We start from the raw sequence: 53,814 nt of genomic DNA on the forward strand, positions 1-53,814 counted from the left end.
TATTTAACGTTTGTCGCCCGTACAGGTGAAATATCGGCCACACATGGTTGTAAGTATTCAATAATAGAGTTATTAAGCATATATTTATCCTTATTTATGTTTAGTGTTGCTTTAATAAAAAAGCGTGAAAGGTATAGCAAAAGCCATACCAAATAAATAATAAAATATAAATAAATAATATTAACAAACTATTTTATATAAGATTTTCCTTTTTTGTGATTTGCATTAATTTAGATATTAATTTTATTATTTATTTATTTTGCACCGATTTAATTCATATTGTTTTTTAGGGTTCTAAAATGGAGCACAAGTATTTTTATTACTTATTTCCTATATTTTATCTCATCTTAAATTATTGAAAATTAACATATTTTATTGATTTAGTGTGTTGCATTAATATTAAAATGTAAAATTATGTATTAAAATTAGATTTTAAGAACTCTGTTGTTTATTTGGAATTAAAAGTGGTGCTTTAAATATCAATAACATAGATTGTGCATTATTTGTTGAATAGATGGATTAAATAGATATTTGACATTTAACTAAGATGCATAATATTTTAATTATCGCTAAATAAATAGAATATTATACAAGTATTGAGAAGTTCTAATGACTATAAAAAACTGGTTGTCAAATCGTATTAACTTAAGCTCTTTCCATCAGGAACAAATTTGGACCCAAGGAATAAGCGATTTAACGATTTCCTCTCGTACCAATGGAAGAGGAATTATTTCTAGCATGGGCCAAGAATATATAGATTTCATGTCTTGTTCTTATCTAGGACTTGAACTTCATCCTGCTTTAAGAAATGCAATTAAAGATTCTGTCGATAAATTCGGAGTGCAATATGCAGCTGCAAGAACTCGAGCAAAATGTGACATATTTGATGAGTTAGAAACAAAATTAAATATAATTTTTATGGATTCTTATTCTGTCATATTTAATTCTGTTGGGGCTGCTCATTTGGCTGTACTCCCAGTCTTAGGGTCTGGAGAGCTTCCAGGTTACAAGATAAATAAAAAGGGAGTGCAATGGATAATTGATAAAACAACACATGCTTCGGTTCAAATATTACGTGGTATTTTAGAACAATTTGGTAGCCTTGAAAGGATACGTTTTTCTGATTTAGATCAGTTATATAGTTCACTAAAAAAGTGTAAAGCAAGCGGAAAAACCCCTATTCTTATATCCGATTCTTTGGGGTCTATGGGGGGGAGCAATGATGTCTGCACTTTGACCCGATTAGCAAAAGAATATGACGGCTACTACTATGTTGACGATGCGCATGGTACATCAATTGTTGGGGAACATGGATGTGGTTACACATTACACCAACTAGGTGAATTTAGTGAGAATCTTATTCTACTTTCATCACTATCAAAAGCCTTTGGTTCACATGGTGGTTCCGTATCTTTCAGCAATCCTCATGCCGTTTCTTTCATTAAAAAATACGCACTAAACTATATTTTTAGCGGACCTCCTTCATTACCAGGGATTGCAGCTTGCGTAGCTTCTGCAGATATACACCTTTCTAGCGAAATAAATGAATTACAACATAAGCTTATGCAGAATATTAAGTACTTTGACAAGACAGTTCTTAATATTGACGTACAAGAAAAACTAAGTCCTATCCGTACGATCCATATTGGTCGCGAAGATAAAGCCATAATGACGGCTAGTTTTCTTAAGACTAATGGTTTTTTAGCTACAGCAGCTATGTATCCAACAGTTCCTAGATCAGAAAGCATTATACGCGTAGCGATCTCTGCGGCTCATTCTCAGAATGACCTTAAACGTTTTACAGGATTAGTTAATATACTCAGAGATAAAGAATAATAAATAAGGGTCTAACAAAAGGGTTAACCGATGAATTTATACTGGATTGTTGCTCGGGAAGAATATAATAATGCAAATGATATCGAGGAGTCATATGCTCAATTTTCGTTTGAACTTGAAAAGCGAAATATCATATTCCATTTTATTACACTAGAAGACTGTATCATTTCCATGCATCGAGAAAATGGTCTTCAACTGATATATAAGAACCAAATTATAGATGAAAGGAAAACAGCTTTTATTCTTTCCCCTGCAAATCTAAATACGCAAGCCAGAGCTATCTCATTAACATTGCGGTATTACCTTAGAACTAGAGGAGCATGCTTATTAAATGAAAGTATTGCAGGAATTGAAACTCTTGAATGGAACAAAATAGCTCAAATGTCACTTGCGTCAAAAGCTGGTGCTCCAATTCTTCCTTTTACAATGATTGGTTATCATCGAAATATCATCCCCGCTATAAAAAGTTTTGCAGCTAATTACAGTGGAGAATATATTTTCAAACCTACTGGAACTGGAATGGGTTTTGGCGTTATTAAGTCCTATAACCTTCAACATGCTATCAGCACAGGAAATCTAATTTCGGCATCATCTATTGAATATTTCATGATGCCTTATCTTTCAAATGCTTGTGATGTTAGGTTTTTCTTTATTGAAAATGAGTTAGCATTTATTGAATTACGAAAACCTAAAGATAATGACTATATTGGGAATGTCGCACTTGGTGGAGAAAAGACAATTTTGACTAACCAAGAGTTCCTTAAGCTTTCTAGTGAAGCACCTTTTTTTCAAGATATGCGATATTTATCCGAAAAGATACTAGCACAGTCAGGTTGTTCTATATTGTCTGTAGATTGGTTAATGAATGCATCAGGATTTTATTTTAATGAAATGTCTACTGCTGAAACTGGTCTAGCAAAACTTCCAGAAAAGATAAGAGCATTTGTTTTTGACAGTCTGACAAGGATAATTCATAAACATTATGCATACTAATCGGACTACATACCTAATCTACCTAACAGTATTTTTAGCTGAATTTTCATTCTTTTTTGCTCTGCCTCTACTGGGTAAATCACCAGCTCTCAGCGCATCAGATGTTGCAGCTTGTTTGTCTGGTGCTGTAATACTGGAAAGTATTTTGATGCTGACCACTACAGGCTACCTTGAGCGTTTTTCTAGAAGAAAATTGATTTTTATTTCGCTTCTGTTGCGAAGTAGTGCTTTTATGACAATTTATATGTCATTGTCATTTTCTTCTTGGTTATTATTCTTCTTTTTAATGGCTTTATCCAAATCTATTTCTAAACCATTTTTAAGAGAGGTACTGGCCGAATGCCTGTCAGGATTAGATCTAAAAAAAGCATTAAATACGTTCTCATTATGCCAAAATTTAGCAGTTTTCATTGCTCCTACATTGGCTATTTTGGCATTGAAATATGAGTTCATAGGTGCTGTTTTATTGTTGCTAATTATATCTGGAGGTGCCATAGCACTATCAGCTTTATCAATAATTTATACTTTTCCAACTAGTCATAAACCTATATCTAGATCACCTTTATCCAGTATATATCATGCTTTCGGGGGGGTAATAGCTAACAGTGGGATAAAGCGCCTACTACTTTCAACTTTCTTCTGTTTTTTCATTATGGGGGTATTTATCACTACAACTACTCTTTTAGATAAAATTAGTCCTGAAATGGGGAAATATTCTGGTTTATTTTTCTCTATAGTTGGTATCGCAATATGTGTATGGCAAGGAGTGATCGCAAAATTAATATCATTTAGTGATAAGTATAGTTCATATATCATTCTCATTTGTGGAACAACATCTTCAATCTACTTGCTTGATTCCGTATACATTGCCGTAACGGCTTTGATTGCGTACAGTATTTATGAGTCAGTTATCATTCCAGATATTTACTTTAAAGCCAGTCAAATTCCTTCTGAAATTTCATCTGGAATACTTTTCAGTTATATATTAATTATTTCAAATTCAGGGGAAGCATTTGGAACATGGATAACAGGAATGCTAATAACTCATATAGTAGAACATGTTCCTATTTTTATTTTTACCACAATACTTTGCTCTGCGATTATTTCGCTCATCTGCCTTAAAACCGCTTATAAGGAATCTTTGTGTCAGTCATAGTCTTTGCAACTGGTGGGACCACCGAAAAAGCTAGAACGGTCGAACACCCATGGAATAGTTATGAGTTTGTTACCTCTGCTGCAGCTCAAGCATTAAAGCCTCTATTCAATGAGTTAGCAGTCTCATCAGTGGCTAATTGTTTGACTTCGGGTAACCTCTGGGGTGGTTTTCTTTTTGCGCATGAAATTTGCCGTTTACTTAAAGTAAAATATTATCCTTTCGCATCGATTGTCGACAGTGATGTATTATGTGAGGCTGTGGATAGATTTGCAATTGACACTATAATATGCCTTCCTAGTTTTGTAGAATGCTTTTTATTACCAGAGCGAAAGGCTCAACTCTCAACGTTAAAAAATATTTTTTATCTTGGTGAAATGTTTCCTGATTCATTAATTGATCAGGCTCAAGAACTATTTCCTGATATATGTATTAAACCATTAGCTTATACATCTCAGGAAACAGGTCCTATAGGGTTTCAGTGTTCATATCTTATTGGTAACCATTATCATATTTATGAACATGTCGAAATAAGTAGAAATCCTGAAAGTGGTGAACTCACTGTTAATATCAATGTACCTGAAAATAATCATTTGCTTAATCATATGATGGGTGATGTTGGTGAGCTTGAACAAGATTTCCTATGCCCATGTGGTTATAGAAGTAATGTTCTACACCTGTATGGTCGGGTGCATACATCACGAAATATCCTTGGTACATCTATCTCAATTTATGAATTTGTAAGAGTTTTGTCAAATGCCTCGTCTGAAATACTTACAGACTCAGATTTACAACTCATTGAAGTTAAGAGGGAAGGCAAAGGACTAGGGCTAGTCCTAATGATTTGCAATAGAAAAAAAATATCAACTCACTGTATTCCAGAATTATTAAAATCCTCATCGCTTATAAAAGAGATAATTAATGATTCACTTTATTTTCATGTTTTTATAACAGATAAAAACAAATTTTTAAAATCTGAAACAACTCAAAAAATCAAACCATTTATGGCAGTTAAAATTTCACCGAAACAAGAAAACGCTTGTAAATTGGTTATTAAATAAAAGGGATATCATTATAAATAATTGGTTTAAGTAAACTAGATAACTCAAATTCCTATATCTAAGATTCAACTCCTTTTGAAATATTTTAAAATTTACAGCTTGTATCGCTTTTAAATTTTTTCATTTTACTCTGAGTAACATTATTTTCTGTAAGAATTGCTTTGAAAGAGTCATTTTTTATTTAACTTTATATGTGTAATTGCTATTAGATCTTTTGGATACTGGTTTAGAAATTTGGACACTAGGAAATTCTTCAATACCTTCGGTAGACGTGCCAAGACCTAAAGTCTATTAATTAAATATCTTGTTATTTTATGCTCTAACAAATGATAATTTCATAAATTAATACAATAACTAAAAGACTTAAGAAGTATAGTAACTGGAAGCTGAGCTAAATCTCTTGTATGTTTATTTAATACACGCGCTGCACATAAAGTTAAACCCGAGAATAAATCTATTTTTTGCATTATAGTAGATGAAGTCTAAGAAAATAGCGCATTGGTATTAAAAAAAGCTCCCAAAGAAATGAGCTTTTTTATTACACATTGCTTGAAAAATATACAGAAACCTCTCTAAAACGAGTTGGAACGCTACAAACGCGGATGCTAATTTGAATTCCACTCTTCCCAATAAGTGAGGTGAGCAATGAAATTGTTAGCTTTGATTAGCATGGGAGTTGCAGCAAGTTATTGGTATAAAACTATAAAAGATAGCAAGCCAACTCTTCTGAAACCAAATTTTGATGAAATCGTAAAAAACTTTGTATTAGCAGAATTTAAAGTCTAATGCATATTATTCAATTTAGTTAAATAAAAAGCTCATCGGAAGATGAGCTTTTTTTCAATCTATCATTTCCATACAAAAGTCATTTATATTGTATATTTTTCAATCAATTAAAATATATTAATTAAAATTAATATATTGTTTTATAATGCTTTTTATCGGAAAATTTTACCAAAAGTTAAAAAAAATCTTTATTTTAAATGATGAGGTTAATGGAAACCTCTTAAATAAAATAAAGGAAATAAAATGGATATTTTAAAATTAATCGGCGGGAATCTGCTCGCTGTGGCTTTTATAACGGGAACACAGACAGCACATGCAGAATTTAAACGGTTTTCCGTATCTGCTGGATGGTTGCATGTCATGCCACAAGGAAAGGCAAATCCATTCAACATAAATACTGCTGTAGCAAATGGAACTACTGCCAAAGTTGGAACTATTTCTACTTCAGCATTTATGAAATCAATAGACCCTAATGCAAAATTATCAACGGGTGAAAATGCTAAAGAAATTCTTGATATGGTGTTTAGTCATCCAGTCGATGAAAATGGCAACCAAGAGCAGTCGGTTGGTCAACTATTGGGGCTTGTAGATGAAAATGACATGGTTTCATCTGATATAACGGGTACAGCCACCATTAAAGGTCTAGAGCAATGGGAAGGCAAAGGTACAGGGCTTGAAGCAGAAGACGTAGATACATTGGGCTTAATGTTCAATTACTATATTAATGAGAACGTGTCTTTACAGTTAATCGGTGGGATTCCTCCAAAAGTTGATATTAAGGGGAAAGGAGAAATCAACGCGCCATTATCTGGTTTTGCAAATCCTGAAGGGTTAGCAGCTTTAGTAATTGGAGATAAACTAGATTTGCTGCAAGATATTCCAATCACCAATCTTGGTAATAAATCGAAAGCTGCTACGGTACGTGCATGGACTCCAGCATTAGAAGCCCAATATCAATTCGGTAAGTCGGGTGTAAATAAATTTAGACCCTATATTGGTGCTGGTGTTATGTATTCACGCTTCTCCAATATTAAGTTAAACGACCAAATCAACTCAGACTTAATTGCTGCGGGACATATGATTCAGAATGTGCTAGACAATAATGCTGGCGCTGCATTAGATGGTAAAACCTCTAGTGCAAACCCTTATGTTCGAGTGAAAACGACTGATGCGATTGCTCCAATTGTGAGTCTAGGCGCTACTTATGACATTACACCAAATTGGTATGCTGTTGGTTCAGTGTCCTATGCAAAGTTAAATAACCGAGCAAATATTGATGTGATTGATAGCAAAACAGGTAAGCAGTTAATTCATGCATCAACCAAAGTTGATATTGATCCTTTAATTACTTATTTGGGTGTAGGCTATCGCTTTTAATATTCTTTCTTTAAATCAGCCGTATTCATTACGGTAAAAAAAGCCCTGCTAAATATTGATTATTAGCAGGGTTCGATTAAAGAATGAGAGCAAATAAATGATTACTTAAACCACTTTTTGAACCTTTTGCGCTTTTGGCAATGTTGGTTTTCTTCCCAAATACAATGCAATCACGGCGCCAATAAATGTCAGAATGCAGAGTGGTAAAAGTGACACAGGGAAACTACCCGAGTAATCTTTGACTATACCCATAATAGAGTTCATAAGCCCAGTACCCACATGTGCGATGGTGTTCACTGCCGCAATACCTACAGCAACTAAAGTAGGCGGTAAGCGTTCAGAAACCAATGCCCAGAAAGGACCTTTAATGGCATAGTTACCCATTAAAACGAGTGAAAATAAAAGCAAGCTCAATGTTAAAGATGATGTGAAAAGAGTAAGAAGTAAACCAAAACTCGTCACAAACAATGGAATAGCTGTGTTAAGGCTCTTATTACCACTTTTATCGGCATGTACACCCCAAACAATCATGAAAGCAGCAGCTAAACCAAACGGAATCATATTTAACAAACCAGTTTGCATGGCAGTTAAATGGAAAGCCTTTAAAATTTGAGGCATCCATAATGATAAAATATTGCTGGTTGCAGAGCTTCCTGCATAAATAATTGCAAAAAACCATAAATATTTATTGGTAATTAGAAGCTTAAACTTACTTTTTTTCTGCTCGGCAGTGTCTTGTTTTTCAGTATTTAACTGCTGGTTTTTTTCAAAAGTTAAGGTGTTCGACAGCCATTCACTTTCTTCAGAACTTAACCATTTAACTTGATTAGGGTTATTGGGAAGCCAAACTAGACACAATATACCAAGAAGAATTGCAGGTAATGCTTCAAAAATTAAAAGCACTTGCCATCCGCTTAAGCCAACCAAGCCATGCAAGCTCAATAGTAAGGCAGATAAAGGTGAACCAATAAAATTAGATAAAGGAATGGCAACCATAAATACGGCAACAATTCGAGCCATATATCGTTTAGGGAACCATAGTGTTAAATACAGTAATACGCCAGGGAAAAATCCGGCTTCGGCAGCACCAAGTAAAAACCGTGAAATTGCATATGAAATAGGGCCAGTAATGAAGGCGGTACAGCAACCGACAATTCCCCAAGTAATCATGATTCTGGCAATCCAGATACGTGCACCTAGCTTTTCCATGGCCATATTACTTGGAATTTCAAATATGACATATGCAATAAAAAATAATGTTGCACCAAAACCAAAGGCAGTCGCGGTTAAACCAATTTCTTGATTCATGGTTAAAGCGGCGAAACCAATGTTTACTCGGTCAATATATGAGATGAAATAACAAAGAATGAGGAAAGGAAGAATACGAAAAGAAAGTTTACGGATCGTTGACTTTTCTACTTCCGATATAGATATATCATTTTTCATACATACTCCTTATGTACGTGAGAAACCAAACAGCTCGGTAGGGTTCTGATTTAAAATTAAACATTGCTCATGTTTATCAAACACAATCTGTTTAAAAGCTCTAAATGCATTTTCATAAGTAATTAAAGATTCATGTTGGGTATGTGGCCAATCGCTTCCCCAAATGAGTTTGTGTAAAAAGCCTTTTTCTTTAAGAATGTTATAGGCCAGTCGTGCCGTATTTATGTTATTTGGAGAGGCACCCAAACGGTAGAAACCGGACACTTTAATCCAGTGCTGTTTTACGTTAAGTAAGCTTAAAAACTTCTGATAATCCGGATCTTCGATCCCTTTAACAGGGTCAACTCGGCCAAAATGGTCAATTACGACATCAAAGCTGTATTCATCTAATTGTGGTAAAAGCTGAACCAGATATTTCGGCGGTGCATGTAATTCAACTTGCCAGTTGAGGCTTTCCACATTACGTAAAAATTTTTGCCAGTCAGGCGTATTTAGCGCAGGAGGGTTAAGACCGAATAAATTTAAGCGAACACCAACGATGCCTTGTGCCTTGAGATTCACTAGCTCATCAAAATTCGTCGTATGTTGAACAACGACGATCCCTTTTAAACGGTCAGGGTATTGCTGAATTGCGTTTAACATCGCTTGGTTATTGGTACCCAAAAAGCTGGGTTGAACCAAAACACCATGCGTGAAATTGTGTTCATCAAGATGAGAGATAAAACTTTGTACAGTTGCATCATAATCAGGTGCATAACGTGCTGTTTCGATATTGTGGTCCTGTGTCGAAAAAACATGTGCATGTGTATCTATACAGTTCATTTTCATCTCACATTACAAATTTTAAAGCGAAAATAGCGATTAAAGCGGCAATGACTCCTACAGGAATTGCTTTAAATAACAGTTGATTAAAGAATTTGGTTTTGTCGATGTCTGCTGGTGCTGAAGCCATAATGAGACTACCGCCAGACGAGAAAGGAGAAATCGCTGTAGACTGAGCGCCAACCACAATGCAAATGAACAGCACAAGTGGATTTAGACCAGAGGTAAGTGCAAGCGCCGGAACAATTGGGAATAAGGTAGGAGCAACCACGCCTAGAGTGCTTGAAAATACAGACATAATGGCACTGATCAGACATAACAGTACTGGAATAACCCATACAGGAACATTGTTTGCTAACCATTCAGATAGGGTCGTAATAATGCCAAGCTTCACACCTAATGCGATGAGCATACCGACACCGCAAATCATGATCAGTGTTCCCCAAGGCACAAGAGCAATGACCTTTTTCTCATCGGCAAGTTTCATAAGTAAACTTATGAGCGAGAAAGTAATGGCAAGGAAGGCAATATCAATTTTGGAGTTTAAAAAGCTAATCGTTTTTACATCGGGAAAAACAAGGTGTAAGATTGGAAAAACTAAAACAATCGACATCATTAAAACAATAAGGAAGATGGATTGTTTCTGTTTTTTGTCGAATGGCTCAGGCTTTTGATCTTCAATCACAATTGAATTACTTTTTCTATTCCAGAGGGTATAAATGCCCAACACCACAATTGGAATAATTAAAGTTAAGACAAAAATGCCACCGCTATATGAAAAAGCGGTTTGTGAGCTAATGCCAGTATTTTCCATTAAGCTTCGGAAAATAATGCCACTTTGCGATGTCATAAAATTTGCGCCAGCTAGAGCGCCGTAATTTGCAGCCATCCCGCCAATAACCATATTCATATTAGTTTTTTTACACAGCAGCAGTGTAATGGGTGCCATAAAGGCAAGTACCGTATAAAAACCAGCACCTAGGCCAGCAATAATGGTTGCTGCGAAAAAAATCGCTAAAGGTAAAAACTGGGGAAACTTACGGCATTTATATAAAAGATGGCTGGCAAGCTTCTCTAGTGCGCCATTTGCCAAAGCAAAGTTATAAAACAGAGTGACAGATAAAATAATAAAGAAAATTTTGACAGGCCATAATTCAATAACTTCGGAAGGTTTAAGACCCATGCCAAAGCAACCAATCAGGTAGGCAAACGCTATCGTAAAAAATCCGATATTGATTTTTGTTTTATAACCTAAGCCTATAGATACAGCTAAAGCTATCAGCATCAATGCGGTCATATTATCTTCCTTGATAAATATATAAACATCTAAACATATATATGTTTGCTTTTTTGTATTACACAGAACTATGCTAATATTGTCAAATCGATTTCATAATGTTTAACGCAAATGCTTGATGAGACTGCATTTAAAAATTTTAAATTGCCAAGATATGAAAAGGTCCGTTGGGAACTTCAAAAACTACTGATTCAGTCAAAATGGACAGTTGAAGAGCCTATTCCAAGTGAACAAGAACTTGCGCAAATGTATAGCGTATCGGTAGGAACCGTTAGAAAGGCGGTTGAAGGACTGGTTGAAGATGGCTTATTGGTCAAACAGCAAGGAAAAGGAACTTTCCTAAAACAACCTAACTTTGAAAACTCGCTCATTCGATTTTTTAGATTACGTAATAAAAAAGGCGATTTTATTCAGCCACAAGGACAAATCAAAAAAGTAGAAGTGTGTGATGCAATTCCGGAAGTAAACGCCGAGTTAGGGCTTGGGCACACCGAAAAGCTGATTTATATCGAGCGTGTTCGTAAGCATGAAGACGTCGTTGTGTTAAGCGAAAGAATCTGGCTGCCTGAACGCTTATTTAAAAATCTGGAAGAAATTCCAATCGCTGAGTTTGGGAATCTACTTTATCCTTTTTATTATCAGCACTGTGGTCAATTTATTTCTTCTGCAACAGAACGGTTAACTTTTGAGAAAAATATCAAAGATAGCCATTTAAATAATCTCCTTGAAGATCCTTTAGTGAAGGTATGCCGTATCGCAAAAAATCTTGAAGGCGTAGCAGTCGAATACCGTGAGTCTTATGGTTTGGCCGATAATTTTCATTATGAGATAGCAATTAATTAGTATCTAACGGTGATACCTGATTTCAGTGTTTATTTAATTGCTGGAATCAGGGTTTTTGTCTTTATAAATGATGATTAAAAGAAAAATTTAATTCTGCCAATACGGTGTGTCTCCATAGATTTCAGCAAAATAATCTATTACCACTCGAATATTTAAGGGCGGATGGCGGACATTTGGATAAATGGCCGCGATATGCTGGGGGTGTGATTTAATCGCGACTTCATATTCAGGTAAAAGCTTTATTAAATCACCTTGTTTTAAAGCCTCACCAATCAGCCAATCAGGAAACAAAACAATCCCCATGCCATGAAGCGCAGCTGTCATTAAACTCTCGGCATTGTTTGAAGACAGCAATGGAGTAATTGGATAATGTATCCATTCTTCATTGGGCTTTCTTACTAACCACCGGTTAGGACCTTCAAAACCTTTATAGACTAGGCATTTGTGCTGATTAAGCTCTGTCGGATGATCAAGCGTACCGTATTTAGCAACATACTGAGGAGATGCTGCCAAATGATATTTTTGTGTACCAAAAATACGTGCATGAAATGATGAATCGGTCAGCGCTCCAATACGAAATATTAAATCTGTGCTTTCGCGTAATGGGTCTATAAATTCATCGGTTTGAATCAGTTCTATTAAAAGTCTTGGATAACGCTCTGATAAATCCGCCAACCACGGCGCAATATGTCGTTGCCCAAAAAACACTGGCGCATTGATTCGGACGAGTCCCGATGGCTCTATGGTTTTATCTTGTAAAGCCTTTTGGGCTTCATCAAATTGTTCGGTAATTTTTTTCGCATATTCAAAAAATAATTTGCCCGATTCGGTCGGTGTAATTGCTCGCGTATTTCGATAGAAAAGTTGCTGACCCAAGGCATCTTCAAGCTGTTGAATGGTGCGAGAAATCATGGAAGCAGACACATCTTCTTTACGTGCTACATTTGAGAAGTTTTGAGCATTGTAAACACTAATAAAGAAGCGAAGCGTGCGGATATCAATCGAATTTGTTAAATCCATTTGTGCAATTTCTGCAAAAGTGATTCATGAATTATGCTGTTTTTCTGATGAATTGGCTACCTTAGTATTCGTTGCCTAGATACAGATGAGGCAATGTAGATGCAAATTCTATTACTACTCCTAACCATTTTAGGGGGTATGGGGCTATCGGTCGAAGCGGGGCTTTTAGGACCGCTAGGGAAAGAAGTGGGTGAGTTGTGGGCTACGTTTAGTATTTTTGGAGTGGGGGCAGCACTTACTTTTTTACTCATGTTGTTTTTTAGCCCACGGAATAGCCCCTCATTTTTTACACTTCCATCTTGGCAATTGCTGGGTGGTGTTCTTGGCCCTGCTTACGTCATTATTTTGACCATTATCACTCCAATTATTGGCATTGCAATGACCATGATTGGCATTTTAGCGGGACAGGTATCTAAAAGTCTGATTATCGACCACTATGGTTTACTGGGAACTCCACATCGGAAAGTAGACCGTAAACGGGTAGTAGCACTCATCTTTATTGTTGTCGCACTTGTACTTGTGGCAAAAGCGTAGGAGACAGCCATGACAATTTTAATGATTCTTCTCGCCGTCATTGGCGGTGCTTTGCTGAGTGTACAGGCCGCAATTAATGGTCAACTTGGAGCAAAAGTTGGTGTATTTCGTAGTGCTTTTTTGACTTTCTCGGTCGGTGCTTTAATTACGGCTCTCCTTATTTTTTACTTTGAACCTAAGCATACCTTAACGCTATTAGATGTTCCTAAATGGCAGTTGTTGGGGGCTATGTGTGGAGTACCTTATATTGTCATAATGGTACTGGCTGTACAAAGAATTGGGGCTGCAGTTGCTACGGTGGCTGTGATTTTTGGGCAACTTTTGATGAGTATCTTAATTGATAACTTTGGCTGGTTTGGTAATGAAATGCTCCCTTTTTCACCGTATCGATTAGGAGCGCTAATCTGCCTAGGTATTGCTTTATATTTTATCTATTCAAGTAGTAAAGATAAAAAGATAGAAGCGTAATACAAGCTTAAGATTAAAATTAAGATAGGTCTCATTGTTGGTCGTAAAGCCTACTAATAATGAGGCTATACTTTATATTTTAAGTACGTTGATAAATGAATGAAATTGCTGTCGAGAGATAGAATTAAAATATAAGAAATATGGTAAAGTTAAAAACCTAATTCAATACATTAAAATTGATATCAAGCTATTGTAGGAAAAACATGGTTAAAATTAAACCTCACCCAGCAACAAGCGGAAATGCATCGGCTGATCGCCTTTTAACTTTGTTAACTGCTTTTAGAATAGGTGATAAATCTTTAACCCTGGCAGAACTCGCTGAACGAACAGAATTAAATAAAGCGACCATCATGCGTTTAATTGTTTCGCTAGAAGATTTTGGTTTTGTTAACCGTCTTTCTGATGGTAGATATACGCTTGCTAGTGAAGTTATGCGTTTAAATACAATTTATCAAGATGCTTTAGACTTAGAAAGACACGTCGTGCCTTGTTTACAGCAACTTGTAGATGAAATTGGTGAGACGGCTTCATTTTACGTTAAGCATGGCGCATATCGCCTTTGCCAATATCGTATTAATTCTACTCATCGATTACGCGTTCATATTCAGCCGGGCGAAGTTCGACCAATGGATGGGGCTGCAGGTGCTCAAGCATTGCGTTCAACACACGAACAAGTTTTAGCAAGAACTGAACCTTTTTATTCAACGGGTGTAACAGAACCACATGCTGCTTCAATGGCATTGCCAGTATTTGATGCGCAAAATGATGTGGTTGGAGCATTGGTTGTTTCAGGTCCATCAAGCCGTTTTACTTTAGAAATCGCAAAATCTGTAAGTGATTTTTTCTTCAAAATTGCAGATGATTTAACGAAAAGTTTAGGTGGTAAGAGTATTCGTAATTAATTTTAATATTTTAAATGTAAAAAAAGGGGCTCATGATTTAGCCCCCTTTTTATATATGCTATTTACGAAGTACTTTGTGGTTGGTTAAACAAAACAGCTTTCTTTCTAGACATAATGAAAACCATAATAGCCGACACGAGGTTTAGTGCTGCAAGTGGAAGTAAGGCGATAGCATGGCTTCCTGTTGCATCATGGATTGCGCCATAGATATTCACCATCATGCCGCCACCAATCAGGTTAGCGCATGCGCCAATTGCTGCTAGTCCAGCCGCCGTTGTAGTCGGTGACATCCATGAAGATGCCAAAGCCCAGAAAGGACCTTTTGCAGAATAAGCACCAATTAAAACGATACTGAGTAAAAAGATTGTGCCAATAAGTGAAGACGTGAACAAAGCAATTAATAAACCAATTGAGATCATCAATAGAGCGATTGCTGTGTGCCAAAGGCGTTCATTTTTACGATCCGAGCTGCGACCCCAAAGAATCATGGCAATAGAAGCGATGCCATAAGGAATTGCATTGACTAGACCAATTTCTAAATTACTTAAACCGAATGACTTAATTAATTGTGGTGCCCAAACACTCATCGTACTACCAGCAGCAGAAGCACCAGAATAAATAATGATCATTGCCCAAATATATTTATTCTTTAAAAGTTGCCATAGTGAAATATGACCAATTGGGGTTTTTTGTTGGCGTTCAAATTGTAGTCTTTCAACTAACCAAGCTTTTTGTTCGCTATTGAGCCATTTTGCCTGTTCTGGTCGATCTGTGAGTACAAATAGACAGGCGATACCCAGTAAAACAGCAGGAATACCTTCTAAAATAAATAGCCAATGCCATCCGCGCATGCCCAGCCACCCATCTAGGGATAATAAAAATCCTGATAATGGTGAACCTAGAAAGTTTGCACCCGGAATTGCCACCATAAATATTGCAATCATTCTTGCTCTATAGTTTGCAGGCAACCAATAAGTTAAATATAAAATTACACCAGGGAAAAAGCCTGCTTCGGCAGCGCCGAGTAAGAACCGCATAATATATAACGATGTGGAGTTTTCAACGAATGCAGTTGCGGATGATATTACCCCCCACGTCACCATAATTCGGGCAATCCATACTTTTGCTCCAAATTTTTGCATGGCGAGGTTGCTAGGTACTTCAAATAAAAAATAGGCAAAGAAAAATAAGCTACTGGCAAAACCAAAAGCAGTAGCTGTTAATCCAAGGTCCTCATTCATTTGTAATGAAGCCATACCAATATTGCCACGATCAATAATAGCGATGACATAACAAATCGTTAAAAAAGGCAGTAATCGCCACGCTACCTTGCGCATCGTTTCACGTTCAATCGCACTCGGTTGAGAGTATTCTGTAGACATAAAAAAATCCTTTTTTATATTCAATATTTTAATTGTTCTTGCATCTAAAAGCTTAGAAACAATTGAGTTCCATGAATTAGCTATTGAGTAACTTCCAGTTAGCGATAGCTCGAGGGTTTAATAATTGGCCATTCCAAATACTCACAATCTGTTCGAGTGCTAATAGACCGACGCGATTACGTGAATCTGTTGTGTTTGCTCCTATGTGAGGAGTAACAACTAAGTTAGGTAATTCCCATAATGGGTTATCTTTTTCTGGCGGTTCTGAAGGAAAAGTGTCTAGACCTGCACCAGCAATTTTATTATTTTTAAGTGCATCAACTAAGGCAGCCTGATCAATTAATTCACCACGTGCTGTATTGATTAAAATGCTTGAGCGTTTCATCTTTTCAAATTGAGGGTAAGAAAATAAGTGTCTATTCTCTGCTGTAAGTGGGCAATGTAGGCTAATAATGTCACCGGTTTCTAAAAGTTTTTCAAAGTCATGCTCTTGTTCTACATAATCGAGCTTTGGCAAATTTTCTAGAAACGGGTCATATACTTTTACTTTCATGTTTAAGGGAGCGACTAACTTCATAAGTATGCTGCCGATTGCCCCTAAACCAATTAAGCCCAGCGTTTTGCCATATAATTCCACCCCATTTGCACTTGCTTTATCCCAGTGACCTTCTCTGATCCGTTGGTCTAACCATGTGACTTGTCGAGCAACATTAAACATAAGGGCAAAAGCATGTTCGGCAACAGATTGTGCATTTGCGCCTACGGCAATAGTGACAGGAATTTTTCGTTCAGCAGCAGCCTGAGTGTCGATTGTGTCAAACCCAACGCCATGTTTTGCAATCACTTTTAAATTATCAGAAGCAAAAATCATATCTCTAGAAAGTTTGCCTGTTCGAACAATGATGGCATCAGGTTGTTCATCATGGATGAGTTTTTCCATTTCATCTTTTGCCATGTAGGGTTCAGTTGGAATCAACTGGATATCATGGGATTGAGCATACAGTAACGCATCTGAAGTTAATGTTGGCCCCGTGATAAGAACTTTACGTTTCATTTTGACTTGCACTCCATTTAAGTATTTTGAGAAAAATACGTCCTTAGTGGTTTATATTATTAAAACTACATTTCAAAAAATTAGTCAATAGAAAAAATAAATTTAAAAAATGAGTGGATTTTAATTAAATTTAATTTAAAAATGAAATGACATTTCAAAAAAATGCTGTCATATTAATTTGCACAAGAAAATTGATATAAGGGAAAAATCATGGCAATTGGTTTTAGAGTGCTAAAAAACGACAGAAAAGTTGAGCAGAAATGGATTGAACAATATCGAGATCTACCAGTCGCTAATGTCAGTGACTCAATGAATCGAATGACTTCAGGTGGGGCTCAATTAAGACCAATGCATAAAAAGGGATATCTTTGCGGACCAGCCATTACAGTTAAGGCGCGCCCGGGTGACAACTTGATGTTGCACTACGCTATTGATATGGCCCAAGCGGGAGATGTCATTGTGGTTGATGCTGGTGGCGATCTAACCAATGCATTAATTGGAGAGATGATGGTTGCGTATGCCATTAAAAAAGGTATAGCAGGCATTGTTATTAATGGCGCTATTCGTGATTCGGTTGTAATTGGAGAAGGTGAATTTCCACTTTTTGCAGCAGGAATTTCACATCGAGGACCTTATAAAGACGGACCGGGTGAAATTAATGTTCCTATCGCAATCAATGGAATGGTGATTGAACCTGGAGACTTGATTTTAGGGGATGAAGATGGGCTTTTAAGCGTGCCGTATGCAGAAGTAGAAGAAGTTTATCTGAAGGCAAGTGCCAAACATGCCGCTGAACAAAAGCAATTAGAACAAATCGCCGTAGGTGAAAATGACCGTAGCTGGGTGATCAACAGCTTAAAACAAAAAGGATGTGAATTACCTGAATAAGGTCATTCAAAAATATTCGAGCAGGAAGGGAACTAACGAAGTCAATGGTTGAGCTTCGTTAGCCTATCTAAAGTTAATTCAATAATCATTATTTTACTGATTGAAAAATAGGAAATTTCAATTCGGTCTATGTGATTTCGTCTAAAGGAAAAGGACATGAAACATAAAGGGATTATTTATTTATCGCTCTTAATGAGTATGACTCTGCAGCAAGCCAAAGCTGAAAGCGAAGATAACTCAGCGCTAAATGAAAAAATAATTAAATTACAACAGCAAATAGATTATCTGATGGAGCAGCAAAATTTAAGTAAAAATAATGGATTGAAGAAAGCACCTGAATTGAGTCAAAACAAAACATCAAATGCTGAGAAGCCTATTTCGGCTGATCAGACTAAAATTAAATTTTATGGAAATATACGTGTTGATGCTGCATATGATTTTGAAGCTTCAACGCGTTCTATTGCGAATAAAACAGGGGAAATACCTTTAAACAATTCAAATTCAATAAGTAAATCATTAAATGTTTCTGCTGCGACTTCACGTGTAGGGGTTGATATCGTTAAGCCGACCTCGAAAGGAGATTTGGTTGGAAAGCTAGAAGCCGATTTTATGGGAAGTGGTGGAGATAACGGTAATGGTTCGGTTCGGGTTAGACACGCTTATATTTCACTAGGAAATTGGTTGATTGGTCAGACGACTTCACCTTTTGTGAATAGTGATACAGCTCCAAGTTTGGTTGATTTTACAGGCGCGATGGGTACGGGAACTCAGCGTAATATACAGGTCCGTTATCAACACGTTGTTGATGCTAAGCAAAAGTTATTAGTCGCTTTGGAAGGCGGTGATGTTGAAAATAAAAATGTAGAAGGTGGAAGCCGACTTCCTGCATTAACCATGCGATATGAATTTAAGAATCCAAATTTATTGGTTCAATTGCACGGCATGCTACATGAAAATCGAGCAATTTCTAATGCGAATGAGGAGCAAACTAAACTTGCTTGGGGAGCTGGATTAGGCACGAAGTATAACCTTTCTGAAAATGATGCGATTGTCTTCAATTACTACCATATAGCAGGTGATAACCGTTATATGCTTTATTCAAAAGATAATGATGCGTTCTACTTTGATCAAAATCGAATGTATTTAAGTGAATTTGATTCTGTCGAGTTGGGGTATATGCGCAAATGGAATGAAAATTTACGCTCTTCTTTATCCGCTGGTAGCCTCGTCTATAAAGATTCAGATTTTTCAGAAAATAATCTTAATCAAAATAAAAGGCTCATCAATGCAAGCGTCAACTTATTCTGGACACCTGTTGAGAAAGTCGATCTTGGTGTTGAGTACACCTACGGTAAGAGAGAAACATTTTCAGATTTAGAAGGAAAACTATCTCGAATCAACTTATTAGTTCGATACAATTTTTAATGTAATCACAGCCACTTTAAAGGGTGGCTTTGCTTTAGTTGAGTGTTCTTTTATGGTAGCGGCAGAATCTAAAAAATCCAGATGAAAAATTAAACATGCAACGAATTTGGTACCTTACTGAATTATTCTATTCAGAAAAAAGTTCAAAACATACTCTTCTTAACCACTGGTTGCTTGGTGTTTGATGAACCCGTGCATGCCAGTGCTGCTTCACGCTATAAGTCGGAAAACTATAGGGCGGTTCTAAAACTTTTAAACCGCCTCTGACCAAAAGCACTTGACTTAAATAGTGTGGAATAGTCGCAATTGCATCTGTGTCTTGAACAACCAAGCCAACCCCTAAATAGCTTGGCAAACGAACCAAAATATTTCGGTTTACTCCTAGTTTTTGTAACTCATGCTCCAGCACGTAGTGTCCACCTGTTGCAAAAATATCGACATGTAGCTCTTGGCGAAATTCTTGATCTGAAAGCGTTGTACCTGTAAGTCTCGGGTGTTCTTTACTAGCAATGCAAACATAACGTTGTTGGAAAAGCGTTTGTTGATAAAAACCTGCTTCAAGCTGAGGCAAAAAACCAATGGCTAAATCAATGTCTCCATTTGACATCATCACTGGCGTATTGGCATCAATTGGGATAATTTCCAAGCGAATGTTGGGTGCATGGGCACGTAAATAATTGATCAGCTTAGGTAGTAAAACCAGATGGCTAATATCAGTCATGCTGATTTTAAATTGATAATTTGAAGTCTGTGGATCAAATTCAATATTGTAGTTTTGAACCAATTTCAGTCGGTTCAGAATTTCTACAACCAGTGGGTATATTTGTTTAGATAACTCAGTAGGTTGCATCTTATTTTCAATACGGACAAAAAGTGGGTCCTGAAAATGCTCACGTAATTTATTTAACGCAATACTTAAAGTCGGTTGTCCAATTTCAAGCTGTTCGGCAGCTTTAGATACACTGCTATGTTTATAAATTTCAAAGAAAATTTGTAAAAGCCGAGTATCGAGATCAAACACTTTAATTTCCTTGTATTGATTTTATCAATACAGACTATTGTTTTTTGTGCATAGATTCAACAATTTTCGATTGTTACATTGATGATCAAGGAAGAATAGGTCGTAAAAGTACAAAGCATTCTTGTACAAATTGGCCTTAAATAGAGGATCTGAAATGGAACAGTTAGCAACGCTAGATGACTTGCCAAAACGTTATCTTGGTCAACTTGAAGAATCAAATTTAGTCCCTTTATGGCCAAGTTTACGTAATGTATTGCCTCCGCATAAACCTATGCCGCAGACGGTAGCGACCGCATGGTATTTTCAGAATATTAAACCTTTATTACTTGAAGCAGGTGAGTTAACACCGATTGAAAAAGCTGAACGCCGTGTATTGGTTTTAGCCAATCCCGGACATGGTCTGGAAAATATGAAAGCCAGTTCGGTCATGTATCTTGGTATGCAGCTTTTGTTACCAAAAGAGTGGGCGCCATCACATCGACATACCCCAAATGCAGTGCGTCTGATTGTTGAAGGTGAAGGCGCGTATACGACAGTTGAAGGTCAAAAATGCATGATGGAGCATGGAGATTTAATCCTTACGCCATCTGGGCTTTGGCATGAACATGGACATGATGGCGATGAGCCTGTGATCTGGTTAGATGTACTGGATTTACCTTTGGTTTATTACATGGAAGCTTCTTATGTACAACCGGGTGAAATCCAAAAAGTGACCAGTGCCGGAAATGCTCATCATTATGGAACGGGCATTGTACCAACAGCTCATTTTACCCGTGAAAATGCCTCGTATCCGATCATGCGCTACTCTTGGAAAGAAACCAAAAAAGTTTTGCATGCGCTTGCAGATGATAACAACCATCAAGCTCCAATTCAGGTGACTTACATCAATCCTGAAACCGGTGATGACTGTCAAAATATTATTGGTTATTCGGCTTTAATGCTCAGACCAAATGAAACTTTACAGCTCCAACCGCGCTCTACTGCCCAAATTTTTCATGTGATTGACGGTCAGCTCCAAGTCAAAATTGATCAGAAAGATTTCAATTTAAATAAAGCTGATACGGCATGTGCACCATGTTTTTCTCATATTGATTTAATCAATACCTCAGATCAACCATGTTATTTGTTTATTGCAGATGAAGCGCCCTTACAACGGAAACTGGGTTTGTACTCTGTGCGTGAGCGCCAGTAAATAGAATATTTTATAAGGATATAAATCATGTCAAATACTCAACAACCGATATTAATTGCTGGTGGCGGCATTGGCGGGTTTGCAGCAGCACTTGCTTTGGCAAAACAAGGTTTTAAGGTACAGGTTTTTGAACAAGCCCCTGAAATTGGTGAGATCGGTGCAGGAATTCAACTAGGGCCAAACGCATTTCATGCCTTTGATGCGCTAGGAATTGGTGAAATTGCTCGTAGTAAAGCAGTTTATACCGACTATATGGTTATGCACGATGCGATTGATGAATATCAGGTCGGCAAAATTCCAACCGATGAAAAATTCCGTGAACGTTTTGGTAACCCATATGCGGTGATTCACCGTGCCGATATTCATGCTTCATTGGTCGAAGGTGCTAAACAATACGGCCACTTGGAAATTATCACTAATTGCCAAATTCAAAAAGTTGAACAGGATGATGCTGGCGTAACGATTACCGATCAAAACGGGAAGCAATATCATGGTCAGGCATTTATCGGTGCTGACGGTGTTAAATCTGTTGTGCGTGAGACTTATGTGGGTGACCCAGCATTGGTTACAGGTCATGTGGTTTATCGTGCTGTTGTACCTGAAAGCGAGTTTCCTGAAGACTTGAAATGGAATGCAGCCAGTATTTGGGTCGGGCCAAATTGCCACCTTGTGCATTATCCACTACGCGGCGGAAAGGAATATAACGTTGTGGTGACGTTCCATAGCCGTGAGAAAGAACAGTGGGGCGTAACCGACGGCTCTAAAGAAGAAGTGCTGTCTTATTTTCAAGGAATTTGCCCGAAAGCTCGTCAATTGATTGAGCTACCTAAAAGTTGGCGCCGCTGGGCAACCGCAGACCGTGAGCCGATTGAAACATGGACTTTTGGCCGTGTGACATTACTTGGCGATGCAGCACACCCAACCACGCAATATATGGCGCAAGGTGCATGTATGGCGATGGAAGATGCCGTAACTTTAGGGGAAGCGTTACGTATTACCAACCATGACATTTTAAAAGCTTTTGATATTTATCAAAAAGCACGTGTGGCCCGTACAGCACGTATTGTTTTGTCTTCACGTGAAATGGGCAAAATTTACCATGCCAAAGGTGTGCAACGCTTGGTTCGCAACGATTTGTGGCGTGGACGTCCTACTGAACGTTTTTATGATGCAATGGAATGGTTATATGGTTGGAATGTCAATAACTGCCTTGATGCAGTGAAAAACTATCAAGGGAATGTGGCATGAAACTCTATAGCTTTTTCCGCAGCGGTACATCGCATCGGACTCGCATTGTGTTGAACCTAAAGAGTTTAGCTTACGAAGCGATTTATATCTCACTCGCTAAAAATGAACACCATCAAGCTGCTTTTAAAGCTTTAAATCCGCAAGGATTTGTACCGGTACTTGAAACTGAATCGGGGAACTTGTTGCAAAGTCCAGCCATTATCGAATGGCTGGAAGAACAATATCCCGAACCCGCTTTATTACCTATAGATGCATTAGGTCGTGAAAAAGTCCGTGCTATTGCTGCTTTAGTTGGATGTGACGTTCATCCATTAAACAACAAGCGTGTTCTTGAATACTTACGCCAGAACTTAGGGCTGGATGATGCACAAATCAACGCATGGTGTGCCAAGTGGATTCAGGATGGATTTGCAGCTTTAGAGCATATTTTGGAACAAGACCAGAATCGCGAAAAGTTCTGCTATGGCAATCAACCGACCATTGCAGATGCCTATTTAGTTCCACAAGTAGTTTCTGCTGAGCGTTTTAAAGTCGATTTATCGGCTTATCCAAACATTAATGAAATTTACCAACATTGCATGACCTTAGAAGCATTTCAAAAGGCAGCACCTGAACAGCAGGCAGATGCATTTTGAGTCGTGATTAACTTAATAGAAGGAATTTAGATATGTCATTTATTTTTGAACCAATGACCACTGCGGGTCTATTTATTCACGGCTCAGCGCATAAATTTCCAGTACGCCGTGTGTATTGCGTTGGCCGTAACTACGCTGCTCATGCACGTGAAATGGGTTTTGACCCAGACCGTGAACCACCATTTTTCTTTTGTAAGCCAAATGACCTTGAGTCAGTTATTCCGGTAAATACAGATGCGGTTGATATTCCATATCCATCTGAAACTTCAAATTTTCATTATGAAATCGAGTTGGTCGTTGCAATAGGTAAAGATGCCAAAAATGTCTCAGTTGAGGATGCAGCGAACTATATCTATGGTTATGCAGTTGGTTTAGATATGACACGCCGTGACTTACAGATGGCAATGCGTGAAAAAGGTCGTCCATGGGAAATCGGTAAAGCTTTTGATTTTTCTGCACCAATTGGCCCAATTCATCCGATTACTCAAACGGGTGAAATCAATAATGCCGATATTCATTTAACTGTAAATGGTAAAACCGAACAGCACAGCGATGTCAGTCACCTGATTTGGTCTGTGGCTGAAACGATTGCGAATTTATCTACGTTATTTGAACTAAAAGCAGGTGATTTGATTTTTACAGGAACTCCAGAAGGTGTGGGTGCTGTAGTGAAAGGTGATGTTATGCGCGCAGACATTACCGGGCTGACTGGCATTACGGTGAATGTGAAATAAATCAAATTGATCTGATTTATTGAAATAGGTGCTCAACCTAAATAAAAAATACAGTTGGGCACTTTTGCTAAGGATTGCATATACGCCAATGTATTGGCGAAAGGAGCTCTCATGTCTCAAAACTCTATAGACGTACAAAGTTTCATTGATGAAATACCGCTATCGTCTTTGCAAAAATTAATCATGTGGTTGTGTTTTTTGATTGTTGCGATTGATGGTTTTGATACCGCAGCAGTTGGGTTTATTGCACCTGCTTTAAAGGCAGAATGGGGGTTGCAAGCAACCGATTTGGCGCCTTTATTTGGCGCTGGCTTATTTGGACTGATGGCTGGTGCACTTATTTTCGGACCGTTATCCGATAAATTAGGCCGTAAACCGATTTTGATTGGGTCGGTCATTATGTTTGGAATTGCCAGTGTTTTTGCCTCTTTTTCAGCAGATTTACAAACACTGATTATTTGGAGATTTCTCACTGGTTTGGGTCTAGGAGGGGCTTTACCCAATGCAATTACTTTAACCTCTGAATATGCGCCTACATCTCGTCGCTCTAATTTAGTGACCATGATGTTCTGTGGCTTTACTGTGGGTTCCGCTCTTGGTGGTATTTTTTCGGCTCAGCTACTTCCTCATATTGGCTGGCACGGTATTTTGCTCATTGGGGGAGTATTACCTTTAGCAACAGTACCTTTCTTATATTTTTTATTACCTGAATCTATTCGATTTTTAGTGCTTAAAAAGAAGGGTACCGAAAAAATTGAAAAGATTATTCACCGTATTGCACCGCATTTAAATAGCACACCAACTTTGGTTCCAACAGTCAATGAAGTCGAAAAATCAAGCTTGAAAGACTTGTTTAATAAAGGCTTTGCTTTAGGTACTTTTTTGATTTGGTTTACCTTTTTTATGAGCCTTCTCATTATTTATATGATTTCAAGTTGGATGCCTACTTTACTGACCAATGAGGGCTTTAATTTATCCAACGCGTCATGGCTGACTTCAATTTTTCAAATAGGTGGAACCATTGGTGCGATTATCTTAGGCCTGCTAATGGATAAGATGGATGCAACCAAAATTTTAAGTACGGCTTATGTTTTTGGCGGATTCTTCCTGATTTGTTTGGGGTTTGGAATTGAACAGGCAAATACGGCTTTATTGATGTTTGCCATGTTTGGGGTAGGTGCAGGAATTAGTGGTTCGCAAGTGGGAGCAAACGCTTTTGCATCTAGTTTTTATCCAACACATTGCCGAGCAACAGGTGTAAGTTGGGCTAACGCAGTAGGGCGCTCAGGATCGATTGTGGGATCAATTATGGGCGGCTGGTTAATGTCATTAAATCTCTCCAGTTTTGAAATTTTAAGCATTTTAGCGGTACCAGCATTTTGTGCTGCGGTTTCGTTGTTACTCATTAAACGTTTAAAGAAAAATCGCTCTCAACTTTTAGTCGCTTCAAATTGAGATAACACGATTCCACCGAAAATATATGTCTGTGCCAAAGGATGGCGCAGACAATAGTTAAAGGATGATTTGTTTCATGAAATATTTAAAAACACCATATTTAAAGTTTGCTACCCTTTTATTTATCTGTAGTGGTCATTCAGCGTTGTGGGCAGCAGATACTACTCAACAAAGTGAAGATGAGTGGAAATTCACTTTAAAAAACGCCTATATCAACCGTGATTTTGATAATGATGCACTCAAAGATACTGGCAGTTGGTCTCAGGGAGCATCTTTATTTTATAAATCAAAAATGCATGACACCCCGTTAGTCATAGCTGACAAGCCAATCACAATTGGGGCCGATGCTTCTGTTCAATACGCCGTGCGTTTAAGTTCTGACAAACACGTCGCAGATACGGTTCTACCTTTTAATAAAGAAACACAATCTTAGGCATCCGACTATTTAAAATACGGCGCTACTTTAAAGCTGGGCTATGACAAAACTTTATTAAGTGTGGGTGAACTTTGGTTAGATTTACCAGTAACTGCCGTAGACGCTAGTCGTCAGTTACTCACTTCATATTGGGGAACCAACTTAAAGTCACAACTTTCAGATCAGCTTTATGCTGAAATTGGCCGAGTGGAAAAAGTGTCGCCACGAAATGAAGAAGATTTTAAAAAGTTTTCTTTCACATCAAATGGAGTTACTAAAGAATCTGATGGTTTGAACTACATTGACCTGCGCTATCAATTTACGCCGTCTTTAAAGGGCGAATATTACTTTGGTAATTTAGAAGACCTCTACAATAAGCACTATGTAGGACTTGAGCATAACTGGAAACAACCTAACTTTGCGCTTACTTCTAAATTTAAGTACTTTAATGCAAAAAATGACGGCAATACTTTTGATATCGATGCGCAAAACATTGGAGTACTAGAAACACTTAAAGTAAAAAATCATACCTTTGGCTTGGGTTACCAACAAATTATTGGTGAATCGGCATACCCATTACCAGATGGCTTTTTGCCAGAGACCTATTTCATTAACTGGAATGCCACGGGATTCTTTAAAAAAGATGAAAAGTCTTACCATGTCATGTATGGCTACGACTTTAAAGATTACGTGCCGGGCTTAAATGCGATGGTGAAATATGTTTACGGAAATGATTTTAGAGCAGCCAATGGCGAGAAAAACCACGAAACTGAGTCAAATGTCATTCTAAACTACGCATTTCAACAACCGCTCTTAAAAGGTTTTGCTCTACAATATATTCGGATTGATTACAACGTTAAACATGGCAATGACTTTGGTGAAGATCGCTTGTTTGTAAACTACACCAAAAAGTTTTAAAGACTTTTTAAAACTCATCATTAAAAAAAGAGACCATTCAATGGTCTCTTTTTTTAATTACGTCACAACCTCAAATTTACTTTTTATTGGTATCTACAGAAACTACAACAGATAGACCTGGGCGCAACAACTTAATATCTTTTTGATTTTCAATAAGCTTGATGCGTAAAGGTAAACGCTGAACAATCTTGGTAAAGTTACCTGTCGCATTGGTCGCCGAGATCGGAGAGAAAAATGCACCAGTAGATGGAGAGAAGCTGTCTACTATACCTTTTAACTCAACATTGTAAGCGTCGACATAGACAGTGACAGGCTGACCGATTTTAATTTGTTTTAGCTCAATTTCACGGAAGTTTGCTTCTACATAAACCTGATCTAAAGGAACAACCACCATGAGTGGATTACCAGCGCTTACAAAGTTACCTACATTAGCTGACTTTTGACCAATCATGCCATCAATAGGTGCTCGAACTTCTGTGTAACTCAAATTCAACTTTGCTTTATCAAGTGCCGCTTGAGCTTGTTTTAAAACAGCTTGTTTGGCTTGAACCTGAATTCTATATTGGTTGAGCTGATACTGTGCATCGGTAACTTTTTCTTTACTGCTGTCTAAGTCAGCATATTGCTCAGTCAATGTAGTTTTTGACTGTTGTGTAATTAATCTAGACTCAGCACCAAGTGCCTGTAGTTGCTCATAACGCGCTGTATTATCTTTGGTGAGTTTAATTCCAGCTTCTACTTTTCTAAGCTGAGCCTCTGTTTCTCGAATAACAGTCGGTTGTCTTTCTACTGCCAGTTTTGCTTCATTTAGATCAGCTTCCGCTTTAGCATAATTAGATTCTGCTTCAGCTAAAGCAGCTTCATAATCTCTTGCATCAATCCGTGCCAAAAGCTGGCCTTTTTTTACGGTCTGATGATCTTTAATATAAATTTCTTCGATATTTCCAGAGACTTTAGGGGCAATGGTTGAGTACTCTACATCTACACGTGCATCGTCTGTTTCAATAGTCGAAGATGGTAAAAATATAAGTTTTAAAACCCATAAAATAGAGACCAAAACAATAATAAATGCAATAACCATAACCCAATGCTTTTTGAGATATTGCACCTTTGTTAATTTGGCTGACTCGGTCGCAGAGTGATCTTGGGCTTCTAGAGTACTCATAAAGATTTTCCTGAGTTATGACTATTCATTAACTTAATGAGAGCAATGCGTGGTGGATAAGTTCGAACTGGCAAAATCAACATCACAATGAATAAAATTACAGTAAGGCCAGCTAAGATGAGATATTGATCGCTAATAACTAAAACAGATTGTTGCGCCTGAATCGCAGAATTTAGGGCAGATAAACCGCCTGAAACACGATCTGCACCATTTGCGGTAAGCACAGGGGGAGTAAGCGGATTAATGACAGGGCCTTGAATATTTTGGAAAACATGTTGTGCGGTATTTTCAATCAACCGTGTTGAATGGTATTCACCACGTACGCGATTGACCCAATCCAATATGCACACACCCAGTACACCGCTAATCGCACGCGGAGTGTTAATCATCGGTGATGCATAAATTGCTATGGTTGGATGAACACTGTTTGTACCCATCATTAAGAGTGAGAGCACGACACAAGTTTGGCCCAAACATGAGATGGCATGCCAAAAGTAAAATTGGTCTTGATTCCAAGTGGTATCGAGTTGGCTTGCACCTAGGCAACCAGCAATGACCAGAAGCAAACCAAAGCCATGTACATAACGGCTGTCGACCCAAGCTTGATTTAAAAACTTAATAACAATTGGAATATAAATAAATTGTAAGGCCGCAATTTGTAAACCAATCCACATGGTTTGAGTTGGTTTATAACCATGTACAGCGCTTAAGTAATTGAGTGGTAAAGTGCTTGTTGACATGCCAATAACCACAAAACAAAACAGGGCAATAACGGCATAGGCAAAATTTCGTATTTCGAGCATTTGCGGTTTAATTAATGGCGTTGGATAGCGCCATTCATGTATTAAAAATAAAGGTAGGGTAATGGCACTGATTAAAGCCAAAACACTAATCAATTTAGAATGGAACCAGTCTAAATGATTGCCATGTAAAAGCATGGTACTTAAGCTTGCCAAGCCAATAATGGCTAAAATCGCGCCAGTCCAATCGTAAGTTTTTATTCTTGAATAATTTAATGGATCTTGGGGAATACCAAAGTAAACCAGCGCAGCACCTAGCGCACAAAAAGGAATAGTTTGGAAAAATATCATTTTCCAACCAATCACATCTAAATAAAAAGCTGAAAGTGCAGCACTTAAGTTGGGAAAGAAAGTTGCTGTTAGCGCATAGCAGGCCAAACCCCATAAACGGATTTCTGGCCCTAGAAATCTAAGTGCACATGCCATGAGTAAAGGAATGGTTAAACCATTGGCAAGTCCTTGCAAGCCACGCAATAAATAAAATATTTCAATGTTGGGACTAAAAGGAATTAAAACGCTAGAGACGAGACAAAGACCTATGGCAAAAAGAAGGACTCTACGCATTGAAAAAATAACGGCCCAACTGGTAGAGAGGATCATGCCAATAATCATGGCACTGGCATAAATACTGCTGACCCAATAACCAGAGTCGACACTAATACCCATTGCACCGCGAATATCGACCAAAGTAATACTGGTAATTCGGTTATTAAATTCGACAGTCATTGCTGCAAAAATTGCACCTGCCAAACCGATGAGTGGTCGTATATTCATCTTTTACCTTAAATTTTAAAAATGAACTCGTTGCATAGAGCAGTTATTGAGCTCAGCTGTACCGATCGGTACTGTACTATCTTATTAAAATTACGTCAATTCTCGATTTTGAACTTTTCGATGAGTTACACTAATCATGAAATTTCTAAATATATTTGTAGGTTCGTATGTCTGATTGCATTAAAGCCAATGAGAAAGATCAAAAAATTCTGGATGCAGCAACAAAGTTTTTTCTGATCCACGGTTTTAGTGGCACAACGACAGACATGATTCAAAAAGAAGCTGGTGTTTCAAAAGCCACCATGTATGGTTGTTTTAAAAATAAAGAAGCGATGTTCGCTGCAGTCATTGAACGTCAATGCACCAACATGCAAAAGCAAATTATTTTAGTTGAAACGCAAGCTAAAAATTTACGTTCAGCTTTAACAGAGATGGGTAAAACTTATCTCTGCTTTATATTGTCACATTTGGGTTTGGCTTTTTTTAGGGTTTGTATTGCTGAAGCAGTCAGATTCCCAGAATTATCTGAAAAATTCTTTGAACTTGGACCACAAAAACTGGCAAATATTATTGCGGGTTATCTTGAAAAATCGGTCAAACAAGGAGAAATTGAGTTAAGTTCTTCCTCTGAAGCTGCGGCAAATATCTTTTTATCGCTTTTACGAAGTGATGCTCATTTAAAATGTCTGACCCATCCTGATTATTTAATATCTGAGAGTGAAATTGGTATTTGGGTTGAATATGTAGTCGATTTATTTTTAAAGAATATCAATTATCAAGAAAATAAACGGTCTATATAAAAATGATAAAACGAAGGCCGCGAGAAGCGGCCTTTTTAATTCTGTCTGAAAAAGATTTATGGTTAATGATGTCCCTGTGAAACACCACCATTACCATCTGGAAGGCTAATGCGAATGTTTTGCATCATGCCTTGATCTTCATGATCTAAAATATGACAGTGCAATACAAAGTCACCGATGTAGCGTTGGTACTTGGTTCTAACAGTGATTGTATAACTCTTTCCTTGTACGTTTTTAACCCAAATAGTGTCTTTCAATGTTCCTTTGAGACCGCGGTATTGTGGGTCGGGTGGAGCTGATTTGTCATAGTCATCAACGGCGTTGATATCACTGACATCTTTCCCACTAGGATCTTTAATCTCAACGATCTGAAACGGGTTTACATGAATGTGGAATGGATGGCTGGCTAATTTAGAGGTAAGTATCCATTCATCAGTTTTACCTAACTCAAGTGTGCGGTCAATTCGATCTGGTTTATATGGTTTTCCATCGACCTGAAATTGAGTTGGATTAGCCTTAGTATCAATATTAAATTCTAAAAATTGTTTATTTGGTGTTGCCGGTAAATCCTGATGCGGAACAAAATGACTGAGCTTTAAATTTTGTTGTAAATCTTGAAGCACAGCGGGACGCATATCTGGTGCAATATTACGTGTTGCATTATTGCTTAACACTGTTGTTAAAGACTGAGGCGCTGAAGTGGATTTATTAACTTGAATAATCCCCAGTAAGCGTCTCTCAGAAGATATACGGTCCACGTTAGCAGAAGCTGAAGCAGCTTCATCAATCAGACAATAGCGGCCTTCTTGCGGGAATTGCATTAAGGCATCGAAACGGTAACCCGGTTGAAAAACAGTGACTGTTTTATCCATGACTTGTTTAAGGGTTAAGCCATCGGCTGCAATAAGGTGTTGACTTACAATCGGGCCTGTACAGCTTTCTCTTAATAATTGCTTTTCACCCGTTGGTGTTAAATCGAGTTTAGAAGGGATGTTTTGCATTTGGCGAACGCTCAGGTTAATACTGTCGCGTACACCAGCATGAATCATTCGCCAACGTTCAACTTGTCCTGCTACAGCTTGAGTAATGAAAGGCTGAACTTCACCATTAATGCTTGTATATCGTCCTGATTTTCCCCAACCGCCGACACCAAAGCCCTGATAATCCCTAATTTCACCAATTTGATTATTTTGGCAAATGTAATTACCTTTTGAGTCAGTTTGGATTTTGCCGTTAGCATCATAGCAAGCATATTGAATTTGCTGAAAAACCAGCGTTCTTTCTTTAAAACCATAGGTGAGTAAATCTAAATCACCTGTTTTATTTGGTGTGGGTTGACGATATCCACGAATAATCAAAGCACCCGCCATACCACTTGCGACTTGAATCGCGGTTGAACCATGTCGATGCGGATGATACCAAAATGTTCCGGCCGGATGATCTGGCGGTATATTGTATTCATACTGGAAGTTAACACCCGGATTAATCGAAACTAAAACGTTATCACTATTTCCTGCTGGGTTAATCCATAACCCATGTGTATGCATATTGGTACCATCAAAACAATGTGGTTTATTCACGTCAAAATGATCGCCAGTGCAACTTGGGTCTTTTGGAAGTTTTCTGTGAGTTATTGGATCTATATCAAGCTGATTATCTAAAGTTGCTCGTACGGTTTCACCGGGAAATACCTCAATGGTTGGAGCAATATAAGGCGTATTGGGCTGTGTATTTGTGCCTTGATAGCTGCGTAACATGACTTTGTCATAACTGTTTGTTGCTGGGTTCCAGAGTCTATTTATTGTTTTTTTAACCTCCCAAGTAAACAATGCTTCATTTGAAGACTGCATTTGCGGAACGTTTGTTGTGGCAGTAGTAGGGCTTGGTGCCGCAAGTAAAGTTTGATGATTACGTGCAACAAACATTTCAGGAGGGTCTTCTAATATACGGTCAGAAGACTCCTCTGCTAAGGCATACCCACTCAGTAACGTTAGAGGGGTACATAATATTAAATGAGCTATTTTCATAATAAATATAGGCCTGAAAAATCAGGCCTCTCCCTTAATTATTATTTTGAAGTTTCTAAGCGAACTTGAGAAATGCTCAGTCCTTGAGAACTTACCTTTTGCTTTACTGGGTTAAGGGTTAAATCGGTAGCAACAAACTGAACCTCTAAGTCTTCAGCAGGTACGCCTAATTGATTAACTTGATCGCTGACTTGATAGACCAATTGACCCATAGCACCATTGCTCGCATGCCCGCCGTGGCTATGATCTAACACACCGAAATAGTTAATTGTGGCAACATAAATTTTTTGGTCAGGTTTATTTTTAGGAGATAAATAAATCTTATAAGTTAGATTTGGATTACCCACCATTTGTACATTATCTAAGATTAAATAAGTTTGTCCTGATGAAAGTGTGGTTTGAGAAAGTTGACTAGCACTCTTTAAGAACGTTGTGGTTTGAGGTGCTAAAGCTACTTTTTGACTTACACCCATCAGTTGAATGGTTTTATTACTGCTGACTGGTTTATGCGCTTTTTTAAATAGATTTACTTTTCCTGCTTGACTACTCATAACTGGTGCTTGAACTTTACATGCGTTTTCATTGGTATAACGCACCGGAATTTTACCAGGGGTAAATACATCAGCAATGGTCATGGTGACTTTATTGCCGTTTTCGTCTGCAAAGGTGTATCGAGTGTTATACCAGCTATCTGGCATACCTAAGTTTTTCTTTGCCCACTCAAGTGTAATGGGTTGCCCATTGGCTTTTTTATTTAGCCAACATTGCCACAAGCGGTCGATATTGGCATGGTGCATATAAAATACAGGGTCTAAACCTGCAATTGGTACAAATCCCATATCTGGCAGCACACAGTTTTTACCAACCGCGCAGTGCATTACACCATGGGGCTGAGACTGTAACTGATTGGAAAATGATGTGAAGTCATTCCATTTAAATGCTTGGGCAGCGCTGGCATCGTCTGGATCTATAGCGCTGATATTCTCATTTAAACCAGGTGTACGGAACTGGTCATATAAGCTACCTGCTTGTTTACCTCGAACCAATTGAGGCAGCGCTAGTCCTTTCCCATTAGCCGCTTTTTCTTGGTAATAGTCCCAATAAGGAAGAGAGTAATCTTGGCCAACATACTTACGCACTGTTCGCTCGTAAAAATAAAGCATCATACGGTGCCAAGGTAAGAAGTTTAAATTGCCATGTTGGCATGTACCCCAAACTTCATTGGTAAAGCCATCGTTTGGAACTGTAGAATTTTGAATATGTTTATAGTAACTATCACATAAGGCTTGACTATTATCTTGTAAGCAACCTGCCATACGGTTTTTAAGATATGTAGTTTTATCAGTGCCATGTGTACCCGTACCAAAATAGCCGTGAGTATTTGCCCAATAATTAAAACTTGTACGAAACTCCGGAGATAATGGATTTGCATTATTATTTGCTCGCATTTTTTCCAGACCTTTTTGCAGTGCGCTTACTTTGGCTGGGTCTTTTGCAAACTCCGTGGCACTCATTCGTAGTGAGTCGGCATGTGTTGCTAAGCTCATGCCACATAAAAGAGTGCCTAATATATAATAATTTCTTTTCATGGTTTAAAATCCTTGTCATGTTTAATATTCTTATAGTTCGTAAGTTATTTGTAGTATGAGAAATTTCCAAGTAATTGGATAATTCTTGTACATTAATCTAGCACATAAAATAGTCATTATTAAAGATTTATATTTAATATTAACTTTAGATTAATTTACTTTTTAAAGCTGTAATTTTTTAGAAAAACTTAATTTTATTATTTTAACTAAGATTTTGTTTATTATTAATTCTTTATTTAATTGATAAAATTAAAAATGAGAAAATAACTATATTTTTGAGTATTGTGTTTCGTTTTTTTAATTTTTATGTTTTTAGGTCTCATTATTTTTAAATATTTTACTCAGTTAGATTTTAAAATAACTGGTATTAGTTAACTCATTATTAGAGAAGTGTGAAAGCCCATAAATATTTTTTCTGACTTGAAATAACTATAACAACCGATTGATGGATAAATTTATTTTTTAATTCTGGCATTTTTATTGCTTAATTATTCATATCTTCAATTAAACATTTAATTTGCACCCCATATAAATGATGATTCAAACCGTTTTGCTCTCTTATGGTGTTTTTTTCACATGAAAATTGCACCAAATAAGTACATCTCTTTATTTTGCACCATATTTGTGCATGGAGAGGTGTAATGAGGTTTTGGGCTTCAATACTCACTTTACTCATTCTATGTGGATGTTCTTCATCTGAACAAAGTAGAAAAACTAAAGAAAACTTAGCAGTTCATTCGATATGCGTTTTTGATAGTACAAATACAAAAGTGTGTGTAGCCAAGCCAGCGCAAAGAATTGTTTCTCTATTTGAGTCAGGTTTAGATGGCTTATATATGCTAGGGCAAGGCCATAAAGTGATTGGCATACCAGCCGAAGTATACATTCAACCTTTATTATTTAACGCCTATTCAAAAATAGATCAACGCATTGCAAATAAACAGCTTGCAACGCCTTCACAAGGTGTCAATGCAACCAATATTGAAAGTCTTGTGTTGTTGAAACCCGATTTAGTAATTTTGGGGAGCGGGCAGACCCAAACGATCGCATTATTACGACAATTTGGTATTGCTGTATATGTAATGGAATCTGGCACCTATAAACAGGTGAAAGAAGAGCTATCTGAAATTGCTGTTCTAAGTGGAGCTCAAAAGCGAGCTCAAGAAATTTTGAGTTTTTCTGATGAAATTATGGCAGAAGTCGCAGCCAAAACAGCACGTCAGCCAAATAAGCAATCGATTTACTATGCGTGGTCAGGTGGGCGAATTTTTTCCACTTCGGGACGTCAGTCTATTACCAATGATTTTATTGAGCTGGCAGGTGCTTACAACATTGTTCAGACCAATGCTAACCAACCCAATGTAAATCCCGAGACTCTCATTGAATGGAACCCTGACAATATTGTGCTTTGGAACACCAACCCAAAACTGATTTATGAACGAAAAGAATTACAAGGCTTAAGTGCCGTACAAAACTGTAAGGTATTTAATTTGAGCCCTGCATTTATTTATAACCCCCATACCATCAAAATCATTATTACGGCGATTTATTTGAACCACAGCATTTACCCTGAACAGTCCGATTTACCAGTAAGTGCTTTACAACAGCGTATTTTAACCAAGTTGTATGGTGAGCACCTTGCCAATGCGTTGGTGCAATGAATATGCAAAAACTGAAATATTATTGGTTTTACCCGTTACCTTTCATCATGGTTTTTATCTCTTTGCTCATTGGGCCTACGCAAACCTTGAGTGCATGGGACTATTTGCGGTGGGGTGTTCAAGCAGTCTTTGGTACACCATATTTTGATGCTGAACAATTTAGACTGATGCAGAACATACTGGTCAATGTCAGATTACCCAGAATTTTACTGACCTTTATGGTGGGAGCTGCATTAGCAACCGCGGGTAATGGTTTGCAAGCATTGTTTCGTAACCCTTTGGTTGACTCGTATGTACTCGGTATTTCTTCCGGTGCGGCGTTTGGTGCAGCTTTGGCACTTTCTCTAAGTTGGCTTTCGCCAAATCTATCCGCCTTTATTTTTGGCGTATGTGCTGTTGCTTTAACATATTTATTTGCACATCAAAAACATGAAAGCCAGACGTCTTTAGTGATGGTCATTTTATCCGGCATGATTGTGTCGGGGCTGTTTTTGGCAGGACTTACAGTTATTCAATATCTAAGTGATCCATTTAAATTACAAGCCATTGTGCAATGGACGATGGGCAATTTACATCAAGCTTCTTGGCAAAAAGTTCAATACGCTGTGCTACCGATTTGTATTGGCCTTGTCGGATTATTTGCAATGCGTTGGCGTTTAAACTTAATGGCACTCGGTGCTGAAGAAGCGCAGGCGGTTGGTGTTAATCCACGCTGGGAGCAGCTTCTTTTAATTGTACTAGTGACTGTATGTACATCAACTTCTGTGGCTGCTGCTGGCATTATTAGTTTATATGGACTCTTTATGCCGCATATTGTGAGAATGTTGGTGGGGCCAGATCACCGCTACAGTATTCCTGCCAATATGATTTTGGGCGGCAGTTTCCTACTCATGATTGATAACTTTTCACGTGTTTTACTAACCTTTGAAATACCAATTGGCATTTTTACCATGCTACTTGGTGCGCCATTTTTCTTATTATTAATGAAAACACAGAGGACTCATTGGGCATGATTCAAATTGATCAGTTAAATTATGCCTATGGGCATAAACAGGTTCTTAAAAACATTCATCTGGAGTTTCCTGAAAATCAGTTTTCCGTCATTTTAGGGCGCAATGGCTGTGGCAAATCGACACTTTTTAAATTGATGGCTGGCTTAGAACCTTTAAAAGATGGGTTGATCCGTTACTCTGGAAAACCATTATCAGACTTTAAAGGCAAAGATCGAGCTGCGTTACTTGGCTTTTTACCACAGTTTCATAAAACCGTATTTCCATTTTTAGTTAAAGATGTAGTAATTACGGGACGTGCCGCTTTTAGCAGATATAGACCTTCAAAATCAGACTGGGAGCGTGTAGATCAAGCTTTGCTTGATTTAGATATTGAGCATTTACGTGACCGTCCTTATACAGAACTATCAGGTGGTGAAAGGCAATTGGTTATGATTGCCCGAATTTTAGTGCAAGCACCCAAAGTGATTTTGCTTGATGAGCCAACCAATCATCTCGATGTTTATTACCAGTCTTATTTAATGAAAAAATTGCGTCAGTTGTCGCGGCAAAATTTTACAGTGATTGCGATTATGCATGATCCCAACTTAGCTTTTTTATTTGCAGATCATTTGTTTTTTATGCGCCAACATGAAGTAGTTAAGCCTGAATCTAAAACACGAATCACCGATCCGAAGTTTTTAAAAAGTGTCTATGATGTTGAGTTCCATGAAGCCATGATTCAAGACAAAACCATTGTTATCCCTGACCATTCTTGGCTATAAATATGACTTTTCACTATCATCTAGCAGACAAATCAGACTATGCATCTGCTGTAGAGTTTGCACTTTATACAAGACATTTATTATTCCCAGAAATCTATCATGGGCAAGTTCCCAAAGATTTAAAAAATTTTGGGCAATATTATGTTAATGATCCATTAGGTTGCTTTATTACGGTAAAAGATAAAAACCGTATTATTGGCACTATTGCATATCGGGCGTATGACCATCGTTTTGATTTAAATTTGCCATCTAATACAGTGGAAGTGGTTAAGTTGTTTGTATTGCCTGAATACCGCCGTAATGGTATCGCAACTCAACTATGTGACATGTTGTTTAGCCATGCAAAAAACAATGAAATTACCACTTTCTATTTGCACACTCATCCATTTTTGCCAGCGGCTGAAAAGTTTTGGCGTCTACAAGGCTTTGATGTCATTAACCGTGAGTGGATCGAGACCTATGACACCATTCATATGAGTAAATCTTTATAGCGCTTTATTGTGCGTATGAAATCTTTTTTGAAAATGGGTAGGTGGATAACCCATAATTTTACTGAACATTGCGGTAAATGCTGCCGAGTGTTCATAGCCCAAACTAAAAGCAATTTCAGTAATTGAGATATTCTCTTTTAAGGCATTTAAAGCATAGATGATGCAGACTCGATTACGCCAAGCCTGAAAGGACATGCCAGTTTCAGACTTAAACCAACGATGAAAAGTTCGTTCACTTTTATTATGGTCATGTGCCCAATCTTTAGGGCTGCTATGAATATCGGGATGCTCCATATACTCAACACACTGTTTAGATAATAATGTGTTGTGAGGCAATGGAATAAATAGAGGTAGGGCTGGTGCAGCTTCTAACTCATATAACAATAAATCGATAAGAGCACCGTCACGGCCTGAGTACGAGTAATCAATAGATAATTGATTTGCTTGAATGAGCAGTTGATGGAGTAATTGTGATACTTGCACAACCTCACAATAGTTTGCTTGTCTTGGGGCATTACTCACTTCTATATACAAACTATAAGTACTGACTTTAGATAGCCATACCTGATGTGCTTTACCTGCAGGTATCCATACACCACTGTACGGTAACACGAGCCATTGTCCATCTTCAGTTTCAACTTTCATGAGGCCTTCGGGTGCATATAAGAACTGGGCACGGCGATGGCTATGCGTATCTAACAAAGTATCAGCAGGATAGTCCGATCCTAACGCTAAAACCGCTTGCGGTAGATGGTCTACATCGTTAATTGGAATATTACGCATATATTTTTGTCTGAAATAATTAAAAATATGGCTTTTCTACGTTAGTTTGCCATAGGGCTATTTTATATCATGCCTCTATAAACATGAGGAAGATAACGATGCTATATGAGCTATTTTTATTTGGACTACTTTCAGGAGTTACCACTTGGTTATTTGGCTTTGGCGGCGGTTTTGTTGCTGTGCCTTTGCTTTATACAGTCATTATTCAAAAGTACAGTAACGAAAGTATGGTTGGGATACATGCGATGCAAATCGCCGTAGCTACATCAGCTTTTGTGATGCTGTGTTCGGCAAGTTTTGCAACTTTTCGACACTATCGGTCCGGACAGATTGATTGGCAAAAAATCCGCTTTTTATGGAGTGGTATCGCATTGGGTGGAGTTGTCGGTGCGGTCATGGCCTCATTGTTTAATGGAAATTGGCTTCGCTGGATATTTATGGGTTATGTATTCATAACCATTATTGATTGTTATTACCGACCAGGCTTTATGGTGACCTCAAGGCAAAAGCAAAACTATAGTGAAAACAGCGAACTGATTAAAGGCGGAATTATTGGTTGGGTTGCAGCACTTTTAGGTGTGGGTGGCAGTGTAATGACAGTTCCGTTATTACGGCGGCGGGGTAGTTCGATGGCAGAGGCTGCGGCTATTGCAAATATTCTCACGCTGCCTTTGTCTTTAACTGCAACGCTAACTTATTGTGTATTGTCACTTTGGAAATCTACATGGGCACCTAGTGGATTTATCGGTCTAATCTGGTTTGAAGCTGCTTTATTCTTGGTTGCTGGAACATGGATCGGACTATATTTTTCAGAAAAATTTATTTCAAAACTACCTGATTTATGGCGGGCAAGATTGTATCCGCTACTTTTAATGCTGGTTTTGTTCGTGATGCTTGTTGTAAATTAACTTTTATTTCAATTAATTGAAGAATAATCTCTCTTAAAAATTAAATCTCTAAATGCTCTAAAACTGCAAATTTTATGTCTTAAAGGGCTCTGAAAAAAGTTTGAAAAATAGACTTGAAATATATAGTGGCTTTGTGCCACCATATATTCATCGAAGGTCATCAGACAAAAAGAGGATGATATGGCTATCCAGCTTTTAGATGCGGCAAGAAATGAAATTCCAGTGAAATTCACGCAGTTTTCTGGTGGCGAGCGTCATGTTCAGATTGATAAGACAACCTTAGGTTCACTATCTGGCAAGGTATTGGTGCGTGCGCAAATGATCTCAAGTCACGATGTGATGGACTATTTGTTACTTGAAAATATATTGCTAAATCAGGGTTTAACCGTTGACCTAGAAATTCCATATTTTCCATACGCTCGTCAGGACCGTATTTGTGCAGTGGGCCAAGCGTTCTCACTCGATGTGATGACGAAGCTACTTAACATCAACGCAGACAAAAAAGCGGGTAAACAAGGCAAGGTGACTGTTTGGGACTGCCATAGTGAAGTAACAACAGCTTTGCTTACTGCCAATACTTCTTTTAGCGAAGTAGTAAATGTGAGTTCAGTCGACATTATCGCAAAGAGTGAAGCGCTAAGCACATTATTAAAAGATGAAAAAACAGTACTGATTTGCCCAGACAAAGGCGCAAAAGCACGTACACAAATGGTTGCAAACGCTTTTAATTCTGAGCGCAAACAACCTATCACTATTGTTCAGTGTGATAAAAAACGTGACCCTGTAACTGGCAAAATTTTGGGCACACATGTACATGCGACTGATTTATCAGGCTTAACAGCGGTCATTACCGATGACATTTGCGACGGCGGTGCGACTTTTATTGGTATTGCCAAAGAACTCCGTCGCTTAAATTGCCATAAGGTCGTTCTATACGTGACCCACGGTATTTTTAGTAAAGGAATAGAGGTTTTTGATGGACTGCTAGATCAACTATTTACCTCAGACAGCTTTCCACAAAAAGCAACAGACAAAATTTCAGTAATTGCTTTTGTAGCAGAATAAAGAGAACAAAGATGACTATTAAACTTAATCCATTAAACGCTATCGATTTTTATAAAGCTGATCACAGACGTCAGTATCCAGCAGGCACAGAGTACGTGTACGCAAACTTTACGCCGCGTTCATCTCGACTCGCAAAAATGCTACCTGACTTCGACGATAAAGTTGTGTTCTTTGGGCTTCAGGGTTTTATCAAACACTTTTTAATCGATACATGGAATGAAGGCTTTTTCAAACAACCTAAAGACAAGATAGTGGCTGCATATAAACGCCGTATGGATAGTTCACTAGGTGAAGGCGCAGTACCGGTTGACCACATTGAAGCATTACACGATTTGGGATATTTACCATTACGCATTAAAGCCTTGCCAGAAGGCAGCCGTGTCAATATGCGTGTACCTGTGCTCACCGTTATTAATACCGACCCGCGTTTCTTTTGGTTAACGAACTATATTGAAACCGTGTTAAGTGCTGAGCTTTGGAAAAGCTGTACTACGGCCACAATTGCCTATGAGTACAAACGCTTATTAACGCAATATGCTGTAAAAACTGGCGCACCACTCGATTTTGTACCTGTGCAAGGACACGATTTTAGTAGCCGTGGTATGAGCGGAATTTATGATGCAGCGCAATCAGGTGTAGGCCACTTAACCAGTTTTATTGGAACAGACTCAGTTGCTTCAATCGACTACGCAGAAGAATATTACAATGCCACAGGTGTGATTGGTGTATCTGTACCAGCGACCGAACACAGTGTGATGTGTATGGGTACAGAAAACAGTGAGCTAGACACATTTAAACGTTTAATCTGCGAGCTTTATCCGTCTGGTGTTGTCAGTATTGTGTCTGATACTTGGGACTTTTGGCGAGTGATTACCGAGTTTACGGTAGCGTTAAAACCTGAAATTTTGGCAAGACAACCCAATGCTTTAGGTTTGGCGAAATTAGTTTTCCGTCCTGACTCTGGTGACCCTGTTAAAATTATTTGTGGTGACCCTGACGCTGAAGTTGGAAGCCCAGCCTATAAAGGCGCGGTTGAATGCTTATGGGAAGTGTTTGGCGGTACAACAACTGAGCAAGGCTATAAAGTTCTGAATGAACGTGTCGGTTTAATCTATGGTGACTCGATTACCCTAGATCGTGCACAGCGTATTTTAGAAGGATTAGAAGTCAAAGGCTTTGCTTCAAACAATTTGGTGTTTGGGATCGGCAGCTTTACCTATAACTATTTAACTCGCGATACCTTTGGATTTGCTGTGAAAGCGACTTGGGGGCAAGTAAATGGTGTAGGACGCGAGCTGTTTAAAGACCCAATTACAGACTCAGGTGTGAAAAAATCTGCGAAAGGTCTTTTACGCATCGAAGAAGGTGAAAATGGTTTTATCTTGTTTGATGAGCAAACAGCCGAACAAGAACAAGGCGGAGCACTTAAAACAGTCTTTGAAAATGGTAAACTTCAATATGAGTGTACTTTGGATCAAATTCGTGAGCGTTTATCCATCGCATAACTAAGTTTAGATGAGCCGTTACATGTGTATCGGCTCATCATTTTTATTGAGAGGCTGAACGTGACTATTCAAACTGAACAAGAATTCCTTGCCAGTTATGATCGCCGAGATTATGACGCACCTTTACTCACTGTAGATATGGCTATTTTCTCGGTATTTAATGGTCAATTGCAGGTATTACTCATTAAGCGACCCAACTTTCCAGCCAAAGACCAATGGGCTTTACCGGGTGGTTTTGCCGATTTAACCCATGACCAAGATTTGATGGCCACGGCTTATCGTAAGCTGGTTGAAAAAACAGGGATTGCTTCACCTTATTTGGAACAAGTTGCCTCTGTGGGCAATGCTAAACGTGACCCGCGTGGCTGGGCCGTAACCATTTTGTATTTTGCTTTAATTGATTTTAATGCCTATCAACAACAAGCATTAGCTGAGTACAGCGAATGGGTGCCTGTAGCAAAAGCACAAGATTTAGCGTTGGCGTTTGATCATAATGAATTGCTCAGCTTAGCTTTAGAGCGTTTAACCAGTAAAACCCGCTATACCGCATTGCCAGCCAGTCTCATGCCTGAATTATTTACGCTGACTGAGCTACAAACCATTTATGAAATTATTCTTGGGCAATCTTTAGATAAAAAAGCGTTTAGACGCCGTATGATAGAAGCGGGTGCAGTTGAAGAAACCAACCACAGTAAAATTGTAGGCAAACGGCCAGCTCAGCTTTACCGTTATGCACTCGATTCATTTGATTTTATATTTCCTCGCTCACTCGAATTACCCAGAAATAAAGAGGGTGAAGATAAGCAAAACAATGAGCTTTCTGACTAGCGCATCTTGATGCGCTTTGATTTATAATGCCGCGCTTATGATTGATGTCATGTTTTGATCAGCACTTTGCCTATGTCACACGTTTCTCCCTGCTTCCAGCAAAACCAGTTTTTTGTGTTGGTGGAATATCTCACTTCACTGCATGAAATTTATCCTGTGAAACATGAGTTTGCAGGATATCCGGCTGCAATGACATTGGCAGATCGTGTACATTCAGATCATGATATCGCGCCGCTTGAAGCCAGCAAAAGTTACCCAGACTCAATCGATAAAGTCTTACACTTTTCAGGTAAGGCCCGAGACATACAAGACTTTGAGCAATTTTTAGAACAAGCTCAAGCAGCCAATATTCAAAACTTGTTATTGCTTACAGGCGATAAACTCAAAGAACACCATAATGGTCGAGATGGACAGCCTCGTAGTAGATACCTAGAGTCGGTAAACGCCGTAATGGCTGCCAAGCAACATGGCGGGTTCCGTATTGGGGTTGCTTTTAACCCATTTAAATATGTTGAAGCTGAGCGTGACGCACAGTATTTAAAACTACATAAGAAAATTAAAGCAGGCGCTGACTTTATCATTACCCAATTGGGCTATGATATTGAAGCCTTAAAGCAAGCCAAATCATTTTTAACCAAGAACAATTATTCACAGCAAATACTGGCTTGCGTCATGCCACTAACTTTAGGCCGTGCCAATTTTATGGTGAAGCATAAAGTTGCTGGTATTGTAATTACTCCACACATGCTAAAAGTCTTGGCAGATGAAAAACAGGCAGGGCATACAGACCGCGTTTATTTACGCTGTGCTTTACAGATTTTGATATGTAAACACTTAGGTTATGCAGGAATTCACTTATCTGCTTGTCATAAGCCAGAAGAGCAAATGTTGCTTGAAAGCTATATTGAGCAATACAGACATTTGGAGCTTAAAGCTTTAGAAGAGCTTTGGAATTCACTTTGGCAAGTCACATCAGGCAAAGAGTTTTCACCTGAAATTGCTCGGTTTTCGCTTCAGCCAACGTCTAAACAATTAATTAAATATCGTCAGCTACATGTTATGCATGAAGCAATGTTTGGATCAAAAATTGCTAGAGGTATTGGACGGTTTATTTTTAAAGCGTCTTTTTGGGAAAATACTTTGGTCGCCAAAGTCTTACTTAAAACCGAAGTTTTGAGTAAACATAGCCTAGTCGGTTGTGAAAGCTGTGGTCAGTGTCGGCTAAGCGATACTTTATATATTTGCCCTGAAACGTGTCCAAAAGGTTTAGCCAATGGGCCTTGTGGCGGTACAACTTTAGACCGCTGCGAATTTGGTGACCGTGAATGTATTCATTCCGTTAAAGCAAGGCTTGCTAAAGCCCTTGAACAAACTGAAATATTAAAAGAAAAACTGATTCCAACAGTGCCTCTTGAAACGAGAGGAACCAGTTCTTGGAAAAATTGGTATTTAGCGACTGAGGTTTAAGTTATATCTCTAATTAAATTCTTTTTATAAAGAAGCCTCTAGAAAACTGAGATTTAAAGTATTTTCAAAAATTAACATTAATACAAGCGATCTTAAAGGAGAAACCAGATATATAAGTATTTATTCAGAAACTGATGATATTAGAAACTTAGCCCTTGCAAAGATCCAAAGTAATAGTGGTTTACACGAACAAGACACGGTTCTATTAGAAGTTTTTTGCAAACAAGCAAAATTTTATCCTCTAATAATTAATGGCAAACCATATCCCATACGTGACACAGCAAACTATACTTTTTAAAGTATTACTATTCTCTAATTTTCAGCCAACGAACATTTGCATCATTCATAATTGTTTTATAGCGCTTATAGAAATTGTTTACTAAATTTTGATCTATTGATTTACTACTTTCAGAATGTTTTATATCTGTATTTAAATCGTAAAGCTCTGATAGTTTTATTGCGGAATTAATCCATAGACTTTTATGATTAAAGAGTCCATTCCAGGCCAGAACAACAGTTAGAGAAGCACTAATAAACAAAGAAAAACCTCCAATAAAATTGGTGTAATCTTCAGATACGTAAGGAGTTAGGCCAATACAAAATGTGGTAAGAGCCGATATTAGACCAGTATATATACTAACAAAAGTAGATTTATCTCTATCTTTTTCACGGTTTGCTTTAGTCACTTTGATTTCATAAGCTATATCTTCTTTAAGTTGATATAGATCTGCATTAATATTATCCATAATTATTCCTTTTTATTCTGATTTTATAAATTTATATCTAATACAAATATTATAGTAAAAATACTCCTTTTGCTCCACTCATATGATTAATAGCAATGTAATTATTGAGATTTTTATTTTCCCATCAGAATAAAACATAGAACCTATTACTTTTATAACAAGATTACTAGTGGCTTTTGATATAAATAAGTCTAATGAAGTAAGCTAATAAGTAAGTTTACTAAATACTTTTGATTTTCAGAAGACTAAAAGCTAAAAGAGGTTAGCTTTTAGTCTTTTTAGAAGAAATTTATTTTTTCCAAATAGCAGGCAACAATTTGGCGAATACAACTCCAAATTGATCTAAATAATTACCTGCATGACCTCTGAAGCCTGTAACTTAAAATTCGATGGATTTCGTTAAATAGGTAAACGATGACCGTACTTTTTGAAAAGGATTTCAGTCCATCTGAGTTTACATTGTTCTCCGAAATATTATGGAAACTTGGCTCAGGAAAAGGGCAATATAATTTACGTGAAAATATTCTTGCAGATATTGCCATTTTATTGCGGGCTGATTTCGCTGCATCTTACATTTGGGATTCAACCCATAACTTATCGAAAGAAGGTGTGATATGGAAAATCGACCTAAAAGCCATGAAGGACTATGAATGTGTTTGGCAATTTGATGATCCGATTACGGCACAGCTTCGCAAACGCCAAAAACCAACATTCGTAACCGAGGTCATGCCTCTCGCAGACCTGAAAAAAACACCCTATTACAATGAGTTTTTGAGAGCCTATGGTTTATATCATGGCATCAATATTTATTTTGTCCGAAATGGTATGGATATTGGTGATTTACGGATTTGGCGTGCGAAAGATGCCGACATGTTTGGTGAACGTGAAAAAAGAATATTAAGCCTACTTGAACCTTATTTTAGTCAAGCCTTACCCACTGATTTATCAAGCCAATACGGTTTGACTTCGCGTGAACAAGAAGTGGTTCATTTGGTCTCTAAAGGTTTAAGTGATAAACATGTGGCAAATTTACTGGGTATTGGCTTTACCACATTAAGAACTCATTTGAACAATTCTATGAGAAAAATCGGCTGCAATAATCGCACTGAAATGGCTTTACTCATTCAACATTAAAACAAAAACAATCCTCAATTTTGAGGATACGAATGAATAAGCAATTTGTACTAAGTTTTTAAGATCACAACTTAAATGGATTTTAAGTCATCATGTCAAATGCAGTTGAAAAAAATAATTGGATTGAATCACAGGATTTAGTAAATGCTCCCATAGATGTCATTACTCAATTGATTCATGAGAGAAAAGTATCTTGTGAAGAGCTTGTGCATCATTACTTCGCGACTATTGAAAAACAGCAATCTTTAAATGCTTTTATTAGCACAGATAAAGCTTCAGCAATTCAGCAAGCTCAATATTGGGATGAATACCTACTGAGTGGAAAACCATGTCCAGCTTTGATGGGTATTTTAATTGCGGTTAAAGATAATATTCATGTTGCAGGTTTTCCAAATAGTGCAGGTACACCAGCTTTAGCTCAATTTAGGCCGCAAACTTCTGCCCCAGTTATTCAAAAGCTTATTGACCACGGCGCGATCATTGTTGGTAAAGCCAATATGCACGAATTAGCCTTTGGGGTAACAGGTTATAATACTGCCATGCATATAGAGGGCGTTGTGGGTACACGAAATGCCGTAAACCCGTTACATATTGCTGGTGGGTCTTCTTCGGGTAGTGCGGTGGCTGTTGCAGCGGGCATGGTTCCGATTGCTATGGGTACAGACACAGGTGCTTCTATTCGACTGCCAAGTGCCCTAAATGGTTGTGTGGGTTTTCGTCCAACAGTAGGACGATATTCACAAGAAGGTATTACCCCAATTTCACATACTCGCGATACCGTTGGCCCAATAGCGCATACCGTATCTGATGTTATTTTAATTGATGAGCTTATTACTCAAGAACCAAGAAAAGAACCATTTGAGCCTCATCAAATTCGACTCGGTATCAATTCATATTTTTGGAATCATTTAGATGAAGACGTACATGAACAGGCTCATATTGCGCTTGAACTTTTAAAAAGTGCAGGAGTCGAAATTATTCCAGTCGATATGCCAAATTTAGAACAACTCAATCAAGCAGTTTCATTTCCCGTGGTTATCTATGAAGGTAAATATGACCTGATTCAATATTTGAAAGATCATCATGTAAATTTGACCATAGAGACTGTAGTCGATCAGATCTCAAGCCCTGATGTACAGGCAATTTTTAAACTGAATATTCTTCCTGAGTTAACTCTAGATCCGAATGGTCAACTTGTTCCCGTTTTACCTTTGTATGAAAAAGCGATTAGTGAAGCTCGGCCTCAATTGCTTGAACTCTATCAAAACACATTTAAAGCGCATAATTTACATGCTTTATTATTCCCAACATCACCAATTGTGGCACCACTAGCAAATGAACAAGTTTATTCAATTGAAACTTTCCAGACCCTCATGCGAAATACAGACCCCGGCAGTAATATAGGAATACCAGGGCTGAGTTTACCCATTGGAATGGGTACGAAATCAAAACTGCCAGTTGGTTTAGAAATAGATGGCTTAGCTCATCAGGACAGTGAAATACTTGCTATTGGAATAACTTTAGAAAAAATTTTCAAACGTTTAAATCAATAAAAAATCACTTAAACTACTATTTTTAAAGGTTTGTTTTTGCTTTTAAATAATGGGTTTGAGATAGTTTCTGCTTTTATTTTATCTGGAAAAATATAAGTCATTTTACTCGGTAGAGTGACTTAATTATTAAAAATTACCGTTTATCATCTTTAATGATTTTGTTAGATTTCTTATTGTTGTTTTTAAAAAATATAATATTTATAAATTATATATATTCTATATGTATAAGTATAAAAATTTTGATTGTTAACTCATTTTTAAATTACATGTTATTTTAATTAATAATACTTAAATATTACAAAATAAAACTTATTGTTAACATTTCTGCAATAAATTAACCAATTTGGAGGTTTGAATAAAATATAAATAATTTTAGTAATTTGTTAATTAACAATTATTTATGTTTGATTTTTAAATCGATTTATTAAGAGAAATCTATCGTAATTAGAATTAAATATTTTTTAAATATAGTTTATATAACATGATTTATTGACATAAATAGAAAAAATATATGGCTAAGAGGTCAATGATATTTAATTCACTTCAGAACCATAATTTGCACCAAATTTTACGCTGTCACGATTCATTGAATAAAACCAAGTGAAAAGTTACGTAAATAAGAAACCAATAATTTTATTGGCTTAAATAAAAAATCGAATATTACAAATAAGCGGAATGAATATGGATAACGTAGCTCAGCTAGAAACTGATACTAATTTCCAAAGTCGAAAGAAAATAACATGGGGTGTTTTTAGTGTCCTGTTGTTATTTTTAGTTGCTGGTATCGTATATTATTTTTTTGTATACCGATTTTATCAATCTACTGATAATGCTTATGTGCAAGCCGATGTAACTTGGGTTATGCCAAAGATTTCAGGCGAAGTGATGGAGTTATTAATTAATGATAATCAGGTGGTAAAAAAAGGGGAAACTTTAGCGGTATTAGATCACCGCGATTATCAAGCTCGTTATGATCAAGCCCGTTCTGCGGTGAGCTTAAAAGAGGCCGCACTCGGTGTACAACAACAAAACGAAAAGTCTGCTAAGTCATCAATTACAGAAGCAAATAGTGGCGTAGTTGCAGCACAAGCCGATTTAACTCGCTTAAGAAAAGAGTTTGAACGTTATCAAGACTTATTAAAAGATGGCGTGATTACCCGTCAAAACTTTGAGGGTGTTCAGTCTCAATATTTAACAGCTCAAGCACAGCTCAGCAAAGCGCAAGCCGCCGTAAATGCAGCAGAAGCTCAGTTGGGGAGTTTACAAGCGAGTCGAGCACAGCTTTTAGCAGATATCCAAAGTGCCAATGCAAATTTGAATCTCTATCAGGTCGATCTGGCTTCCTCAAAAGTAGTTAGTCCTGTGAGCGGCAAGATCGGTAGCCTTGCAATTCAAAAAGGCTCACGTGTTTCTCCACAAACCCGCTTAATGGCAATCATTCCTGAAAACAGTTTGTATGTACAAGCCAACTTCAAAGAAACCCAAATTGAAAAAATGCATGTTGGTCAGAAGGTGAAGTTAAAACTTGATGCCTATCCGAGCCTCACCTATACCGGAAAAATTGAGAGCTTTTCACCAGCTTCAGGCGCAACTTTTTCACTGATGCCGCCAGACAATGCCACTGGCAACTTTAACAAGGTTGTACAGCGTATTCCTGTACGTATTGCCATAGATTCAAGCCCGCATATTGATTTGATAAAACCTGGAATGTCGGTGAGTGCCACCGTTGACCTAAGAACTTAATAATAAAATTTTAGGTAATAAGAAAATGAATAAGCATGTTGAAGCCGAGTGGAGGTTTCCCGCAAAAACTGCATGGGCAATTTTTGCTGCCATGATTTTTGGCAACTTCATGGCGATTCTTGATATTCAGATTGTGGCGAGTTCTCTAAACGAAGTTCAAGCTGGTATGAGTGCAAGTCGTTATGAAGTCACTTGGGTGCAAACGGTTTATTTAATTGCCGAAATTATTGCGATTCCAATGTCGAGTATTGTCTCGCGAGTGCTTTCAACACGGGTGTATTACACCATGTGTGCAATCGGTTTTACGGTGAGTTCTTTACTTTGTGCTTTGTCATGGAACTTGGAAAGTTTACTGGTGTTCCGTGGCATTCAAGGCTTTATGGGCGGAGGTATGATTCCGACTTCCATGACAGCGTTGTACTTACTGTTTCCCGAACCAAAACGTTCATTGCCTTTGGTCATGTTTGGCATGATCAGTACTTTAGGGCCTGCGATTGGCCCCACCATTGGAGGTTGGCTCACCAATAACTTCTCATGGCACTGGATGTTCCTGATCAATATTATTCCGGGCATTATCATTGCCACGGTCATTTACTCAGGCCCAAATATTGACCGAGCGAACTATTCACTTATTAAAAGCATGGACTGGTTTAGTCTGGTCGGTATGGCGATGTTTTTGGGTGGGCTTGAATATTTCCTCGATGAAGGCGCACGACATGACTGGCTTGCAGACACAGGCGTTCGTATTGCTTTTATGGTCTGCCTAATAGGCGGCATGATTTTCTTCTCTCGAAGTTTTACTCAGCCTAAGCCTTTGCTCGATTTATCGGTATTTAAAAACAAAAACTTTACCTTAAGTGCCATTACAACGTTTGTGATTGGTATGGCGCTGTATGGCTTGGGTTACATGATTCCTGTGTTTCTTGGGCAAGTCCGTGAAATGAACAGTAGCCAAATTGGTCATGTCATGATGGTGACAGGCATTGTCATGTTCTGTTTTGCGCCGTTCCTTGCGTGGCTTATTCCTAACTTTGATACCCGTAAAACCGTATTTGTCGGAATGGTTCTGGCGGGCTTTGGTGTATGGCTCAACTCGCATCTCAGCATTCACAGCGATTATGACTTTATGTTCTGGCCGCAAATTTACCGTGGTATTGGTCTTATGATTTGCCTGATTGTGGTTTCGCATTTGGCGATGAGCACTTTGCCACTCAGTAAAGTGGCCGATGCCAGCGGTATTTATAACCTGATGCGTAACATTGGCGGCGCGGTTGGACTGGCGCTGATTAACTCATCCTTAGACTGGTTGACCGCCATGCATGTCACCCAAATTAATCAGGCGATGACACCGCAGAACTGGATATTTACAGAAAGGCTTGACCAGCTCACGGCGCAATATCAGGAGGTCGGTGCAAATGCCCAGCAAATCGCGCTGAGTGTGATTTACCGCGACATTCATTTTCAGGCACTGACATCTAGCTTCAATGATTTATTACGCATGCTCGCAATCATTATGTTTGTGACTGCCTTTTTAACCATCTTTATGGACAGGGGGAAGAAAATGAATATGTAAAGTTTTAGCAGTAGAGGGCAGCTTTTAAAGAATGAAAAACAATAGGGCATATCAAAACGTATCCCTTCTTAGAAAAAGAACATTTATACGAGTTTCCAACATCGCCTTATGAGCGAGTGGAACTCACAGATCTGGATGTGGGAGATTAAAGTATTATGATTAATACAACATATAAACTGATTTCAAAATTGAACCTGAAAAACACAACTTATGGGCAATATTTTGAAAGAGAGCAAATTGATACTGATCGACTAAAAGTGATGTATTCCATTTACGAACAGTATTATGAAAATACCAGATTTTCTATTTTTGTAGACGATTTTAAAAATAAAAGCGGTGCGATCTTAATTTTTGACTCTGAGACAGATGAGATTGTCGGTTTCTCGACTGTGGTGGTGCAGCACTTCTACTTAAACGGTAAAGACTACACCGTGCTCTTTAGCGGTGATACGGTTATTTTGAAGAAGTTCTGGGGCACGCGTAGCTTACAAAGTACTATGCTCAAGCTCATGATTAAGCTTCGAATCAAATATCCTTTTAACGAACTCTATTGGTTACTCATTTCTAAGGGCTATAAGACCTATCTATTACTTGCCAATAACTACTATGTCTATTACCCAAACATTAAAGATGAAAACCAACACCTTTCGGAAGTGGTTGAGCACTACTGTGAAAAATTCTTTGGTGAATATTATGACCGTGAAGCAGGTTTACTCAACTTTGGTGATGACTATCAGCCATTAAAAGGCGAAGTTGCACCGATTACCGCCGAAATGCGAGAAAAGAACCCTAACATTCATTTCTTTGAACAAAAAAATCCAACTTGGAAAGCCGGAACAGAACTGCCGTGTATAGGTCGTCTGGGCTGGAAAGATATTGCCCGTTTCCCAGTTAAGCTCATGACGAAGCCGACCAGTAAAGGAAAGTTTGAAGCTTGTGTAACCCATAAAACAAAACGTAGAGAGGCTATCCAATGAAATCTAATGAATGGCTGACTCTAGGCTCGCATCTTATTTTAAAAAAATGGTGTGATGCATCTGACCGTAATTTCCAAAAAAAGTTTAATGCTTTAGAAACCACACAACGTCAAATTTTGCATTCGATTTTACAGACTTCTACCTTTGCCAAAGATAAAAAGGTTCAAAATTATGAGCAGTTTGTAAAAGCCTTTCCTGCGACTCGCTATAGCGCATGGCGAGAAGACATTCAGCGTTACCGTGAACAAAAGCTTTCACTGTCTAGCAGTAAACTGGTTCGTTTCCAGCCGACCAGTGGTTCAAGCGAACAAATTAAGTTTATTCCATATACCAAGCTGTTTTTAGATGAGCTTGACCATGCGATTGCGCCGTGGATGGCAAGTTTATATCGTAAGTGTCCAGAGCTGAGTTCGGGTACACATTACTGGTCGGTGTCATGGTTGCCTGAAAGTCAGCGTGAAGTTTTAAAAGATAAAAATCTAAATGATGATAGTGCGCTACTTGGCGTAGGTAAACGTATATTGTCTAAGTTTACCCAAGCGGTTCCAAGTAACGTTGCATTTGCAGCCAATGCTGACGATGCACTGTTTGCCACCATTTGTTATTTAGTCGCAAACCGTAACTTAGCCATGATTTCGGTATGGAGTCCGACTTTTGCGCTGCAATTACTTGAGCGTTTGGAGTCATTGCAAAAAGATGTGGTTGAAGTGCTTAACAGCGGTAAATGGGGCAATCGTGAGGCTTCACTAAAAGAAGTGACCGCACCGCATAGCCCTGAAAGTGCTCAAGCATTAATTGCAAGTTTAAACGGCGCACAGATCGACTTTAAGAAGCTTTGGCCAAAGTTAAGTTTAGTGTCGAGTTGGGATACTGCTGGTTCAAAAGCTTGGGCCGAGAAATTAAAAGAGAAATTACCCAGTGTTCAGTTTGAAGGCAAAGGGTTATGGGCGACCGAAGGTGTAGTGACTATTCCCTATAACAACCAATACCCATTGGCCTACCAAAGTCATTTCTATGAGTTCGAATACTTAGAGGGTGAGAAACAGGGGCAAATCGTTCCTTCATGGCAGCTTAAACAAGGCGATGTGGTCAGCCCACTCATTACTTCGGGGAATGGCTTACTGCGTTACTGTCTAGACGATTGTTTAAAAGTGACTGGCTTTATAGAGCAAATCCCATGTTTTGAGTTCCAAGGCCGCCGTTTCGGTGTAGATTTGGTTGGTGAGAAACTTGCACCTGAAACTGCTCAACAGTTGTTGTCTCAGTTAAACGAAACCGAATCGAAAGCGATTTCCTTACTGGCGATTGATACCCAACAACAGGTTAAACCATTTTATTGCGTGCTTTTTGAAGGTGAAATTCATCACAGCATTAGCAATGAATATATAGACAATATTTTACGTCAAAACTTCCATTATGAACTTGCACGAAACTTGGGGCAGCTCGACCAGCCTCAAATTCGACAAGCCAATAACGGCTGGAATGCGTATAAGCAACTGGTCACGTTTGATGGGATTATTGAAGGCAATATCAAACCTGAGCCACT

General features: G+C 38.0%; 46 protein-coding genes and 1 pseudogene. 34 read left to right on the top strand and 13 right to left on the bottom strand.

What is annotated here, in order from left to right:
* Positions 1-609: 609 nt before the first annotated feature.
* From B554_RS0101625 to B554_RS0101655, 6 genes are all read left to right on the top strand, one after another.
* Positions 610-1,836, top strand: coding sequence for an aminotransferase class I/II-fold pyridoxal phosphate-dependent enzyme (locus B554_RS0101625; protein ID WP_019456725.1), 1,227 nt, complete (start codon positions 610-612; stop codon positions 1,834-1,836).
* A gap of 30 nt (positions 1,837-1,866) precedes the next feature.
* On the top strand, positions 1,867-2,829 hold the full coding sequence (locus tag B554_RS0101630; protein ID WP_019456726.1) for an ATP-grasp domain-containing protein: 963 nt from the start codon (positions 1,867-1,869) through the stop codon (positions 2,827-2,829).
* The gene (locus B554_RS18865; protein WP_019456727.1) at positions 2,819-3,985 is read left to right on the top strand and encodes an MFS transporter; all 1,167 of its coding nucleotides are present in this window, start codon (positions 2,819-2,821) and stop codon (positions 3,983-3,985) included. The genes B554_RS0101630 and B554_RS18865 overlap by 11 nt, the downstream gene beginning before the upstream one ends.
* Positions 3,973-5,043 (top strand): hypothetical protein, encoded by a 1,071-nt coding sequence (locus tag B554_RS0101640; RefSeq protein WP_019456728.1) that lies wholly within the window; start codon positions 3,973-3,975, stop codon positions 5,041-5,043. The genes B554_RS18865 and B554_RS0101640 overlap by 13 nt, the downstream gene beginning before the upstream one ends.
* A 645-nt stretch (positions 5,044-5,688) precedes the next feature.
* Positions 5,689-5,829 carry a hypothetical protein gene (locus B554_RS0101645; protein WP_002050829.1) on the top strand — a complete coding sequence of 47 codons (141 nt, stop codon included), beginning with the start codon at positions 5,689-5,691 and terminating at the stop codon, positions 5,827-5,829.
* A gap of 243 nt (positions 5,830-6,072) precedes the next feature.
* Positions 6,073-7,206: an OmpW/AlkL family protein gene (locus tag B554_RS0101655; RefSeq protein WP_002050861.1), complete on the top strand. Its 1,134-nt coding sequence runs from the start codon at positions 6,073-6,075 to the stop codon at positions 7,204-7,206.
* A 105-nt stretch (positions 7,207-7,311) separates the two neighbouring features.
* Here the strand turns inward: B554_RS0101655 and B554_RS0101660 are convergent, their stop codons facing one another.
* Genes B554_RS0101660 through B554_RS0101670 form a run of 3 tightly spaced genes read right to left on the bottom strand, consistent with a single transcriptional unit; the run spans position 7,312 to position 10,771 of the window.
* Positions 7,312-8,652, bottom strand: a complete 1,341-nt coding sequence (locus B554_RS0101660) for an MFS transporter (RefSeq protein WP_019456730.1) — start codon at positions 8,650-8,652, stop codon at positions 7,312-7,314.
* A gap of 9 nt (positions 8,653-8,661) precedes the next feature.
* Positions 8,662-9,474 carry an amidohydrolase family protein gene (locus tag B554_RS0101665; RefSeq protein WP_019456731.1) on the bottom strand — a complete coding sequence of 271 codons (813 nt, stop codon included), beginning with the start codon at positions 9,472-9,474 and terminating at the stop codon, positions 8,662-8,664.
* Between the two features lie 7 nt (positions 9,475-9,481).
* The gene (locus B554_RS0101670) at positions 9,482-10,771 is read right to left on the bottom strand and encodes an SLC13 family permease (RefSeq protein ID WP_019456732.1); all 1,290 of its coding nucleotides are present in this window, start codon (positions 10,769-10,771) and stop codon (positions 9,482-9,484) included.
* 111 nt (positions 10,772-10,882) lie between these two features.
* On the opposite strand from B554_RS0101670, the gene B554_RS0101675 reads away from it, so the two are divergent.
* Entirely contained in the window at positions 10,883-11,614 is a 732-nt protein-coding gene (locus B554_RS0101675; protein WP_019456733.1) for a GntR family transcriptional regulator, read from the top strand.
* Positions 11,615-11,701: 87 nt separating this feature from the next.
* Here the strand turns inward: B554_RS0101675 and B554_RS0101680 are convergent, their stop codons facing one another.
* Positions 11,702-12,634 (bottom strand): LysR family transcriptional regulator, encoded by a 933-nt coding sequence (locus B554_RS0101680; RefSeq protein ID WP_019456734.1) that lies wholly within the window; start codon positions 12,632-12,634, stop codon positions 11,702-11,704.
* A gap of 99 nt (positions 12,635-12,733) precedes the next feature.
* On the opposite strand from B554_RS0101680, the gene B554_RS0101685 reads away from it, so the two are divergent.
* From B554_RS0101685 to B554_RS0101695, 3 genes are all read left to right on the top strand, one after another.
* The gene (locus tag B554_RS0101685; protein ID WP_019456735.1) at positions 12,734-13,168 is read left to right on the top strand and encodes a DMT family transporter; all 435 of its coding nucleotides are present in this window, start codon (positions 12,734-12,736) and stop codon (positions 13,166-13,168) included.
* Positions 13,169-13,177: 9 nt separating this feature from the next.
* On the top strand, positions 13,178-13,636 hold the full coding sequence (locus tag B554_RS0101690; protein ID WP_019456736.1) for a DMT family transporter: 459 nt from the start codon (positions 13,178-13,180) through the stop codon (positions 13,634-13,636).
* 203 nt (positions 13,637-13,839) lie between these two features.
* Positions 13,840-14,538, top strand: coding sequence for an IclR family transcriptional regulator (locus B554_RS0101695; RefSeq protein ID WP_019456737.1), 699 nt, complete (start codon positions 13,840-13,842; stop codon positions 14,536-14,538).
* A gap of 62 nt (positions 14,539-14,600) precedes the next feature.
* On the opposite strand, the gene B554_RS0101700 is transcribed toward B554_RS0101695, so the two are convergent.
* Positions 14,601-15,920, bottom strand: coding sequence for an MFS transporter (locus tag B554_RS0101700; RefSeq protein ID WP_019456738.1), 1,320 nt, complete (start codon positions 15,918-15,920; stop codon positions 14,601-14,603).
* Between the two features lie 76 nt (positions 15,921-15,996).
* Entirely contained in the window at positions 15,997-16,986 is a 990-nt protein-coding gene (locus tag B554_RS0101705) for a hydroxyacid dehydrogenase (RefSeq protein ID WP_081400267.1), read from the bottom strand.
* A gap of 198 nt (positions 16,987-17,184) precedes the next feature.
* Here B554_RS0101705 and B554_RS0101710 point away from each other — a divergent pair, with 198 nt between their 5' ends.
* Together B554_RS0101710 and B554_RS0101715 are read left to right on the top strand one after the other, a co-directional pair.
* Positions 17,185-17,862: an RraA family protein gene (locus B554_RS0101710; RefSeq protein WP_019456740.1), complete on the top strand. Its 678-nt coding sequence runs from the start codon at positions 17,185-17,187 to the stop codon at positions 17,860-17,862.
* A 156-nt stretch (positions 17,863-18,018) separates the two neighbouring features.
* Positions 18,019-19,287 (top strand): DcaP family trimeric outer membrane transporter, encoded by a 1,269-nt coding sequence (locus B554_RS0101715; RefSeq protein ID WP_019456741.1) that lies wholly within the window; start codon positions 18,019-18,021, stop codon positions 19,285-19,287.
* A gap of 127 nt (positions 19,288-19,414) precedes the next feature.
* Here B554_RS0101715 and B554_RS0101720 read toward each other — a convergent pair whose 3' ends face one another.
* Positions 19,415-20,308, bottom strand: coding sequence for a LysR family transcriptional regulator (locus tag B554_RS0101720; protein WP_019456742.1), 894 nt, complete (start codon positions 20,306-20,308; stop codon positions 19,415-19,417).
* 154 nt (positions 20,309-20,462) lie between these two features.
* Between B554_RS0101720 and B554_RS0101725 the strand changes: the two genes are divergently transcribed.
* From B554_RS0101725 to B554_RS0101750, 6 genes and pseudogenes are all read left to right on the top strand, one after another.
* The gene (locus B554_RS0101725; protein ID WP_019456743.1) at positions 20,463-21,500 is read left to right on the top strand and encodes a cupin domain-containing protein; all 1,038 of its coding nucleotides are present in this window, start codon (positions 20,463-20,465) and stop codon (positions 21,498-21,500) included.
* A gap of 27 nt (positions 21,501-21,527) precedes the next feature.
* A complete protein-coding gene (locus B554_RS0101730) occupies positions 21,528-22,748 on the top strand; it encodes a 3-hydroxybenzoate 6-monooxygenase (protein ID WP_019456744.1) in 1,221 nt (406 codons plus the stop codon).
* Complete coding sequence (gene maiA, locus B554_RS0101735; RefSeq protein WP_019456745.1) at positions 22,745-23,383, top strand: maleylacetoacetate isomerase; 639 nt, start codon at positions 22,745-22,747, stop codon at positions 23,381-23,383. The genes B554_RS0101730 and maiA overlap by 4 nt, the downstream gene beginning before the upstream one ends.
* 32 nt (positions 23,384-23,415) lie before the next feature.
* On the top strand, positions 23,416-24,117 hold the full coding sequence (locus tag B554_RS0101740; protein ID WP_019456746.1) for a fumarylacetoacetate hydrolase family protein: 702 nt from the start codon (positions 23,416-23,418) through the stop codon (positions 24,115-24,117).
* 111 nt (positions 24,118-24,228) lie between these two features.
* Complete coding sequence (locus tag B554_RS0101745; protein ID WP_019456747.1) at positions 24,229-25,572, top strand: MFS transporter; 1,344 nt, start codon at positions 24,229-24,231, stop codon at positions 25,570-25,572.
* 76 nt (positions 25,573-25,648) lie between these two features.
* Positions 25,649-26,905, top strand: a pseudogene (locus tag B554_RS0101750) (OprD family outer membrane porin).
* A 76-nt stretch (positions 26,906-26,981) separates the two neighbouring features.
* Here B554_RS0101750 and B554_RS0101755 read toward each other — a convergent pair.
* On the bottom strand, positions 26,982-28,070 hold the full coding sequence (locus B554_RS0101755; protein WP_019456748.1) for an HlyD family secretion protein: 1,089 nt from the start codon (positions 28,068-28,070) through the stop codon (positions 26,982-26,984).
* Positions 28,067-29,644 carry an MFS transporter gene (locus B554_RS0101760; protein WP_019456749.1) on the bottom strand — a complete coding sequence of 526 codons (1,578 nt, stop codon included), beginning with the start codon at positions 29,642-29,644 and terminating at the stop codon, positions 28,067-28,069. Before B554_RS0101760 ends, B554_RS0101755 begins: the two co-directional genes overlap by 4 nt.
* A 167-nt stretch (positions 29,645-29,811) precedes the next feature.
* Here B554_RS0101760 and B554_RS0101765 point away from each other — a divergent pair, with 167 nt between their 5' ends.
* A complete protein-coding gene (locus B554_RS0101765) occupies positions 29,812-30,444 on the top strand; it encodes a TetR/AcrR family transcriptional regulator (RefSeq protein ID WP_019456750.1) in 633 nt (210 codons plus the stop codon).
* Between the two features lie 62 nt (positions 30,445-30,506).
* On the opposite strand, the gene B554_RS0101770 is transcribed toward B554_RS0101765, so the two are convergent.
* Together B554_RS0101770 and B554_RS0101775 are read right to left on the bottom strand one after the other, a co-directional pair.
* The gene (locus B554_RS0101770; protein WP_025465045.1) at positions 30,507-32,471 is read right to left on the bottom strand and encodes a multicopper oxidase family protein; all 1,965 of its coding nucleotides are present in this window, start codon (positions 32,469-32,471) and stop codon (positions 30,507-30,509) included.
* A 41-nt stretch (positions 32,472-32,512) separates the two neighbouring features.
* The gene (locus B554_RS0101775) at positions 32,513-34,060 is read right to left on the bottom strand and encodes a tyrosinase family protein (protein WP_019456752.1); all 1,548 of its coding nucleotides are present in this window, start codon (positions 34,058-34,060) and stop codon (positions 32,513-32,515) included.
* Positions 34,061-34,701: 641 nt separating this feature from the next.
* Here B554_RS0101775 and B554_RS0101780 point away from each other — a divergent pair.
* The 4 genes from B554_RS0101780 to B554_RS0101795 are packed head-to-tail and all read left to right on the top strand — an operon-like array spanning position 34,702 to position 37,986.
* Positions 34,702-35,721 carry an ABC transporter substrate-binding protein gene (locus B554_RS0101780; protein WP_019456753.1) on the top strand — a complete coding sequence of 340 codons (1,020 nt, stop codon included), beginning with the start codon at positions 34,702-34,704 and terminating at the stop codon, positions 35,719-35,721.
* A gap of 2 nt (positions 35,722-35,723) precedes the next feature.
* The gene (locus B554_RS0101785) at positions 35,724-36,734 is read left to right on the top strand and encodes a FecCD family ABC transporter permease (RefSeq protein WP_081400271.1); all 1,011 of its coding nucleotides are present in this window, start codon (positions 35,724-35,726) and stop codon (positions 36,732-36,734) included.
* Positions 36,731-37,495, top strand: coding sequence for an ABC transporter ATP-binding protein (locus B554_RS0101790; protein WP_019456755.1), 765 nt, complete (start codon positions 36,731-36,733; stop codon positions 37,493-37,495). Before B554_RS0101785 ends, B554_RS0101790 begins: the two co-directional genes overlap by 4 nt.
* Before the next feature lie 2 nt (positions 37,496-37,497).
* Entirely contained in the window at positions 37,498-37,986 is a 489-nt protein-coding gene (locus B554_RS0101795; RefSeq protein WP_019456756.1) for a GNAT family N-acetyltransferase, read from the top strand.
* Here the strand turns inward: B554_RS0101795 and B554_RS0101800 are convergent.
* A complete protein-coding gene (locus tag B554_RS0101800; RefSeq protein ID WP_019456757.1) occupies positions 37,981-38,769 on the bottom strand; it encodes an AraC family transcriptional regulator in 789 nt (262 codons plus the stop codon). The genes B554_RS0101795 and B554_RS0101800 overlap by 6 nt on opposite strands.
* 98 nt (positions 38,770-38,867) lie before the next feature.
* Here B554_RS0101800 and B554_RS0101805 point away from each other — a divergent pair, with 98 nt between their 5' ends.
* The 5 genes from B554_RS0101805 to B554_RS0101825 all read left to right on the top strand — a co-directional run bounded on the left by B554_RS0101805 (position 38,868) and on the right by B554_RS0101825 (position 44,542).
* The gene (locus tag B554_RS0101805; RefSeq protein WP_019456758.1) at positions 38,868-39,677 is read left to right on the top strand and encodes a sulfite exporter TauE/SafE family protein; all 810 of its coding nucleotides are present in this window, start codon (positions 38,868-38,870) and stop codon (positions 39,675-39,677) included.
* Positions 39,678-39,857: 180 nt separating this feature from the next.
* Positions 39,858-40,742: a phosphoribosyltransferase family protein gene (locus B554_RS0101810; RefSeq protein WP_019456759.1), complete on the top strand. Its 885-nt coding sequence runs from the start codon at positions 39,858-39,860 to the stop codon at positions 40,740-40,742.
* An 11-nt stretch (positions 40,743-40,753) separates the two neighbouring features.
* Positions 40,754-42,247: a nicotinate phosphoribosyltransferase gene (locus B554_RS0101815; protein WP_019456760.1), complete on the top strand. Its 1,494-nt coding sequence runs from the start codon at positions 40,754-40,756 to the stop codon at positions 42,245-42,247.
* A gap of 60 nt (positions 42,248-42,307) precedes the next feature.
* Positions 42,308-43,075: an NUDIX hydrolase gene (locus B554_RS0101820; RefSeq protein ID WP_019456761.1), complete on the top strand. Its 768-nt coding sequence runs from the start codon at positions 42,308-42,310 to the stop codon at positions 43,073-43,075.
* A gap of 72 nt (positions 43,076-43,147) precedes the next feature.
* Positions 43,148-44,542, top strand: a complete 1,395-nt coding sequence (locus tag B554_RS0101825) for a methylenetetrahydrofolate reductase C-terminal domain-containing protein (RefSeq protein WP_019456762.1) — start codon at positions 43,148-43,150, stop codon at positions 44,540-44,542.
* Positions 44,543-44,847: 305 nt separating this feature from the next.
* Here B554_RS0101825 and B554_RS0101830 read toward each other — a convergent pair whose 3' ends face one another.
* On the bottom strand, positions 44,848-45,288 hold the full coding sequence (locus tag B554_RS0101830) for an SLATT domain-containing protein (RefSeq protein WP_019456763.1): 441 nt from the start codon (positions 45,286-45,288) through the stop codon (positions 44,848-44,850).
* A gap of 414 nt (positions 45,289-45,702) precedes the next feature.
* Here B554_RS0101830 and B554_RS0101835 point away from each other — a divergent pair, with 414 nt between their 5' ends.
* The 6 genes from B554_RS0101835 to B554_RS0101860 form a co-directional block, all read left to right on the top strand.
* Positions 45,703-46,422, top strand: a complete 720-nt coding sequence (locus B554_RS0101835) for a response regulator transcription factor (RefSeq protein ID WP_019456764.1) — start codon at positions 45,703-45,705, stop codon at positions 46,420-46,422.
* A gap of 92 nt (positions 46,423-46,514) precedes the next feature.
* Positions 46,515-47,975 carry an indoleacetamide hydrolase gene (gene iaaH / locus B554_RS0101840; RefSeq protein WP_019456765.1) on the top strand — a complete coding sequence of 487 codons (1,461 nt, stop codon included), beginning with the start codon at positions 46,515-46,517 and terminating at the stop codon, positions 47,973-47,975.
* A gap of 681 nt (positions 47,976-48,656) precedes the next feature.
* Entirely contained in the window at positions 48,657-49,718 is a 1,062-nt protein-coding gene (locus tag B554_RS0101845; RefSeq protein ID WP_019456766.1) for an HlyD family secretion protein, read from the top strand.
* A gap of 25 nt (positions 49,719-49,743) precedes the next feature.
* Complete coding sequence (locus B554_RS0101850; RefSeq protein ID WP_019456767.1) at positions 49,744-51,291, top strand: DHA2 family efflux MFS transporter permease subunit; 1,548 nt, start codon at positions 49,744-49,746, stop codon at positions 51,289-51,291.
* 188 nt (positions 51,292-51,479) lie between these two features.
* Positions 51,480-52,268, top strand: a complete 789-nt coding sequence (locus B554_RS0101855) for a hypothetical protein (protein ID WP_171057761.1) — start codon at positions 51,480-51,482, stop codon at positions 52,266-52,268.
* A partial coding sequence (locus B554_RS0101860) for a GH3 auxin-responsive promoter family protein (protein ID WP_019456769.1) occupies positions 52,265-53,814 on the top strand: 1,550 nt, incomplete at its 3' end. The genes B554_RS0101855 and B554_RS0101860, both read left to right, overlap by 4 nt.

The sequence above is a fragment of the Acinetobacter sp. GG2 genome (genome assembly GCF_000292385.1).
Classification (GTDB): Bacteria; Pseudomonadota; Gammaproteobacteria; order Pseudomonadales; family Moraxellaceae; genus Acinetobacter; species Acinetobacter seifertii.

What these genes read in the sequence shown, in the direction of transcription:
- B554_RS0101665 (WP_019456731.1), bottom strand. Translation starts at nt 9,474, where the DNA reads ATGAACTGTATAGATACACATGCACATGTTTTTTCGACACAGGACCAC.
- B554_RS0101660 (WP_019456730.1), bottom strand. Translation starts at nt 8,652, where the DNA reads ATGAAAAATGATATATCTATATCGGAAGTAGAAAAGTCAACGATCCGT.
- B554_RS0101760 (WP_019456749.1), bottom strand. Translation starts at nt 29,644, where the DNA reads ATGAATATACGACCACTCATCGGTTTGGCAGGTGCAATTTTTGCAGCA.
- iaaH (WP_019456765.1), top strand. Translation starts at nt 46,515, where the DNA reads ATGTCAAATGCAGTTGAAAAAAATAATTGGATTGAATCACAGGATTTA.
- B554_RS0101645 (WP_002050829.1), top strand. Translation starts at nt 5,689, where the DNA reads ATGAAATTGTTAGCTTTGATTAGCATGGGAGTTGCAGCAAGTTATTGG.
- B554_RS0101690 (WP_019456736.1), top strand. Translation starts at nt 13,178, where the DNA reads ATGACAATTTTAATGATTCTTCTCGCCGTCATTGGCGGTGCTTTGCTG.
- B554_RS0101830 (WP_019456763.1), bottom strand. Translation starts at nt 45,288, where the DNA reads ATGGATAATATTAATGCAGATCTATATCAACTTAAAGAAGATATAGCT.
- B554_RS0101655 (WP_002050861.1), top strand. Translation starts at nt 6,073, where the DNA reads ATGGATATTTTAAAATTAATCGGCGGGAATCTGCTCGCTGTGGCTTTT.
- B554_RS0101715 (WP_019456741.1), top strand. Translation starts at nt 18,019, where the DNA reads ATGAAACATAAAGGGATTATTTATTTATCGCTCTTAATGAGTATGACT.
- B554_RS0101805 (WP_019456758.1), top strand. Translation starts at nt 38,868, where the DNA reads ATGCTATATGAGCTATTTTTATTTGGACTACTTTCAGGAGTTACCACT.
- B554_RS0101845 (WP_019456766.1), top strand. Translation starts at nt 48,657, where the DNA reads ATGGATAACGTAGCTCAGCTAGAAACTGATACTAATTTCCAAAGTCGA.
- B554_RS0101780 (WP_019456753.1), top strand. Translation starts at nt 34,702, where the DNA reads ATGAGGTTTTGGGCTTCAATACTCACTTTACTCATTCTATGTGGATGT.
- B554_RS0101800 (WP_019456757.1), bottom strand. Translation starts at nt 38,769, where the DNA reads ATGCGTAATATTCCAATTAACGATGTAGACCATCTACCGCAAGCGGTT.
- B554_RS0101685 (WP_019456735.1), top strand. Translation starts at nt 12,734, where the DNA reads ATGCAAATTCTATTACTACTCCTAACCATTTTAGGGGGTATGGGGCTA.
- B554_RS0101835 (WP_019456764.1), top strand. Translation starts at nt 45,703, where the DNA reads ATGACCGTACTTTTTGAAAAGGATTTCAGTCCATCTGAGTTTACATTG.
- B554_RS0101770 (WP_025465045.1), bottom strand. Translation starts at nt 32,471, where the DNA reads ATGAAAATAGCTCATTTAATATTATGTACCCCTCTAACGTTACTGAGT.
- B554_RS0101795 (WP_019456756.1), top strand. Translation starts at nt 37,498, where the DNA reads ATGACTTTTCACTATCATCTAGCAGACAAATCAGACTATGCATCTGCT.
- B554_RS0101745 (WP_019456747.1), top strand. Translation starts at nt 24,229, where the DNA reads ATGTCTCAAAACTCTATAGACGTACAAAGTTTCATTGATGAAATACCG.
- B554_RS0101725 (WP_019456743.1), top strand. Translation starts at nt 20,463, where the DNA reads ATGGAACAGTTAGCAACGCTAGATGACTTGCCAAAACGTTATCTTGGT.
- B554_RS0101700 (WP_019456738.1), bottom strand. Translation starts at nt 15,920, where the DNA reads ATGTCTACAGAATACTCTCAACCGAGTGCGATTGAACGTGAAACGATG.
- B554_RS0101765 (WP_019456750.1), top strand. Translation starts at nt 29,812, where the DNA reads ATGTCTGATTGCATTAAAGCCAATGAGAAAGATCAAAAAATTCTGGAT.
- B554_RS0101755 (WP_019456748.1), bottom strand. Translation starts at nt 28,070, where the DNA reads ATGAGTACTCTAGAAGCCCAAGATCACTCTGCGACCGAGTCAGCCAAA.
- B554_RS0101785 (WP_081400271.1), top strand. Translation starts at nt 35,724, where the DNA reads ATGCAAAAACTGAAATATTATTGGTTTTACCCGTTACCTTTCATCATG.
- B554_RS0101675 (WP_019456733.1), top strand. Translation starts at nt 10,883, where the DNA reads ATGCTTGATGAGACTGCATTTAAAAATTTTAAATTGCCAAGATATGAA.
- B554_RS0101740 (WP_019456746.1), top strand. Translation starts at nt 23,416, where the DNA reads ATGTCATTTATTTTTGAACCAATGACCACTGCGGGTCTATTTATTCAC.
- B554_RS0101670 (WP_019456732.1), bottom strand. Translation starts at nt 10,771, where the DNA reads ATGACCGCATTGATGCTGATAGCTTTAGCTGTATCTATAGGCTTAGGT.
- B554_RS0101630 (WP_019456726.1), top strand. Translation starts at nt 1,867, where the DNA reads ATGAATTTATACTGGATTGTTGCTCGGGAAGAATATAATAATGCAAAT.
- maiA (WP_019456745.1), top strand. Translation starts at nt 22,745, where the DNA reads ATGAAACTCTATAGCTTTTTCCGCAGCGGTACATCGCATCGGACTCGC.
- B554_RS0101825 (WP_019456762.1), top strand. Translation starts at nt 43,148, where the DNA reads ATGTCACACGTTTCTCCCTGCTTCCAGCAAAACCAGTTTTTTGTGTTG.
- B554_RS0101710 (WP_019456740.1), top strand. Translation starts at nt 17,185, where the DNA reads ATGGCAATTGGTTTTAGAGTGCTAAAAAACGACAGAAAAGTTGAGCAG.
- B554_RS18865 (WP_019456727.1), top strand. Translation starts at nt 2,819, where the DNA reads ATGCATACTAATCGGACTACATACCTAATCTACCTAACAGTATTTTTA.
- B554_RS0101680 (WP_019456734.1), bottom strand. Translation starts at nt 12,634, where the DNA reads ATGGATTTAACAAATTCGATTGATATCCGCACGCTTCGCTTCTTTATT.
- B554_RS0101815 (WP_019456760.1), top strand. Translation starts at nt 40,754, where the DNA reads ATGACTATTAAACTTAATCCATTAAACGCTATCGATTTTTATAAAGCT.
- B554_RS0101730 (WP_019456744.1), top strand. Translation starts at nt 21,528, where the DNA reads ATGTCAAATACTCAACAACCGATATTAATTGCTGGTGGCGGCATTGGC.
- B554_RS0101850 (WP_019456767.1), top strand. Translation starts at nt 49,744, where the DNA reads ATGAATAAGCATGTTGAAGCCGAGTGGAGGTTTCCCGCAAAAACTGCA.
- B554_RS0101810 (WP_019456759.1), top strand. Translation starts at nt 39,858, where the DNA reads ATGGCTATCCAGCTTTTAGATGCGGCAAGAAATGAAATTCCAGTGAAA.
- B554_RS0101625 (WP_019456725.1), top strand. Translation starts at nt 610, where the DNA reads ATGACTATAAAAAACTGGTTGTCAAATCGTATTAACTTAAGCTCTTTC.
- B554_RS0101695 (WP_019456737.1), top strand. Translation starts at nt 13,840, where the DNA reads ATGGTTAAAATTAAACCTCACCCAGCAACAAGCGGAAATGCATCGGCT.
- B554_RS0101775 (WP_019456752.1), bottom strand. Translation starts at nt 34,060, where the DNA reads ATGAAAAGAAATTATTATATATTAGGCACTCTTTTATGTGGCATGAGC.
- B554_RS0101790 (WP_019456755.1), top strand. Translation starts at nt 36,731, where the DNA reads ATGATTCAAATTGATCAGTTAAATTATGCCTATGGGCATAAACAGGTT.